40 protein-coding genes and 2 tRNA genes are annotated in these 49,479 nt (G+C 45.4%); 35 read left to right on the top strand and 7 right to left on the bottom strand.

Annotated features, from left to right (window positions below; genetic code table 11):
• Positions 1-2,187: Helicase associated domain protein (locus tag HMPREF1535_RS20725; protein WP_052716762.1), on the top strand; the 2,187-nt coding region annotated here is incomplete at its 5' end.
• A 15-nt stretch (positions 2,188-2,202) separates the two neighbouring features.
• On the opposite strand, the gene HMPREF1535_RS20720 is transcribed toward HMPREF1535_RS20725, so the two are convergent.
• Positions 2,203-4,362: a sensor histidine kinase gene (locus tag HMPREF1535_RS20720; protein ID WP_046147342.1), complete on the bottom strand. Its 2,160-nt coding sequence runs from the start codon at positions 4,360-4,362 to the stop codon at positions 2,203-2,205.
• A gap of 105 nt (positions 4,363-4,467) precedes the next feature.
• Positions 4,468-5,790: a Gfo/Idh/MocA family protein gene (locus HMPREF1535_RS20715; protein ID WP_044214364.1), complete on the bottom strand. Its 1,323-nt coding sequence runs from the start codon at positions 5,788-5,790 to the stop codon at positions 4,468-4,470.
• Between the two features lie 83 nt (positions 5,791-5,873).
• Between HMPREF1535_RS20715 and HMPREF1535_RS20710 the strand changes: the two genes are divergently transcribed.
• Positions 5,874-6,368 carry a UpxY family transcription antiterminator gene (locus HMPREF1535_RS20710; RefSeq protein WP_007655929.1) on the top strand — a complete coding sequence of 165 codons (495 nt, stop codon included), beginning with the start codon at positions 5,874-5,876 and terminating at the stop codon, positions 6,366-6,368.
• Positions 6,369-6,406: 38 nt separating this feature from the next.
• Positions 6,407-7,132 (top strand): tyrosine-protein phosphatase, encoded by a 726-nt coding sequence (locus HMPREF1535_RS20705; RefSeq protein WP_044214569.1) that lies wholly within the window; start codon positions 6,407-6,409, stop codon positions 7,130-7,132.
• Here the strand turns inward: HMPREF1535_RS20705 and HMPREF1535_RS20700 are convergent, their stop codons facing one another.
• Entirely contained in the window at positions 7,133-8,614 is a 1,482-nt protein-coding gene (locus HMPREF1535_RS20700) for a cobyric acid synthase (RefSeq protein ID WP_046147341.1), read from the bottom strand.
• A gap of 111 nt (positions 8,615-8,725) precedes the next feature.
• On the opposite strand from HMPREF1535_RS20700, the gene HMPREF1535_RS20695 reads away from it, so the two are divergent.
• From HMPREF1535_RS20695 to HMPREF1535_RS20580, 24 genes are all read left to right on the top strand, one after another.
• Entirely contained in the window at positions 8,726-9,226 is a 501-nt protein-coding gene (locus tag HMPREF1535_RS20695; protein WP_235438427.1) for a DUF1016 N-terminal domain-containing protein, read from the top strand.
• Positions 9,227-9,250: 24 nt separating this feature from the next.
• The gene (locus HMPREF1535_RS20690) at positions 9,251-10,366 is read left to right on the top strand and encodes an acyltransferase family protein (RefSeq protein WP_046147340.1); all 1,116 of its coding nucleotides are present in this window, start codon (positions 9,251-9,253) and stop codon (positions 10,364-10,366) included.
• An 11-nt stretch (positions 10,367-10,377) separates the two neighbouring features.
• Positions 10,378-11,511 (top strand): acyltransferase family protein, encoded by a 1,134-nt coding sequence (locus tag HMPREF1535_RS20685; protein ID WP_046147339.1) that lies wholly within the window; start codon positions 10,378-10,380, stop codon positions 11,509-11,511.
• A 27-nt stretch (positions 11,512-11,538) separates the two neighbouring features.
• A complete protein-coding gene (locus HMPREF1535_RS20680; RefSeq protein WP_007655951.1) occupies positions 11,539-12,741 on the top strand; it encodes an L-serine ammonia-lyase in 1,203 nt (400 codons plus the stop codon).
• A gap of 161 nt (positions 12,742-12,902) precedes the next feature.
• Positions 12,903-13,541, top strand: a complete 639-nt coding sequence (locus HMPREF1535_RS20675; protein ID WP_007655952.1) for a TetR/AcrR family transcriptional regulator — start codon at positions 12,903-12,905, stop codon at positions 13,539-13,541.
• Between the two features lie 11 nt (positions 13,542-13,552).
• Positions 13,553-14,845: a TolC family protein gene (locus HMPREF1535_RS20670; protein WP_010802806.1), complete on the top strand. Its 1,293-nt coding sequence runs from the start codon at positions 13,553-13,555 to the stop codon at positions 14,843-14,845.
• Positions 14,846-14,869: 24 nt separating this feature from the next.
• Positions 14,870-15,772, top strand: a complete 903-nt coding sequence (locus HMPREF1535_RS20665; RefSeq protein WP_044214570.1) for an HlyD family secretion protein — start codon at positions 14,870-14,872, stop codon at positions 15,770-15,772.
• A gap of 30 nt (positions 15,773-15,802) precedes the next feature.
• Positions 15,803-16,702, top strand: a complete 900-nt coding sequence (locus HMPREF1535_RS20660; RefSeq protein WP_046147657.1) for an ABC transporter ATP-binding protein — start codon at positions 15,803-15,805, stop codon at positions 16,700-16,702.
• 134 nt (positions 16,703-16,836) lie between these two features.
• Positions 16,837-17,571, top strand: a complete 735-nt coding sequence (locus tag HMPREF1535_RS20655; protein ID WP_010802809.1) for an ABC transporter ATP-binding protein — start codon at positions 16,837-16,839, stop codon at positions 17,569-17,571.
• Positions 17,572-17,573: 2 nt separating this feature from the next.
• Positions 17,574-18,689: an ABC transporter permease gene (locus tag HMPREF1535_RS20650; RefSeq protein WP_046147338.1), complete on the top strand. Its 1,116-nt coding sequence runs from the start codon at positions 17,574-17,576 to the stop codon at positions 18,687-18,689.
• Between the two features lie 11 nt (positions 18,690-18,700).
• Entirely contained in the window at positions 18,701-19,795 is a 1,095-nt protein-coding gene (locus HMPREF1535_RS20645) for an ABC transporter permease (protein WP_046147337.1), read from the top strand.
• Positions 19,796-19,968: 173 nt separating this feature from the next.
• Positions 19,969-20,778, top strand: coding sequence for an IclR family transcriptional regulator (locus tag HMPREF1535_RS20640; protein ID WP_007655969.1), 810 nt, complete (start codon positions 19,969-19,971; stop codon positions 20,776-20,778).
• 8 nt (positions 20,779-20,786) lie between these two features.
• The gene (locus HMPREF1535_RS20635; RefSeq protein ID WP_046147336.1) at positions 20,787-22,559 is read left to right on the top strand and encodes a YncE family protein; all 1,773 of its coding nucleotides are present in this window, start codon (positions 20,787-20,789) and stop codon (positions 22,557-22,559) included.
• Between the two features lie 12 nt (positions 22,560-22,571).
• On the top strand, positions 22,572-23,666 hold the full coding sequence (locus HMPREF1535_RS20630) for a chorismate transformation FkbO/Hyg5 family protein (protein ID WP_010802812.1): 1,095 nt from the start codon (positions 22,572-22,574) through the stop codon (positions 23,664-23,666).
• A 68-nt stretch (positions 23,667-23,734) separates the two neighbouring features.
• Positions 23,735-24,472 (top strand): cupin domain-containing protein, encoded by a 738-nt coding sequence (locus HMPREF1535_RS20625; RefSeq protein WP_007655974.1) that lies wholly within the window; start codon positions 23,735-23,737, stop codon positions 24,470-24,472.
• Positions 24,473-24,515: 43 nt separating this feature from the next.
• Positions 24,516-28,526 carry an SUMF1/EgtB/PvdO family nonheme iron enzyme gene (locus tag HMPREF1535_RS20620; protein ID WP_046147335.1) on the top strand — a complete coding sequence of 1,337 codons (4,011 nt, stop codon included), beginning with the start codon at positions 24,516-24,518 and terminating at the stop codon, positions 28,524-28,526.
• 112 nt (positions 28,527-28,638) lie between these two features.
• The gene (locus HMPREF1535_RS20615) at positions 28,639-31,089 is read left to right on the top strand and encodes a cytochrome c biogenesis protein CcsA (protein ID WP_046147334.1); all 2,451 of its coding nucleotides are present in this window, start codon (positions 28,639-28,641) and stop codon (positions 31,087-31,089) included.
• A 161-nt stretch (positions 31,090-31,250) separates the two neighbouring features.
• The gene (locus tag HMPREF1535_RS20610) at positions 31,251-31,571 is read left to right on the top strand and encodes a hypothetical protein (protein WP_007655979.1); all 321 of its coding nucleotides are present in this window, start codon (positions 31,251-31,253) and stop codon (positions 31,569-31,571) included.
• Between the two features lie 36 nt (positions 31,572-31,607).
• On the top strand, positions 31,608-32,624 hold the full coding sequence (locus HMPREF1535_RS20605; RefSeq protein WP_007655981.1) for a dihydroxyacetone kinase subunit DhaK: 1,017 nt from the start codon (positions 31,608-31,610) through the stop codon (positions 32,622-32,624).
• 10 nt (positions 32,625-32,634) lie between these two features.
• On the top strand, positions 32,635-33,249 hold the full coding sequence (locus HMPREF1535_RS20600; RefSeq protein WP_007655983.1) for a DAK2 domain-containing protein: 615 nt from the start codon (positions 32,635-32,637) through the stop codon (positions 33,247-33,249).
• 38 nt (positions 33,250-33,287) lie between these two features.
• A complete protein-coding gene (lsrF, locus tag HMPREF1535_RS20595; protein WP_007655985.1) occupies positions 33,288-34,160 on the top strand; it encodes a 3-hydroxy-5-phosphonooxypentane-2,4-dione thiolase in 873 nt (290 codons plus the stop codon).
• A gap of 84 nt (positions 34,161-34,244) precedes the next feature.
• On the top strand, positions 34,245-35,132 hold the full coding sequence (locus tag HMPREF1535_RS20590) for a beta-propeller domain-containing protein (protein ID WP_010802815.1): 888 nt from the start codon (positions 34,245-34,247) through the stop codon (positions 35,130-35,132).
• A gap of 148 nt (positions 35,133-35,280) precedes the next feature.
• The gene (locus tag HMPREF1535_RS20585; RefSeq protein ID WP_046147333.1) at positions 35,281-37,227 is read left to right on the top strand and encodes a sodium:solute symporter family protein; all 1,947 of its coding nucleotides are present in this window, start codon (positions 35,281-35,283) and stop codon (positions 37,225-37,227) included.
• A gap of 34 nt (positions 37,228-37,261) precedes the next feature.
• Positions 37,262-38,260, top strand: a complete 999-nt coding sequence (locus HMPREF1535_RS20580; RefSeq protein WP_046147332.1) for a glycoside hydrolase family 130 protein — start codon at positions 37,262-37,264, stop codon at positions 38,258-38,260.
• Between the two features lie 601 nt (positions 38,261-38,861).
• Here the strand turns inward: HMPREF1535_RS20580 and HMPREF1535_RS20575 are convergent.
• A tRNA-Tyr gene (locus HMPREF1535_RS20575) sits at positions 38,862-38,944 on the bottom strand.
• A gap of 44 nt (positions 38,945-38,988) precedes the next feature.
• Positions 38,989-39,062: transfer RNA gene (locus tag HMPREF1535_RS20570), tRNA-Thr, on the bottom strand.
• A 229-nt stretch (positions 39,063-39,291) separates the two neighbouring features.
• Between HMPREF1535_RS20570 and HMPREF1535_RS20565 the strand changes: the two genes are divergently transcribed.
• Complete coding sequence (locus tag HMPREF1535_RS20565) at positions 39,292-40,698, top strand: Gfo/Idh/MocA family protein (RefSeq protein WP_010802818.1); 1,407 nt, start codon at positions 39,292-39,294, stop codon at positions 40,696-40,698.
• Positions 40,699-40,787: 89 nt separating this feature from the next.
• On the opposite strand, the gene trxA is transcribed toward HMPREF1535_RS20565, so the two are convergent.
• Positions 40,788-41,150 carry a thioredoxin gene (gene trxA / locus HMPREF1535_RS20560; RefSeq protein WP_007655995.1) on the bottom strand — a complete coding sequence of 121 codons (363 nt, stop codon included), beginning with the start codon at positions 41,148-41,150 and terminating at the stop codon, positions 40,788-40,790.
• Positions 41,151-41,352: 202 nt separating this feature from the next.
• The gene (locus HMPREF1535_RS20555) at positions 41,353-42,018 is read right to left on the bottom strand and encodes a superoxide dismutase (protein WP_007655997.1); all 666 of its coding nucleotides are present in this window, start codon (positions 42,016-42,018) and stop codon (positions 41,353-41,355) included.
• A gap of 294 nt (positions 42,019-42,312) precedes the next feature.
• On the opposite strand from HMPREF1535_RS20555, the gene HMPREF1535_RS20550 reads away from it, so the two are divergent.
• From HMPREF1535_RS20550 to HMPREF1535_RS20520, 7 genes are all read left to right on the top strand, one after another.
• Positions 42,313-42,852 carry a pyruvoyl-dependent arginine decarboxylase gene (locus HMPREF1535_RS20550; RefSeq protein ID WP_007655998.1) on the top strand — a complete coding sequence of 180 codons (540 nt, stop codon included), beginning with the start codon at positions 42,313-42,315 and terminating at the stop codon, positions 42,850-42,852.
• A 171-nt stretch (positions 42,853-43,023) separates the two neighbouring features.
• Positions 43,024-43,500 carry a PaaI family thioesterase gene (locus HMPREF1535_RS20545; RefSeq protein WP_046147331.1) on the top strand — a complete coding sequence of 159 codons (477 nt, stop codon included), beginning with the start codon at positions 43,024-43,026 and terminating at the stop codon, positions 43,498-43,500.
• A gap of 38 nt (positions 43,501-43,538) precedes the next feature.
• Complete coding sequence (gene nfo / locus HMPREF1535_RS20540; protein WP_046147330.1) at positions 43,539-44,375, top strand: deoxyribonuclease IV; 837 nt, start codon at positions 43,539-43,541, stop codon at positions 44,373-44,375.
• Between the two features lie 59 nt (positions 44,376-44,434).
• Complete coding sequence (gene nhaD / locus HMPREF1535_RS20535; RefSeq protein ID WP_007656003.1) at positions 44,435-45,844, top strand: sodium:proton antiporter NhaD; 1,410 nt, start codon at positions 44,435-44,437, stop codon at positions 45,842-45,844.
• Positions 45,845-45,854: 10 nt separating this feature from the next.
• Positions 45,855-47,495, top strand: coding sequence for a dipeptidase (locus HMPREF1535_RS20530; protein ID WP_007656005.1), 1,641 nt, complete (start codon positions 45,855-45,857; stop codon positions 47,493-47,495).
• A 40-nt stretch (positions 47,496-47,535) separates the two neighbouring features.
• Positions 47,536-48,036 (top strand): porin family protein, encoded by a 501-nt coding sequence (locus HMPREF1535_RS20525; RefSeq protein ID WP_007656006.1) that lies wholly within the window; start codon positions 47,536-47,538, stop codon positions 48,034-48,036.
• A gap of 121 nt (positions 48,037-48,157) precedes the next feature.
• Complete coding sequence (locus HMPREF1535_RS20520) at positions 48,158-49,339, top strand: hypothetical protein (protein WP_046147329.1); 1,182 nt, start codon at positions 48,158-48,160, stop codon at positions 49,337-49,339.
• The last annotated feature ends 140 nt before the right edge of the window (positions 49,340-49,479 follow it).

The following is a 49,479-nucleotide window of genomic DNA, read 5'->3' as shown; positions in this document are numbered from 1 at the left end:
AGGGAGGACTCCGTTACTTTCATTGTGAAAGAGGTATGGAATAAGGAACCTGTCGGCTTGCCGGAAGTAGACAGGTTGTATACTGAAATGCAGCGAATCGGGGAAATGTCCGGCTGCAACCAGTTCCGTATTCTGGCTCATGGCGGTTATCTGCCAGAGGCACTTTCCTTTGAACTGCACGGACTGACTGTTTCGGATGATAGCTATCTGAGAAGTTTGGAGACAGGAAAACACATTGAACTGTTCTCGCATAATGAAGCAGCTTACCGGGCAATTGAAGAGGGATTCAAAACAAACAGGATCGGAGCCGTTGTACAGGCGACCGGTACAGGAAAATCCTACCTGATTGCCCGTTATATCGTCAATCATTCAGAAGATGATATTTTGGTTATTGCTCCTAATGTTACGATTATCGCCGAGATCAAAAAAGCAATCGGCAGGACAATGCCGCATGTCACCTACCGGACTTTCCAGGCATTAGTCCTGAATCGTGGAACAGTGGGTGAACTCAAAGCAAATCATATCATTATCGACGAATTCCATCATTTCGGAGCCGAGGTATGGGGAAAAGCTGTACAGGAAGTAATATATAACAATCCGGAGGCCCGTGTACTGGGAATGTCGGCAACCCCGATACGTCCTGAAGAGATGCTCGATACGGTAGAGGTCTATTTCAAGGGGAACCTGTTCCATGAACTGTCTTTGTCTATGGCCTGGTATTATAAGATACTGCCTGTCCCTGTCCTGGTGCAGAGCGTATTCGATCTGAATAACCAGCTGGATAAGGTACAGCGTATGCTGAACAGGAGCGACTGTACATCTGAAAGGCGTAAGCGTATTCAGGACAAGATAGACTTTACCCGACTGGATTTTCGCGGCTCGTTGAGTGCATCGGAACTGATCCGGCGTTATCTTCCGAAAGAGGTAAAGAAAATGCTTGTCTTCTGTAAAGACAAGGAAGATCTTCAGCATATGGTTCCCGAAGTATCGAACTGGCTCGGACAGGCTGGCTTTGAAACGGAAACATTCGAGATTCATAACGGGCTGAGTAACCGGGAGAATGAAAAGACATTGCGTCGTTTTCGTAGGGAAACGGGAAAACTGCATGTCCTTTTCTCCATAAACATGTTGATCGAAGGGTTGCATGTGGAAGGAGTGGATGCCGCCATGTTCCTGCGACGTACGGAATCGTATGTGGTAGCTTTGCAACAGCTGGGCCGCTGCCTGAAAGCCGGTTCGGACCGTCATCCGGTGGTGCTTGACTTCGTCAATAACCTTTCGGGGCGTTCTGTTTATGAGGTTATGTCAAGGGAACTAGCTTATCATCCGGCGATCCGTGCCCCAAAGAGCTTTAAAGGCTTTATGGAGTTTGAAGTAACCGGATTCCTGTCTGATATCCGTGCCCGTGTAGATGATATGCTGGCGGAACTGGATGCGTGGCCGGTGATGTATGAACGACTGATCGAATATAAGGAGCGTGAAGAACGCTGGCCACAGGCAGCCGAAGGGAAGCTGGGAAACTGGTGCAACACCCAGCGGATTGCCCGGAAGAAAGGAACGTTATCGGAAGATTATATCTCACAGCTGGACCGGATCGGTTTTGAATGGGAGGTACAGGACAGTCGTTGGATGCAGTATTATGAAGAGTTAAAGGTTTTTATGGCTGTAGAACACCGTTGTCCCAAACGCGGCGAAAACAAACTGAATATCTGGTGCAATACCCAACGACAAGCACGAAAGAAAGGACTTTTGTCTGAAGAAAGGACCCGGTTACTCGATTCGATCGGATTCAGATGGGAACAGGATCTGGATTCGCTCTGGACGGAGAACTGGCTACAGGTACTTGCTTACTATAGAAAACATGAACACTGGCCCAAAAGCCAGGAGGGTAGGTTGGGAGCGTGGTGTAATACGCAACGAAGATCCCGTAAACAGGGAGTACTATCGCCTCTTCGCATCAGACAAATGGATGCCGAAGGTTTTATCTGGACAGTCGATGAAAAATGGCAGGAGAATTATGAGATGCTGAAACGTTTTTATACAGAGAATCAACGCTGGCCAACCGCCCGTGAAAATAAGCTGGGCAGTTGGTGTTTCGTGCAACGCAGAAGTATGAAGAAAGGCGAACTTTCTCCTGAACGCAGGGAATTGCTTGACCGGATCGGTTTTCCCTGGAGTTTAAAATGATCTGTTTTTTAGTTATTACGAACTAATCCCTTTATAATCCAAAGGCAACGTAAACCAGAACGTAGAACCTTTACCCTGAACAGAATCTACTCCGATGGTACCTCCCAGATATTCGATGATCGTTTTACTGATTGTTAATCCCAGGCCGGTGCCCTGGTGGAAGTCATTGATCTTGATGAAACGTTCAAAAACACGGGGCCTGTTTTCTTCCGAAATGCCGATTCCGGTGTCTCGCACACAGACTTTCACTTCATTTTCTTTCGTCTCATAAAAGATTGTAATACTCCCTTCGCTTGTGAATTTGATCGCATTATTGACGAAATTGGCTATTACCTGCAGGATACGTTGCGGGTCTGTCCTGAGGGTTACAGTCGGTGAGTTTTTATCGAAAAGTAATTTTACTCCCGGTTTTATCTTCAGCGATCCGGACAGATAGACCTCCATGCACAATTCTTTGATGTTGGCCTCTTCAATGTTATACTTCAACATACCCGCCTCTATTTTAGAGAAGTCCAGAATGTCACCGATCAGGTTAAGCAGCAGATCGTTGTTTGTATGGATAATGTCGAGATAAGTCTGTCGCTCCTCCGGATCGTCCGTTTCGGCTACCAGGTCCGAGAATCCGACGATCGCATTCAACGGAGTACGTATCTCATGGCTCATGTTTGCCAGGAATGCCGACTTTAATTTATCTGCCTCCTTGACTTTCATTAGTTCCAGTTCTTTCTCACGTTGTTCGGTGATGTTAGAGGTGTAGCTTACTATTTTACTGGGTTTCCCGTCTACTGAATATTTATAAGCGCGGACATTTGAATTGAGCCAGTAAACCTTGCCGTCGAATACCCGGCGGTATACGGATATATATTTGCCGATTTCTCCGTCGACAAGTCGTTTGAATTGTTTATTGTAAACCCTGTGGCGGTCATCGGGATGCAATGTTTCTATAAAATCACGTACGGAACTGAATCTGTCTTCTTTCAGATAAGTCAGGAATGAACTCTCTTCGATTTGATCATTCAGGCTGAAGTCTGCACTTAGCTTATCTGTTGCCACATCATATTCCCAAATAATGGATTCGCCTGTATCGACAGCCGCTTTTAGTTTAGCCAGGCTGTATTGTATCTCTTCTGTTTTATGATAACTCTCGGTATCATCGAAGACTATATAAAAGAATCCGAGTATCACGTCCTGCCGGTCTTTCAGCACAACGCCTTTCACCCTCAAATGTTTAACTTCATCGGCTAGTTTACTTGTATAGTAACCTTTTTCAGCAGCTTTATTGAAATTATAATCCAGCAGGAAAGCTACGTCTTCCCCTTTTTTTAGTTTCTCGCTTGCCCATTCCGGAATATTGGGGTTTTCGAATGCATTGAGACCGATTGCCTGTTCGCGTGTTACTCCGAAAATTTCAAGATCAGCTTTATTAATATCCAGCAGATACCCGTTTTCGTCGTATAATTCGACACCCCACGGGAGTCTGTCGAAGATGATCTGAAATTTGGCTTCGCTTTTCAATACCTGTTTCATTGAGTGTTCTACCATACCATGCGCCAGTTCGCGCTCGATAGCAATAGAGATAATATCGGTGAGCATTCGCAGGTTTTCGACATCCAAAGCATCCCAGTCCCTGTGTTTTTTTACACAATCGAGTCCTATGAAACCATTGGCATATCCTCTGTAATAGATAGGAATAACGAGCAGGGAGAGTATTTCCTGAACTTTTAGGATGTTTTGTTCGGCAGCGGCCTCTCCCGGCATATTATTAGTATCTCTGATAATAATGTCTTTTCCTTCCCTGATCGTTTTTATCCACCAGGCATAATCTGCTTTGGGCAACCCAACTAAAAGATCTTCACGCATGGAAATCGTACCTTGGCTGGTTACTTCATGCGTGAAGTCGAAAGTCGGTTTGTCATTATCGAAATTTCCGATGTATACCCTGTCTACATTAAAAAATCTCAATATGGTCAGTAGAGACTGATCAATAATATCCTTTTGGCTTGGAGTTATTAACAATGATAAAACTTCCGAGAATGTTTTCCTTAATGCGACAGCATTGTTCAGAAAACGACTTTGGTATATTTTTTCATCATTAACAGAGGTGCCTTGTGCCTTCAGTATTTCTATTTCACGGATCAGGTCTTCTCTCGAATAATTAGCATAAACGCTGCTCATTTAGGTATATCAAGTTTATATGTTCGTGTATCTGGAACAAAAGTACATATAATAATTGATTATCAAAAGATGTTCAGCGTTTTCCTGCTAATTATATTTTTACGTTTACAATTTGGGTAATTCCCACGGGGCGCGATAGTAAGCCTTTGATAATGCTGTTGCCTCATTATCACCGATAAACATGCTGTTGGCATCGTCCCAACGCACTTCCCGTTGCAGGCGGCAGGAGATGTTTGCCAGGTGCGACATCTTGGCTACACGTGCACCGATAGCGATATCTGCTTTGGGCAATTCGCGGCTTTTGATGCAACTCAGGAAATTTCCGACATGGTTGTACAGGCCTTTGCCTTCTCCCTTTTTGAAGGGGACAGCTTCCATGCGTGCTTCTTTTCCGGCAACGACAGGGATGACTTCCCAACCGGCGCGGGTGAGTACCAGTGTGCCGTTTTCACCGAAGAAGGCCAAACCTTCTTTTTTGTCGAACGGACCGTGGTTGATACCGCAGGCATGATCCCAGATGATATTGAAATCTTTGTAGGCGTATGTAGCCATCAATGTATCGGGCGTCTCCATCGCATCATCGGGATAGGCGAACTTGCCGCCTCCGGAGAATACGCGGCTGGGCAGATCGGCTCCCATGCCTTCGAGCGCATAATCCAGCAGGTGTACGCCCCAGTCGGACATCAGTCCACCGGCATAATCCCAGAAGAAACGGAAGTTATAATGGAAGCGGTAGATATTGAACGGACGTTTCGGAGCCGGACCGAGCCACATGTCGTAATCCACTCCGGCGGGGACGGGACTGTCGGCAACAACAGGCAGAGTCGGTTTGCCGTCCTGGTAAGCCCAGACTTTCACGGTACGGATACGGCCGATATTTCCCGCTTTCAGATAATTGGCAGCCTCGTCCCAATGCGGATCGCTGCGTTGCCATTGGCCTACCTGTACGACCCGGTTATATTTGCGGGCAGCCTTTTCCATCAGGTTGCATTCTTCGATGGTGTTGGAAAGCGGTTTTTCGACATACACGTCTTTGCCAGCCTGGCAGGCGAAGATAGTCGGCAGGCAGTGCCAGTGGTCGGGGGTACCGATAATGACAGCGTCGATATCCTTGTTGTCGATGACATGGCGCCAATCCTTATACAGGTGAGGAACTTTTTTTCCGGTCTTTTTTTCTACATCGGCGGCCCGTTTGTTCAGCCATTCGTCGTCGATATCGCAGAGGGCGACACATTCCACTTCCGGATATTCCAGAAACTTACTCAGGTTGGAGAAACCCATACTGCGGCATCCGATCAGAGCGACTTTCACTTTGTTGCTTGCTGCCGTTTGTCCGTAAACTGACTGATAAGTACCTCCAAACAGCGGTGACAAACCAAGTCCTGCAGCCGAAATGGCCGATTTTTGCAAAAAACTTCTTCTATTCATGGTATTTAAATTTGTGTTCGCAAACAGTTTTGCAATAATACGAAAAATAGTCCTATATTTGTGCCCGAAACAAAAAAAAGATAATGATACCCCCTTTAAATACCAATTGGAATGTATTATATACTGCCCCGCGGGCAGAAAAACAGGTAAAAGAACGTATTGCAGCTTTAGGTGTTGAATGCTTTTTACCTTTACACCGGACTCCGCGTGTGTGGTCCGACCGTGTGAAAATAGTTGAAGTCCCGTTATTCAGTTCTTATATATTTGTGCGCTGTCCGGATACAGTGTTGCGTGACCTGCTTCAGGTATATGGCGTTATCCGTATCGTCTTTTATAACGGTAAACCGGCTATTGTCCGCCAGAAGGAGATAGACGCTATCGAGGATTTCCTGGGCCAGGCAGCCGAGCATGAGCTTTGTGCGGGTGAAGAAGTGGAAATTCTTACCGGGGCCATGAAGCATGTATCCGGCAAGGTAAAGAAGATAAAGAAGAATCATTTGCTGCTTTACCTGGAGCAACTGGGAGCAACCGTTTGTGTGAAAATGGATGATGTGGCGCGGGTGAACCGGTTGAAATGACCCTTTTCCCTTTGCAGGTATTGTTATATAAGTATATTATGAGCACATTTCTTTCAAATTTATTTACCCGGAAAAAACTTTTGTGGCCGGGGATGACTGATGTACATACTCATTTGCTGCCCGGGGTGGATGACGGGTTTTCGTCAGAGAAAGACAGTCTTGCCATGTTGGCTTTTCTGGAAGGGCAGGGAGTGGAACGTATTTTCCTGACACCGCATATAATGGCTGATTTGGCTAAGAACCGGAAAGATTACCTTCGGGACCGGTTTGAAACATTTCGGGAAGACTGTGCACATATACATATAGACCTTCATCTGGCAGCCGAATATATGCTGGATGAATGCTTCTACGAGCGGATGGAAGAAGGGTTGTTGTCGTATGACGGGAAGCATGTATTGGTCGAGGTTTCCTGCTTGCAGGCTCCCGGTGATCTGTTTGAGAAATTGTACGATATCCAATTGAATGGTTTTGTACCGGTTTTTGCCCATCCGGAACGCTATGGTTTCTGGAAGATGGAAGATTTGATGAAGCTGAAAGAGCACGGATGCAAATTTCAGCTTAATTTGTTTTCCCTGGCAGGCTTTTACGGAACGCTTCCTCGAAAAACAGCCGGTTCATTACTGAAAAACGGTTGTTATGATTATACCGGAACAGATATACATTCACTGAACTATTGCAGAGCCTATGAATCTTTTTCTCTGAAAAAAGATCAGTTTGAGGCTGTAAAACTGTTGATCCGGGCGAACGGGGAGTTGTGGGGATGATTACAGCGTACTGTAAATATATTCCATATCCACATGTTTTCTTACCAGGTCGGCCAGTTTGTCATACTGTTCTTCTTTGAATGCAGCGTAATCGAACGGGGCATTGTCGGCTTCTTTGTTGAAACCCTTAGCTAGATTATCAAGTACTTCGGGATTATCGAGAATGCCATGCATATAGCTTCCCCAGCAATGGTCGTTCAGGTAGTAGCCGTCTTTCCTTCCGTCTTCCAGCAGGGCAACCGGACTTTCGGGCGCGTTGCCGAGTAAAGAGGTTTGTCCCATATGTATCTCGTATCCTTTGCAGACCATCGGGGAGCCGTTGCGGAAAGTGAAACGGCTTTGTTTGGTGACTTTCTCCTGTTCGATAACAGTGCATTGGGGGAGCAGTCCCAATCCCGGAACGGCAGGCAGGTTTCCTTCTATTCCTTCCGGATCTTCCAAGCGGGCACCCATCATCTGGTAACCGCCGCAGATACCGATCACTTTTTTCCCTCTCTTATGGGCGCGGACGATGGTGTCGGCTATGCCGTTGGCACGAATGCTTTGCAGGTCGGCCAGCGTGTTCTTCGAGCCGGGCAGCAGGATGATGTCCGCTTTCTCAATCTCATCGATGTTGCTGGTATAATAGGGATTGAAGCGCGGGTCCATATCCAAGACGTCGAAGTCGGTAAAGTTCGACATACGTTTCAGCAGGATGATGGCGACATTGATCTTGCCGTCCTGCCAGGTATTTGTCTTCATATCCAGGGCGACGGAATCTTCTTCTTCTATCTTGATGTCACGGAACCAGGGGATAACGCCAACGACGGGGAGGCCGGTCAACTCTTTCAGTATCGTCCGTCCTTCTTCAAACAGCGATGCGTCTCCGCGGAATTTATTGATGATGACACCTTTCATCTGTGCCCGTTCTTCTGGTTTGAGCAGTGCGATAGTACCGTAAACCGAGCCGAATACACCGCCCCGGTCGATATCGGCAACCAGGTAGGTGGAGGCGTTTGCCTGTATCGCCATTCGCATGTTGGTGATATCGCGGTCGCGCAGGTTCAGTTCGGAGATGCTTCCGGCGCCTTCCAGTACGATTGGGTTATAGCGGGATTCCAGGCGGTTGAAGGCCTCGATAGCCTCTCTGAAAAGTGCTTCCTTCTGGTTTTGTACGCCGAAATAGTCTTTGGCGGACATGTTGCCGACCGGTTTACCGTTCAGTACGACTTGCGAACTCTTGTCGTTAGTCGGTTTCAGCAATACCGGGTTCATATCCGTATGCGGAGCGATGCCGCATGCTTCGGCCTGTACTACCTGGGCGCGTCCCATCTCACCACCTTCGGGAGTGGAGAAGGAGTTCAACGACATATTCTGCGCCTTGAAAGGGGCAGGTTGGTATCCGTCTTGCTTAAAGATACGGCAGAAGGCTGCGTTAATCACACTCTTTCCTGCATCGGAACAAGTGCCAACGAACATGATCGGTTTCAAATGCTGTTTCATAATGGTTGCAAAACTAGTGAAAAAGTTATGTGAAATACTTTTTATTTGAATAAAATAATCGAAATGCCGAGTATATTGTATAAATTTGCGTACGACAGGTTAATCAGATACATGGAAAATAATATTGTTATAGATTCTGACTTTAAACGATGGGTACAGGATTTGAAAGTACAAATCAGACAGGCACAGATCAAGGCGGCAGTAAAGGTAAACAGCGAATTATTACATCTTTACTGGAGTTTGGGAGGTGAAATAACTTTGCGTTATGAGTCTGCAACTTATGGAAGTGCATTCTTTCATACCCTTAGTCGTGAATTATTGTCGGAGTTTCCTAATATGAAAGGCTTTTCGGCAACCAATCTGAAATATGTACGTCGCTGGTATATGTTTTATAATCAGGACAATGTAAATCGTCCACAACTTGTGGACGATTTGGGGATATTTTTTTTTCAATACCATGGGGGCATCATGGCTCAATATGCTTTGGAAGGGAGTAGCCAGCCGATCGGCATTTCAGAATATCAGCTGTCTACATTGATACCTGACGACTTTAAAAGTCAATTACCTTCAATAGAGGAGATAGAAGCTTCATTAAGAGAAGAAAATAAATAATTATAAGATTTTAAATTGAATACCATGGAAAAACAGAAACAAAGCCAGCGGCTGTTGTCGTTGGATGCATTGCGGGGATTTGATATGTTCTTTATTATGGGGGGAGGTTCCCTTTTTGTTGCGTTGGCGACGTTGGTCCCGACGCCTTTTTTTGAGTCGATAGCTGCCCAAATGAGCCATGCTAAATGGGGGGCGGGGTTTACGTTTGAAGATATAATTTTTCCTTTGTTTTTGTTTATTGCCGGTATCTCTTTTCCTTTTTCATTGGAAAAGCAGCGGGAGCGGGGAATGTCGGAAGCGGCTATTTATAAAAAGATTATCCGCCGGGGAATTACACTGGTTGTATTAGGATTTGTTTATAACGGGTTGCTGAATCTGAATTTTGAGACGCAGCGTTATGCCAGCGTACTGGCGCGTATCGGTCTGGGATGGATGTTCGGTGCACTGATTTTTGTCAATACGCGGACGATCACACGGGTATGGATCGTTGCTGCCATCCTGATAGGTTACTGGTTGCTGTTATTTATTCCGGCACCCGACGGGAACGGGGCGGAGTTGTTTACCCGCGAAGGGAATCTGGCTTGCTACATCGACCGTCTGTTATTGCCGGGGCGTTTGCATGGAGGCAATTATGATCCGGAAGGGATTTTATCTACCTTGCCGGCCATCGGAACCGCTTTGCTGGGAATGTTCACCGGTGAGTTTGTTAAACTGCGGAGAGAGGGACTGACGGAGACGAAAAAGGTTGTTTATATGCTGGCTGTTGGCGGTTGCCTGTTGGCGATAGGTCTGTTGTGGGGATTGTTTTTCCCGATTAATAAATATTTGTGGACAAGCTCGTTTGTTTGTACGGTCGGTGGTATCTCGGCGATACTGTTTGCCGTCTTCTATTATATTGTCGATGTGAAGGAGTGCAGAGGGTGGACCCTTTTCTTTACAGTCATAGGTACGAACTCAATCACTATTTACCTGGCACAGGTGTTCATTAATTTTACCTTTACGGCAAATGCCATTTTCGGAGGTTTCATCGGGTTATTCCCGGAAACAGCCCAGCCATTGCTGGGGGCGATTGCTTATATCGCCGTGTGCTGGGGATTCTTATATTTCTTGTATCGTCAACGTATTTTCTTAAAAGTCTAAAATAATAACAAATGGAAAAAACTACTTACAAGCGGCTGGAGTCGCTTGATGCTTTACGAGGATTCGATCTTTTCTTTCTGGTTGCTTTAGGACCGTTGGCACATTCATTGGCACGGGCTGCGGATGTGGGATGGCTGAATGATTGCATGTGGGCTTTTAATCATGTACAATGGGAAGGTTTTTCTCCCTGGGATTTGATTATGCCGTTGTTCCTTTTTATGTCGGGAACTTCGATGCCGTTTGCTTTGTCACGTTTTAAAGGTGTTTCCGACAAAAAGACTCTTTTCCGGCGTCTAGGAAAACGCATCCTGTTGTTGTGGATATTCGGTATGATGTGCCAGGGAAATCTGCTGGGATTTGATCCGGATCGTATTTATTTATATTCGAATACGTTGCAGTCGATTGCCGCTGGTTATTTGATTACGGCTGTGTTGTTCCTTTATACCAGTCGGAGGACGCAGATCGGTGTGGCGGTGGCTTTGTTGCTTGTTTACTGGGCGGCGATGCAGTTCATTACGGTCGGCAGTTATGGAGGTGGTAATTACACACCCGAGGGAAACTTGGCGGAATGGATAGACCGTACGGTGCTGGGACGTTTTCGGGATGGGGCGAAAGTGGTGGACGGTGAAGTCGTTTTTGCACCCTGGTATCATTATACATGGATTTTGAGTACCCTGAACTTTGGCGTGACGGTGTTGACCGGTTTGTTTGCTGGCTATATTGCCAAGGATAAGACCAGTGATATCCATAAACTGAAATTGTATTTCGGAGCAGGAGCCGCTATGGTGGCTGCCGGATGGCTTTGGGGATTGCAGATGCCGGTTATCAAGACGATATGGACCAGTTCTATGGTGCTGGTAAGTAGCGGATATTGCTTCCTATTGATGGGATTGTTTTATTATCTGATAGATTATAAAGGATATAAGAAGAATATAACCTGGCTGAAAGTGTACGGGATGAACTCGATTGTAGCCTATATGCTGGCGAACGTCATCAATTTCAGTTGCCTGGGACAGTCTTTGTTTTATGGGATGGAGCAATATCTGGGTAATTATTATTCCTTTTTGATAAGCTTGTCAAACGTATTGGTTATTTATGTAATTTTGTGGCTGCTTTATAAACGTAATATATTTCTTAAAGTATAGAAAACACAAAATTAGAGAGAAAGAGAAATGGAATCAATCAAGCAGATATACCGGATCGGACATGGTCCGTCGAGTAGCCACACGATGGGGCCGATGCGTGCTGCCCAGATGTTCGTGGAACGTAACAGAGGTGCCGTGCGGTTTAATGTGACTTTATATGGTAGTTTGGCTGCTACCGGGAAAGGCCACATGACGGATGCTGCCATCTTGGAAGTGTTGCAGCCGGTTGCTAAAACGACTATTACCTGGGAACCCAAGATATTTCTTCCGTTCCATCCGAACGGAATGTTGTTCGAATCGTTCAATGAGAACGACGAAGAACTGGAATCGTGGACTGTGTACAGTATTGGCGGCGGTACGCTTGCCAACGAAAGTTTTAACGAACTTAAAACGGCACAGGTCTATGAGATGAGCACGATTAAAGATATACAAGCCTGGTGCGAAAAGACCGGACATTCCTATTGGGAATATGTGGAGCAATGCGAAGGACCGGAAATCTGGGATTACCTGGCGGAAGTATGGGACGTGATGCAAAAGGCGGTGCAGAGCGGTCTGGAAGCAGAAGGTATCCTGCCGGGCGGTCTGGGCATACGCCGGAAAGCATCCGACTATCTGATTCGTGCCAAAGGATATGGCAGCAGCATTAAAAGTCGTGGTATGGTTTACGCTTTTGCGTTAGCTGTATCCGAAGAGAATGCCTGCGGTGGTAAGATTGTGACGGCTCCGACCTGCGGCTCCTGCGGAGTGATGCCGGCGGTGTTGTATCATCTGAAAGATACCCGTGAATTCCGCGATTCCCGTATCCTGCGTGCATTGGCTACGGCCGGATTGTTCGGAAATGTGGTACGTACCAATGCGTCGGTTTCCGGAGCGGAGGTAGGCTGCCAGGGAGAAGTAGGGGTTGCCTGTGCGATGGCTGCCGGTGCTGCCAGTCAGTTGTTCGGCGGAACGCCTGCTCAGATTGAGTATGCTGCCGAGATGGGGTTGGAACATCACCTGGGGTTGACTTGCGACCCAGTTTGCGGTTTAGTTCAGATTCCTTGTATCGAACGTAATGCTTTTGCCGCAGCGCGTGCACTGGATGCAAATACTTTCTCGAACTTCTCGGACGGAAAACATCGTGTGAGCTTCGACCAGGTGGTAGAGGTGATGCGGCAGACGGGTAATGACCTGCCGAGTTTGTATAAAGAAACTTCCGAAGGCGGTCTGGCTAAGAAATACGGGGAATAAGATTAAAAAGAATATTCTCTTCATTGTATAAAAGATATTAAAATAAGGGTGCAGTAGTTGCATCCTTATTTTTTTACATTACTTTTGACACATCTGTCAAACAAAAGTGTCAGACATATTCGACAGACAGTAATGACAAATGTGGTAAAACAAGATATACAATGAGTACAGAAGAAGTAATCACAATGGAGAACCGAATCCTGGAAGCGGCCAAACAGGTCTTTGTCAGGAAAGGATATGAAGCGACCAAGATGGGCGACGTGGCTGCCGAAGCAGGTATCGGGCGTACGGCCCTACATTATTATTATCGTACGAAAGAAATGTTGTTCGATGCGATCTTCGACCAGTTGATAGATGCCTTGCTTCCGAACCTGGGAGCGATTATGGAAGAGAATACCTCTTTCCTGGAGAAGCTGCCGAAGATTATCGACCAATATGTAAGAACGTTGCAGAGGAATCCTTTGTTCCCTGTGTTTGTTATAAATGAACTACAACGTGATCCGGAGCATATTTATCATTCCATACTGAAGAATCCCGCACGGGTTGAACCAATCATCCGAATGCGTAAACAGATGGAGGATGAGATGGAGAGAGGTGTATTGAAGAAACTGCCGGTATATTATGCGGCGACTACCTTGATAAGCCTGCTGGTTTTCCCCATGCTGGTACGTAATCCGTTTACGGCTGTTTTTATGGGAGGCGATGCAGAGAAATATGAAGAATTTCTGCGGGAACGGATTCCCTTCGTTATTGATATAATGATCCGGTTGCTGACACCGGACGATAATACATCGAATTAATAAATACCCCTATGAAACGGATTTGTGTAATTTTATTCTTATGCTTCCCCTTATTGTCGGGTGCCGTAAAAGGGCAGGAGCAGATAACATTGACACAATGTTATGAATGGGCCCGTGCCAATTATCCCCAGATACGGCAGTTCGGGTTGATCGGGCAGACGGAACAATACAATCTCTCGAATGCCGGAAAAGGCTGGTTGCCCCAACTGACGGTGAATGCAAAGGCAACCTATCAGAGTGATGTAACTAAACTACCTTTTGATGCGGACAAACTTTCGTCGATCGTTCCGGGGCTGGAGATTCCGACATTAAGTAAAGACCAGTATCAGGTAGTGGCCGAACTGAATCAGAATATCTGGGATGGCGGAACAATTCATTCCACCCGGCAGTTGACAAAGGCACAGGCTGCTGCCGACCGCGAACAGCTGGAAAGCGACCTTTATACATTGAACGATCGGGTAAACCAACTTTATTTCGGTTGTCTGCTTCAGGAAGAACTGATCCGTCAGAACGCATTGCTCCAGAAAGAGTTGCAGATTAATATCGACCGGATAACGGCGATGATGGATAATGGTGTGGCCAACCAGTCCGACCGCGAGAGTATGGAAGTGGAACTCTTGAATGCCCGTCAGAAAGAAATCGAACTGAAAGCCTCCCGTGTCGCCTTCGGCAGAATGCTGAGTGCGCTGATAGGAAAGCCTTATGATAAAGACAGGATATTGGTTGTTCCTTCCATACCGGGCGATCCGTTATCCGGAGACATAAACCGTCCCGAATTGCGGGCGCTGGATGCAAAAAGCTATTTGCTGGAAGTACAAAACAAACAGATTACAAGTGGTCTAATGCCTCGTCTGGGTGCATTTGTACAGGGCGGATATGGCCGTCCGGGGTTGAATATGCTGGAGGATGACTTTAATCCGTTTTATATAGCGGGAGTACGCCTTTCCTGGAATATGGGCAAATTGTACACCTTGAAGAATGACCGCCGTAAAGTGACTACGGCACGTCAGCAGGTGGAGGTGCAGCGTGAGACATTCCTGTTTAATACCTCATTGGAACTGATGCAGCAAAATACGGAAATACAGAAAATCTCCGATCTGATGAAAGCGGATGACGAAATAATCCGCCTGCGTACCAGTATTAAAAATGCTGCGGAGGTGAAGCTGGCAAACGGCGTTATCTCCGTCACCGACCTTATCCGCGAAATCAATGCGGAAGATCTGGCGAAGCAAGCCGCTGCCGCCCATCGCATCCAGCATCTGAATGCCGTCTATAATTATATGTATACAACGAATAATGAATAATCACAAAGAATCATGAAGAAGAATATGAAACGATTGAATTCTTATACATTAATAGCAACCGCTTTATTAAGTCTGGCTGCATGTAACAGGGGAGACGGCGACTTCGATGCTACCGGCACGTTTGAAGCGACGGAAATCCTCGTATCTTCCGAAGCAAACGGAAAGATTATGGAATTGAATATAGAAGAAGGCGACCGTCTGGATGCCGGCGCCCTTGTAGGATATGTCGACAGCACTCAATTATATTTGAAGAAAATGCAACTCTCGGCCGGTCTGCGCTCTGTCGATATCCGTAAACCGGATATTCGCAAGCAAATAGCCGCCCTGGAGCAACAGATTGCTACCGCACGTACGGAACAACAACGTATGGAGAATCTGGTAAAGGCAAAAGCCGGCAACCAGAAACAGGTGGACGACATCGTCAACAATATCAAATACCTCCAGAAACAATTGGATGCGCAGTATTCTACGCTAAACAAGACGACAGGCGGTGCCGATGCGGAAGCCGAAGGTATCCTGTACCAGATTATGCAGCTGGACGACCAGTTACAGAAAAGCCGTATCGTAAATCCCCAGGCAGGAACCGTTCTTGTCAAATATGCTGAGCCGGGTGAAGTGACGGCCGCCGGTAAGCCTCTGTATAAAATAGCCGATACCGACTTGCTTTACTTGCGTGCCTATATCACGTCCGATCAGCTTTCGACGTTGAAACAGGGCCAGACAGTCCGTGTCTTTGCCGATTATGGAGAAAACGACCGGCGCGAATATCCGGGAACGATTACCTGGATATCCGATAAATCGGAGTTCACTCCCAAAGGAATCCAGACAAAGGACGAACGGGCCAATCTGGTCTATGCCATCAAGATTGCTGTTAAGAACGACGGTTATCTCAAGATTGGACAGTATGGGGAAACGGTGTTTGAGTAATTGAAAATTGAGAATTGAAAATTAATGGGGATGAATGGAGTTAAGATGGAGGCGGTTGGTAAGAACTACGGGCAGGTAGAGGCTTTGCAGGATATTTCTCTGGATATACGTCCCGGTGAATTGTTCGGCCTGATTGGTCCCGACGGGGCAGGGAAGACCACTTTGTTCCGTATCCTGACGACTTTATTGCTGGCGGATAAAGGGACGGCTACCGTCTGTGGTCTGGATGTCGTGCGTGATTATAAAAAGATACGTACGATGGTCGGTTACATGCCCGGCCGTTTCTCGTTGTATCAGGACCTGACGGTCGAAGAGAACCTGGATTTCTTTGCTACCGTGTTTAATACTACGGTAGAAGCCAACTATGACCTGGTTCACGACATTTATGTTCAGATAGAACCTTTTAAAAAACGGAAAGCAGGAAAATTGTCCGGAGGTATGAAACAGAAGCTGGCATTGAGCTGTGCTTTGATTCACCGCCCCGAAGTCCTTTTTCTGGATGAACCGACAACGGGTGTCGACCCGGTTTCCCGGGTGGAGTTCTGGGATATGCTGGACCGCTTGAAGAGGCAGGGCATTACGATTATGGTTTCCACTCCTTATATGGATGAGGCTTCCCGTTGCGACCGCATTGCTTTGATGCGTTCCGGCCAGTGCTTGTCCGTCGATACGCCGGTAGGCATCCGTGCCTCTTTCGGCAGGCAGCTGTGGACTGTCCGGTCGGCATCCATGTTCAGGCTGCTGACGGACCTTCGTTCTTTTCCGGGAACCTATTCCTGTTATGCCTTTGGCGATGCCCATCATCTGACATTAAAGGAAGATGGCAGGGAGATGAATGCCTTGATGCAGTTCTTGAAAGATAAAGGATATGCAGATGTCGCTATTGAACCGGTCGAGCCAAGTGTGGAAGATTGCTTTATGGCTTTGTAAAAACGATAGAGTGAAATGTAATACCATATATTGTGATAGAAAATTCTCATATATTATGATATTGGAATTGTATAATATATGAGAATGCAGTATCATAATATATGAGAATTTTATCTGATAAAAGTATATATACAATGAACGTAATAGAAACAGACAGTCTGACTAAGCGCTTCGGAACTTTTACCGCGGTAGATCATATCAGCTTTGAAGTGGGAGAAGGAGAGATCTTTGGTTTCCTGGGAGCCAATGGCGCCGGAAAGACGACGGCGATGCGTATGCTTTGCGGACTGTCGACACCCACTTCCGGCAAAGCCCGTGTGGCAGGTTTTGATGTATATAAGGAGACCGAGCAGATCAAACGCCATATCGGCTATATGAGTCAGAAGTTTTCCCTGTACGGCGACTTGAAAGTCTGGGAAAATATCCGTTTGTATGGCGGTATCTACGGTCTGTCAAAGAAAAAGCTGGCGGAGAAGACGGACGAACTGCTCGATGTACTGGATTTGGAGGGCGAGCGGAACACGTTGGTCGATGCGTTGCCTTTAGGCTGGAAGCAGAAGCTGGCTTTTTCCGTCGCTATCATCCACGAACCCCGTATTGTTTTTCTGGATGAGCCGACGGGTGGTGTTGATCCGGTTACCCGCCGTCAGTTTTGGGAGTTGATCTATAAAGCGGCGGAACGCAATATCACAGTCTTTGTCACCACCCATTACATGGACGAAGCCGAATATTGTAACCGTGTCTCTATTATGGTCGATGGAAAAATCGAAGCGCTGGACAGTCCGGCTGCTTTGAAATCGTCTTTCCATGCCGAAAATATGAATGATGTGTTCCGTGCCCTGGCGCGAAAAGCAACAAGAGGTGAATAGTTATGAAACAGTTTATATCTTTTATCCGCAAAGAATTCTTCCACATCTTCCGCGACAAACGGACCATGTTGATTTTATTGGCTATGCCGATTATCCTGATTATTCTGTTCGGCTATGCGATTACGACGGAAATAAAATGTGTGCCGATTGCCGTGTTCGACCAAAGCCGGGATGAAGTGAGCCGGAAAATCACCGAACATCTGGGGGCAAGCGAGTATTTTGATTTGTATAAAATGGTAGACAGCGAAGCGGAAGCTCAATCCCTCTTTAAACAGGGTAAGATTAAACTGGTCGTTGTTTTTCCGCCCCAATATGCTTCCACGGCGGATGCGGATGTCCAGTTGCTGGCAGATGCAACCGACCCGAACGAAGCGACCCAGCTGACCGCTTATGCAACCACCATCATCGCTTCTGCCAAAGCGGAGATACAAGGAAATCTCCTTCAGTCGGAAGAAAAAGCGCAGCTTATGCAGGCTGGCATTACGCCGGTCACTCACCTTCTCTACAACCCCACCATGAAAGGCGCCTACAACTTTGTGCCGGGGGTAATGGGATTGATCTTAATACTGATATGTGCCTTGATGACCTCCGTAGGCATCGTGAAGGAGAAGGAGATGGGTACGATGGAAGTGTTGCTGGTTTCGCCGATGAAGCCGGTCTATATCATTCTGGCAAAAGCGATCCCCTATCTTTTATTGAGTATAGTGAATGTGGCGACAATCCTTGCTCTGTCTTATTTCCTGCTGAAGGTTCCGATTGCGGGGAGCCTGGTTCTGCTGGTGGCAGTTTCCATCCTGTACGCCCTGGTTTCCCTTTGCCTCGGTCTGTTGATATCGACGATAGCCGACACGCAACAGGCTGCCATGCTGATTAGTGCTATGGTGTTGATGCTGCCGGTGATTCTGCTCAGCGGCATGGTATTTCCCATAGAGAACATGCCTGATATATTGCAATGGCTTTCCAATATCGTGCCGGCCAAATGGTATATTATCGCAGTGAAAGATGTGATGATAAAAGGGTTAAGTGCCGGAGCCATCCTGAAGGAGATAGGGATACTGTCGTTTATGGTCATATTCCTGGTGATTCTTAGTGTGAAACGTTTTAAGACTCGTTTGTGAGATAAGAAGTTATGAAAACATTACGATATTTACTTGAAAAAGAGTTTAAGCAGATCAAGCGCGACCGGTTTTTACCGCGCATCATCTTTTTGGTACCGTTGATGCAATTGCTTATCCTGCCTTTTGCCGCCAATTTCGAAATGCGTAATATCAATCTGGGAGTGATTGACCATGATCATTCCGTGGTGTCTGTGCAGCTGGTCGAAAAGATTCTTTCGTCCGGTTATTTCCGGCTGACCGATGTGTCTTCCAGTTATGATCAGGCGATCACCTCGATAGAAAGTAACGAGTCGGACCTGCTGCTTGAAATCCCGGCAAAGTTTGAACAGGAGCTTGGCCGGGAAGGAAAGGCGGATGTCCTGATTGCTGCAAACGCAGTGAACGGAACAAAAGGAGGGATGGGTAGCTCTTACCTCACACAAATTATTCAGGATTTTAACCGGGATAAAGGTTTCACCTCTGCTGCCGTGAGTAGTGGAGTGCGGGCGACAGCTCTTTTTAATCCGCATCTGAATTATAAGAATTATATGGTGCCGGGTATCCTGGTCTTTTTGTTGACGATTATCGGTGGTTTCCTTTCGGCCCTGAATATAGTCAGCGAGAAGGAGAAAGGGACCATCGAACAGATTAATGTGACGCCTGTCCCCAAAACATTGTTCTTGCTGTCGAAGCTGATTCCTTTCTGGGTAATCGGTTTTATTCTGTTGACGATCGGGGCCATTGTGGCATGGATTATTTACGGTTTGCTGCCGGTCGGCAATATGGGGATTATTTATTTGTTTGCGGCAGTTTATCTGATTGCTTTTACAGGTTTGGGATTGGCAATATCTTCTATATCGTCCAACCAGCAACAGGCGATGTTCACGGCTTTCTTCTTCTTGATTATATTTGCTTTGTTGAGCGGACTTTTTACCCCGATCAGCAGTATGCCGCAATGGGCACAGACTATAACATTATTTAATCCGGTACGTTATTTTATAGAAGTGATGCGTATGGTTTATCTGAAAGGCAGTTCGTTTTCCGATTTGAGCGGACATTTCATTGTCGTTTGTCTTTTTGCTGTATTATTTAATGTATTGGCTGTGATAAGTTATAGGAAAAAATAGTAAATCCCAAATACGTAATATAGAGTGCCGGATGGTAGAAACGGACAAACGGAGATAATGGTTTTGGCTAGTAGAATGTTTTACAGCATACTTAACGATATTTTACAAACATCTTACTGCTTTTTAACGTGACTCTTTTATATTTGATTCAAATCTGAAACAATATTTCAAATATGGAAAGCGTTATTCCAAATATGGAAAAAGGAGAAGAAAATTATAAGGTGCCGAATTTGGAGAAAGGAATTGCGGTGCTTGAATATCTTTCGCTTCGTCCACAGGGTGAGACGCTGCAAGATATTAAGAATAAGCTGGATATCTCCCAGACTACTGCTTATCGTATTTTGAACACTTTGGTTCGATTGGATTATCTTAACTATAATGAAGACACAAAACGCTACAAATTGTCCCGAAAATTGCTAACTTTGGGCTTCAGATCGTTGAATGAACATAATTTGTTGGAGACAGTATTGCCTTGTTTGCGTGATTTGCGTGATAAAGTAGGGGAGACTGCCTGTTTTGGTGTACTAGGAGATGAGAAAGGAATTTTTATAGAGCAGGCGCAGGGACATCATACGTTCCGCTTTGTTCTATCGCCGGGGAAATCATTTGAATTACATTGTTCTGCACCCGGAAAAGCGATTATGGCTTATCTGCCAAACACGGTCCGCGACCGGTATTTGTCGTATATGACATTTGCGAAGTATAATGCGCGGACGATTACTAACCGGGATGCTTACCTGGAAGAATTGGAAAAAGTCCGTAAGCTGGGTTATGCTATGGATAATGAAGAAGAATTGAATGGTGTGATCTGTGTAGGTGCTCCTATCTTTAACTACACAGGCTATCCATGTGGCGCCATCTGGATATCGGGTCCCAAAGACAGGTTAACAAAAGAAATATTCCATTCAACGGTTGCGAGCATCAAGGAGGTCGCTCAGAATATTTCGGCTGAATTAGGATATAGTAAAAACACAAAAAAATAAATAATACCATGAGGACGAGTAAATACATATTAAGAACTTCATTGATGGCATGCTTTGTCAGTTGTTGCATCTCATTTGCATCGGCTGATAATCCGCCTTTTTTTACGACTGATATAAAACTGAATGATAAAGGGGAAATGCTTCTGACTGAAAAAGGAATGAAGCGGGTGGATGTATTTTCAGCCGACGGCAAACTGCTGCGTTCTTTCCCCATGGATGAAACGCCGACCGGTATTCTGGTTGATGGCGATAAGGCCTATGTGACGACCTTTGAGAAGACGGGGAAGTTACAGATCTTATTGTTGGAATCGGGTAGGGTGGAAGCTGCTATCCCTACAGGGTCGGGTGCCTGTCATCCGATGTTCGGACCGGATAAAAAGACAATCTATGTCTGTAACCAGTTCGAAAACACCGTGTCGGAAATTGATCCGGTGAATCATAAAGTACTACGCACGGTTAAGGTACTTCGCGAACCGAAATCCGCCGTATTCAGCAAAGACGGTAAATATATGTATGTAACAAACTTCCTGCCGGCACAACGTGCGGACCTGGATTATGTGGCAGCCTGTGTTTCCGTGATTGAAATGGATGGTTTTACCAAAGTGAAAGATATTCAGCTGGCAAACGGTAGTAATGCTTTGCGTGGCATTTGTATTACGCCTGACGGCAAATATGTATATGTGTCGCATAATTTGGGACGTTTCGCCGTTCCGACTTCGCAGTTGCAGCAGGGATGGATGAATACGAGCGCTTTCAGTATCATCGATACGGAAAAGCAGGAGTTTGTCGGTGCCGTTGTTGTTGACGAACCGGAAAGAGGAGCTGCCGGTATCTGGAGCATCGATTGTAATGACGACCATATCTTTATTTCGCATTCCGGTACTCATGAGGTGAGTGTGATCGATCATCCGGCTTTGCGTGAAAAGTTTGAAGCCTATCCCAATAAGGCGGTGCTGGATTATGACCTGAATTTCCTGTATGGCATTCGCGAACGTGTTCCGTTGCAGGGTAACGGTCCCCGTGCGATGGCTCTGACCAACGAGAAACTGGTTGTTCCTACTTATTTTGCCGATGTTCTGAATGTAATGGATATTAATACCCGTGAAGTAACGTCGACAGAATTGAATCCGGGACGTACGGAAAGCAATATAAATAAAGGAGAAAAATATTTCAACGACGCCTCCCACTGTTTCCAGAACTGGCAGAGTTGTAACGGTTGCCACCCGGGGGATGCCCGTACGGATGGCATGAACTGGGATTTGATGAACGATGGCGTAGGAAACTCAAAGAACTGCAAAAGTTTGTTGTTTAGCCATGTGACTCCTCCTAATATGATTTCAGGAATCCGTGCTTCTGCGGAGGTTGCCGTGCGTGCAGGATATAACTTCATCCAGTTCTTCGATATTACTGAAGATGATGCAAAATGCGTGGATGAATATCTGACGTCATTGCGTCCGGTGCCGAGTCCTTTGCTGGTGAACGGCGAATTGTCCGATAAGGCGAAAGAAGGACGTAAAGTCTTTGAAAAACTAAAATGTGGTGAATGTCATAGCGGACCATATTATACAGACATGAAGATGCATCGTATCGGTGAAGATATCGAGTTTGAAAAAGGGTGGGATACTCCGACTTTAAGAGAAGTCTGGCGTACGGCTCCTTATTTGTTCGATGGTCGTGCAGCTACAATGGAGGAAGTCTTTGAAGTGCACAAGCATGGAATTGATAAGAAGGTATCCAAGAAAGATATTGAGGCTTTGGTTGAATATGTAAACTCACTCTAAAAGGAGGGATCGATGAATTATTGCGAGAAGATACGTTATAACATTTACACTACTGAGAAAGCGGATTTTGAGGAAATGGTGGATAAGCTGCTTGCCCAATTACCGCAGAACGAACAAATATTCAGGTTGGCCTTTTTCGGCATGCCGGATGATAATGAACAATATGTTTCGCGCCGCGTAATGTTGCGTGAAAAGGTACGTAAATACTATGGGAACCATGAACCGGTGTTGAGTTATGTATCCCAGCCGCCATTGAACGGAGGTTTGATACTGGAGGCTCATACATATACGCCGGATAAAGGAGACCATATTACATATAAACATATCGGGACATTCCCGTATGTGGTATTGGTAAATGGCAGCGGCCGTTTCCTGTTTGCCGGAGGTTTCCATGGCGATGTGATTAATTTCGGTATCGAGCAACAGTCGAAAGAAGTGTTCAAGCTGGTATCGGAGTTGTTGAGGAAGGAAGGATTCCCGATCAACAGCATCATCCGCCAGTGGAACTATATCGAGCAGATCACTAAGTTTGACGGTGAAGACCAGCATTATCAGATATTCAATAATGCCCGTAGCGATTATTATGCCATGACAACCTGGGAAAACGGTTATCCGGCAGCAACGGGTATCGGTGCGAATCTGGGAGGCATACTGGTTGATCTGGATGCTGCCGTATTCTCGAATCCGGATTGTTATGCAACACCGATCGACAATAAATTGCAGGTGGCTGCCCACGCTTATTCCGAAGGAGTACTGGAGCCGGCCCACAGCAAAAAGACGACTCCGAAGTTCGAGCGCGCTAAGAGCATGACATTTGGAGAACGTGAGGTGATCTATATCTCCGGAACTGCGGCTATCCGTGGCGAGGAGAGTTTGATAGGAGTGGGGTTGGAGCGTCAGCTTCATATTACGATGGAGAATATCGCTGAACTGATCGGTGAGGCGAAGTTGAAAATGCTCCGGGTCTATCTGAAAGAGAAATCTTTCTTTGAAGAAGCTGAAAGGCTTTTGAATGCGTATGAGTTGAATATCCCCATATCATATATGTGGGCTGATGTTTGTCGGGATGAATTATTAATTGAGATTGAGGGAATAGCAGTGTTGTAACCCCTGCCATATCATGTTGACCGTTTGGCGAAATAAAGCAAATATTACTAACATAAATTAAAACAAAAATGAAAAAAGGATTGAGTATTAAAACAATGGCTGTGGGGCTTTTATTAAGTTCTATGGTTGCATGTACTGGTAACAAAACAAGTGACGCTACTTGTTGCAACGGAGAGGGCGAATGCACTGAACAGAGCAAATGCGATAAAAATTCTAATTGTAAAACTAATAAAGAAATGACTTATTCTAAGAAGTACACAAACGCCGACTTCTACAAAGACGGCAAATTCGATCAGGCAGTAGCTATCGAAGCAATGAAAGACATGTTTAAGTTCTATGATGTTCCTTTTACAGAACTGATGGCTAAAGACATGTGGGTTACAGATTTCGGTCTGGGTGACTTTGAAAACGTTGGTATGGGTGGTATTTTCTGGATCAACGATGCAGAACACGGATACTTCGCTCACGCTATCTATCTGCTTCCGGGACAGATGATCCCTGAACACGCTCACGTAAAAACTAAATTCCCTGCAAAACACGAATCATGGATGGTTGAAAAGGGATGGGTTTATAACTTCTCTGTACTTGGTGACGAAACTCCGAACGCTCCTGCAATTCCTGCAAGTCACGGACCTATCAAGAGCAAAAACTTCGTAGTTCAGAAAGTCGGTGATGTATTGCGTCTGAAAGAACTTGAATCATTCCATTTCATGATGGCAGGACCGGAAGGTGCTATCGTTGACGAATGGGCTTGTTATCATGACAATGACGGTTTGCGTTTCACAAACCCGAAGGCGTCTCTCTAACTCCAATCGTAGTTGTTAACACCTTATATTAATATTGAGATACATGAATAAATATTTTTTATTAGTATCACTCTTTTTATCTACTTCCTTCCTTGTTTCGGCTGCGCCGAAACAAAAGAAGGTGGATACCTGGATTGATGCATCAATTAAAGCAAAAACGGAACTGCAAACCAAGCTTCAGAAAACAGGAATGCCGATTATTTCCTCTTTCAAGAAGCATAAGGAAAAAGCAGAACCTTTTGCTGTTGACTTGAAAGGCGTAGATAAGCTGGTGCTTATCACTGCCGGAGGTCCGGATGGTTCTGATTACGACCAGGCTGTTTGGGGTAATGCCCGTTTGATTAAAGCGGACGGTACTGCTGTTTGGTTGGATGAAGTTCCTTTCGAATATGGTGTTGCCGGTTGGGCAAAGCCAAAAATGAATATTAATGCTTACGACCATGAGATTTTCATTGCAGGCAAAGAATACAAACACGGTGTTTTCTGTCATGCAAACGGAACTTTGGTTTATCCTATTAAAGGTGAATATGTTCGTTTTGAAGCTGAAGTAGGTATCGACGATACTTCTTCCGGCGGTAGCGTGTATTTCCAGGCATTGAACGTTGTTCCGAAGTTTGTCGGCGATGAACTGATCGCTAAATATCCGGAACAGATCGGTATGCTGGGCGCTATGATGGACGGTTTGGACACTTGGTTGATCACCCCGGATGCCTCTATTGAAAAACAAGCAGTAGAAGCAATGGTAGGTAAGTTGAAAGACGGTTCTTATTATAAGAGTGTCGTTCAGCAGATCGCTAACGAAAAAGATGTAAATACACAAATCCGTAAATATCTGGAGTTGTTTGAAAAACTTCAGGATGTTTATGCGCTTCAGGGCGAACTGGAATGGCTGAATATCGATGCTATCAAGTTGGCATTTGCAGATATGAGCAAGCAGAAAGGTTTTGATGCTGTTAAATATCAGCCGATGCTGAATGAATTGGTACAACTTCAGCAGAAAGGTTTCAGTGGCATTTACAAAGGAGACGAACAAGCTATTGCCGATGCTCGCAAGGCATTGGATAATAAGAAGGCTATTTTGTTAGGCAACCCGTTGTTGGATGCAGACAAGATTGTTGCCGTACGTTATAAATTAGGCTCTACTGCTCGTCAGGCAATGGCTCCTTCTTTGGGAACACAAGCTAACAACTGGAGTAACCAGGAATCTGCCCGCCGTAGTGGTTTCGATGCAGAGATCGTTGAATTGTCTAACCTGCGTGGTGACATGCAGATGAAGAGTATCTTCAAACCGATCGTCCCCGATGCCTCTATCGCTGACCTGAGAATGCACTGGGATGCAAACCGCGTTATGTTCACAACCCTGATGGGCGAGAACGACAAACGTTGGAATGTATACGAAGTAAAACTGGATGGTACAGGTTGCAAAAAGCTGATCGAGAATGAAGAACCTGACTTGGAATTTTATGATGGTACTTATCTTCCGGACGGACGTATTATTGCTAACTCCAACATCGGTTACCAGGGTGTTCCTTGCGTAAGTGGTGATGACCCGGTTGGTAATATGGTTCTTTATACTCCGGAACAGAAGAATCTGCGTCGTCTGACATTTGACCAGGATGCCAATTGGAACCCGGTTGTAATGAATAACGGACGTGTGATGTATACCCGTTGGGAATATACTGACCTGACTCACTATTATTCTCGTATCGTGATGCATATGAATCCGGACGGAACAGAAAACAAGGCTTTGTATGGTAGTGGTTCAATGTTCCCGAACAGTACGTTCGACATTCAGCCGTTGCCCGGACATGGTTCTGCTTTCGTTGGTATTATCTCAGGACACCACGGTGTTGCCCGTTCAGGACGTCTGATCATCTTCGACCCGACAAAGGGACGTAAGAATGTACAGGGTATGGTTCAGGAAATTCCTCACCGTAACCGTCCTATCCAAGAGTTGATCAAAGACGAATTGGTAAATGGCGTATGGCCTCAGTTCGTTAAACCGACTCCGCTGAATGACAAATATTTCCTGGTTGCAGCCAAGTTAGACCCGCAGTCTTTGTGGGGACTTTATCTGGTCGATATCTATGATAACGTAACTTGTCTGATGCAGGCAGAAGGTGAAGGTTATATCAGCCCGATTCTGGTGAAGGAAACAAAAACACCTCCGGCAATTCCTGATCGTGTGAAGCTGAATGAAAAAGAAGCAACTATCTTTATTCAGGATATTTATGAAGGTGAAGGTCTGCGCGGTATTCCTCGCGGAACTGTAAAAGAACTTCGTCTGCATGCTTATGAATATGCTTATGTGAAGACTCGTTCAGACCACAACTGGCATGGTATCCAGAGTGGTTGGGATATCAAACGTTTGTTAGGTACTGTACCTGTTGAAGAAGACGGTTCGGCTATCTTCAAAGTCCCGGCTAATACTCCGATTTCTATCCAGCCGATCGACAAGGACGGCGTTGCTGTTCAGTGGATGCGTAGTTGGGTAACCGGCCAGCCGGGTGAAGTGGTATCTTGTATCGGTTGTCACGAAGACCAGAATCAGATTCCTATCCCGAAACGTGTGATGGCTTCTCAGAAAGCGGCTGCTCCGTTGAAGGCTCCTGAAGGTGGTGTTCGTTCATTCACATTCGACTTGGAAATTCAGCCTATCCTGGATCGTGCTTGTATCGCTTGTCATAATGGCGAAGGCAAGGCATTCGACCTGCGTGGCGGTAAGAAAGACAAACTGGGTTATGGCACATCTTATCTGAACATTCATCCGTACGTACACCGTCAGGGTGGTGAAGGTGATATGGTTGTTCTTCAGCCGTATGAATATCATCCGAACACCAGCGAATTGGTTCGTATCCTGAAGAAGGGTCACCATAACGTGAAACTGACTGACGCAGAATGGTTGAAACTGTACAACTGGATCGACTATAATGCTCCTGATAAAGGTTATTTCGATGCAAATGTTCTGGGTAAGGAAATCATCCCGTACCAGGGATTCGATCAGATCGAACGTCGTAAAGAATTGACTGACAAATATGCTAATGGCATGGGTGTGGACTGGAAGAAAGAAATCGCTGACTACGCTTCTTATCTGAAAGCTCAGGGCCCGATCACTCCGGTTATGCCTGAAAAGGCAGCTCCTGTAAAGGTGAAGAATGTGAAAGCTAAAGGCTGGCCGTTCGACAAAGCAGCTATCAAAGATATGCTTGCAAAGGAAACGAGCAACCGTAAAGAGGTTGAAATCGCTCCGGGCGTGAAGATCAATTTCGTTCGTATCCCTGCCGGTGAATTCGTAATGGGTAGCTATAATGGCGAATCTGATGCTTATCCTACTGCTAAGGTGAAGATCGACAAACCGTTCTGGATGGGTGAAATGGAAATTACCAACCAGCAGTTCAATGTGATTTATCCGGATCATGACAGCCGTTTCGTAGACCAGTTGTGGAAAGACCACGTGGTACAGGGTTATCCGGCTAACGAGCCGAATCAACCGGTAATCCGTGTAAACTACAATGATGCAATGGATTATTGTAAGCAACTGAGCGAAAAGACAGGTCTGAACATTACGCTTCCGACAGAAGCACAATGGGAATGGGCTTGCCGCGCAGGTAGCGACAGTGATTTCTGGTATGGTGATATGAATACTGACTTCGGTAAATATGAAAACCTGGCTGACAAGACTACTTTACTGTTCGCAGTAAGTGGCGTAGACCCGAAACCGATGTCTCCGAATTCTTATTGGTATAAGTATTATACTTATCTGCCGAAAGAAGAAGGAGTAGACGACGGTCAGCTGATCCAGACAGGCGAAAAGGTATATGAAGCCAACCCGTTCGGTTTGTATAACATGCACGGTAATGTTTCAGAATGGACCCGTTCAGACTATGTGCCTTATCCGTATAATCCGAAGACAAAACTGACTTCAGATCATAAAGTGGTTCGTGGTGGTTCATATATCGAACGTCCGAAATTCTCTACTGCTTATGCACGTAAGGCTTACTATCCGTACCAGCGTGTATTTAACGTAGGTTTCCGTGTAATCATCGAAGACTAATCCCTAAGATATGTCCTGGATATAGATAAAATCTATTAGGTGGCCCCGGAAAGGCCGGGGTCACTTAATTGAAAATTCTTATCTTTGGCGGCATAACTTAATAAAACAACAAATGAAAGCAACTCTCGAAAGAATACTATCTTCCTTTGTAACAACAATTATCTTGTTACTCCTCTATGGTTTTGGCCTGGCTGTCGCCACTTTTATAGAAAAGTATCATGGAACAGCAGCTGCCAAAGCAATGATTTATTATTCCCCCTTATTCTTTTTGTTGCAGTTTCTTTTAGTCGTTAATTTTATTGTCATTGCTGTTAAGTACCAATATTGCAAGCTGCACAGATGGGGCTTAATGGTTGTTCATACTTCCTTTATCATTATCCTTCTTGGCGCCCTCACATCCTTCCAGTTCGGCGAAGAAGGCATCCTTCATATCCGCGAAGGAGAATCAACCGATCAGATAGCAGTCCGCCAGGGCGATCTGACAACATTCCACACTTTACCCTTCACTGTAGAATTGGTGAAATTTACTTTAACCCGCTATCCGGGTTCGTCCAGTCCGTCTTCTTATGAAAGCGAATTGCTGGTGCATGTAGATGGTAAAACACGCCACGAACATGTATTTATGAATAATGTGTTAGATGTAAAAGGTTACCGTTTCTTCCAGGCTTCTTACGATCCGGACGAACAGGGTACCGTACTTTCCGTCAACCGCGATGTAGCCGGACGGAATATAACGTATACAGGTTACCTGTTGTTGGTAATCGGTCTTATCTTATCCTTAGTAGGGAAGAATTCCCGCTTTATGGCGTTGAGCCGCCGTTTGAAAGAATTTCGTTCTGTTGCACAATCGGCAACAATGATTATCGCTTTGCTGGCATTATCGGTGTCGGTAAATGCGAAAGAAGAAACTTCGTCCATGCTGGATGCCGTACAGAAATATGCGGTGTCTCCGGAACATGCCGCTAAGTTCGGCGCATTGCCGATCCAGTCGCATAGCGGCCGTATGATGCCTATCAATACCTTTTCTTCGGAAATCCTGCGTAAGTTGCATAAGTCGGACAAGATCGGAAATCTGAACTCCGACCAGTTCCTGCTGAGCCTGCTTTCCATGCCGGATATGTGGATGCGTGTTCCTTTTATCGCTTTATCCAATAAAGAACTGGCTAATTATTACGACCTGACAGACGGCGAATGTGCTTATCTTCAGGCGTTCGATAATAAAGGCGATTATAAATTGCAACAGAAACTGGAGGAAGCCTACAACAAGATGCCTGCCGAACGGACCCGTTTCGACAAGGACCTGCTGAAACTGGACGAGCAGATCAACATCTTCCACCAGTTGATCAATTACCAGATGTTGAACCTGTTCCCGAAAGAGGACGATCCTAACCATAAATGGTATGCCCCCGGTGATGACTTGTCCGGATTTGCCGGCAAGGACTCCATGTTTGTTTCCCGCATCATGGGTTGGTATCTGGCCGAAGTGCAGGATGCTTTGCAGGGTGGCGACTGGTCGAAAGCCAATGAGGTGATCGACATGATCAGTACTTATCAGCAGGCAAAGAACAAAACACTGGATATCTCTCCGAAAAAGATAGAGACTGAATTGAAATATAACAAGATGGACGTGTTCCGTCAGTGTAAGAAAGGCTATCTGATCCTGGGAGGATTGATGCTTGTACTCTCTTTCGCCATGCTGTTCAAACAGCAGAAGTGGATGAAGGCTGGTCTCTGGATAGTGGGAATAGGCGTGTTGGCTGTATTCCTTTTACACATGTACGGCATGGGGATGCGTTGGTATATTGCCGGATATGCACCGTGGAGTAATTCGTATGAAACAATGGTATATGTTGCCTGGGCTACAGTCTTGGCCGGTCTGCTGTTTGTAAGACGCAGTACGGTGACCTTTGCACTGGCTACTTTGTTCGGCGGTATTATCCTGTTCGTCTCCGGACTGAACTGGATGGACCCGGAAATCAATCCGCTCGTTCCGGTACTGAAATCGCCGTGGCTGATGTTCCATGTAGCCGTAATCGTTGCCGCTTATGGCTTCTTCGGTATCAGCTGCCTGATCGGACTGACGAACCTGGTGATGACGAGTATCGCCGGAAAGAAAAATACGGAATTACTGAAAGCCCGTGTGAAAGAACTGACTATCGTCAATGAAATGTCGCTCTGGGTAGGACTGGCTTTGATGACGATCGGAACATTCCTCGGTGCCGTTTGGGCGAACGAGTCATGGGGACGTTACTGGGGATGGGACCCGAAAGAAACATGGGCATTGATTACGATGGTGGTTTATGCCGTGGTTGTTCACCTTCATCTGGTGAGACGCTGGTATAGCGACTGGTTATTCAATCTGTGCTCGGTCGTTGCTTTCTCATCCGTATTGATGACATTCTTCGGAGTGAATTATTTCCTGAGCGGCATGCACTCGTACGGACAGAACGATAATGTACACGGAATCTTTACTTATTTGTATATAGCCGGTGCTGTTGTAATCGTTTTAGGCGTATTGTCCAGGATTGGCTTTAACAAAACGAAGGAGAAGGAAAATGGGTAGTTTTTGCCTGTTGTGGTCTACCTACTTGGTAGGCATGATCTACCTACTAGGTAGACACGGTTAACCTACTAGGTAGGCAAGGTCGGGTCCGTTACCAGATAAAGTGGATATAAAATAAATGAATTATTAATATAGAAGTTAAACATTAAATTTTAGTGATCATGAGAACATTTAATCATGTAGGTATCATTACCAACGAAAACCAAGAAGGTGCAATGTTCAACGAAGGTTTGAACGTATGGTTAACCGATTACAGCAAGAGCCCTAACAAGATCGAATTCCTGAAGTTTGACGATCCTGCAAAGAGTTGTCTGCCTGAATTGGTTAAATCAAATGGTCATATCGCTTATACAGTTCCTTCACTGGACGAAGCGCTGAAAGATGCAAAGGTAATCTTTGGCCCGGCTGTATGCGACGAACATCTGACTATCGCTTTCATCGAAGAAGAAGGCATCGCAATCGAATTAATGGAAATCAAATAATTTATAAACCTAAACGAAACAAGGAGGAAAAACACCATGGCAGAAATTAAGACTAAATTTATAAATGATCCCGAACAAGTAACTCCGGAATTGCTGGAAGGTTATGTATTGGCTTATCCTGATCAGGTAAAGCTGGCTGCAGAAAACGTTGTTGTTCGCGCTAATCCGAAAAGCGAAGACAAAGTAGCTATCGTTACATTAGGCGGTTCTGGTCACGAACCTGCATTGAGCGGCTTCGTAGGCGACGGTATGCTCGACTGCTCCGTTGTAGGCGACGTATTTGCAGCTCCGGGTGCACAGCGTCTGTTCCAGGCTTTGCAATTGATGAAACGCGAAGCAGGTATCCTGTTGGTTGTATTGAACCACTCAGGCGACGTGATGAGTGCAAACATGGCTTGCCAGCTGGCAGAACGCGTAGGCATTAAAGTTAAACAGCTTCTGACTCACGATGATATCAGTGCTGGTATCGGTGCTCCGACAAACGATCGTCGCGGTTTGGCTGGCTGCGTACCTTTGTATAAGATTCTGGGTGCTGCTGCCGACGAAGGCAAATCATTGGACGAACTGATCGAGATCGGCGAACGTTACAACGAAAAAGTAGCTACTTTGGCTGTTGCTATGCGTTCTTGTACTCATCCGCAAAACGATGCTACAATCACTGACCTGCCTGCCGGTATCATGGAAATCGGTATGGGACAGCACGGTGAAGGTGGTGGCGGCCAGAAACCGCTGGTATCTGCCGATGCTACTGCTGCCGAAATGGTAGACCTGCTGTGTCAGCAACTGCAACCGAAGGCTGGCGACAAGATGATGCTTATCATCAACGGCGTAGGCGCTACTACTCATATGGAATTGAATATCATCTTCCGCAAGGCTTACAAAGAATTGGAAGCACGTGGTCTGGAAGTAGTATTCGGTCGTATCCAGGAAATCCTGACAGTTCAGGAACAAGCCGGTTTCCAGATGATCGTAGGTATTTTGGATGAAGATCATATTGACTATTTAAAGAACAAGAGTGCAAACGCACCGTATTGGACAACTATCGGTAAATAAACAAATAAACATGAAACAATTGACTATTGAGGCTTTCAAAGGTATGCTGAATAACGCCTTAACGCATATCAAAGCCCGCGAAGACGAATTCTCTAAACTGGATGCGGTAATCGGTGACGGCGATCACGGACAGGCTATCGTAACTGCTTTCTCTGTTGTAGTGAAAGCAGGCGAGAAAGGAACAGAATTCAAATCTATGCTGAATGACATGGGATTTGGCGTGATGCTGGAAACAAGCGGATCGACAAGTACCCTGTTAGGAGCATTTTTCCTTGGAATGAGCGACAACGCTGCCGGCACTGAACTGGATGCTGCCGCTGTGAAGAAGATGTTTGCCGGAGGCCTTGCAAATGTGCAGAAACAGACACAGGCTAAGAAGGGTGATAAAACCATGATGGACGCCCTGATCCCCGCAATCGAGGCAATCGAAGCATCTACTTCGGACGATATCAAGGAAATCATGACAGCAGGTGCTGAAGCAGCTATCAGAGGTGCTGAAGAAACTGTCAACATGAAAGCAAACTTCGGACGTGCCCGTAACTACGGCGAACGTTCTATCGGTTACGCCGATAGCGGTGCTACTTCCTGGAGCTGTATGTTTGCCTCTTTCGCAGAAGCATTATAATAGAATAACTAACTTTTTTAAATATAGAAAATAGAAAAATGGCAGATTTAGATGATTTGAGAGAAGGCAGTAACTTCGGTTTAGGTGTTAGCTCTCAACAACAGAGTTTCCATGTGAAAGGTGCTGAAAACCTTCCCTGGGGTATGAAAGATCGTTTATCACGTATCTTCAACCCGAAAACAGGCAAAGCCGTAATGTTGGCTTTCGACCACGGCTTCATCATGGGACCGACTTCAGGTTTGGAACGTATCGACCTGAATATTGTACCGCTGATTGAATATGCCGACTGTATCATGTGTACACGCGGTATCCTTCAGTCTTCAATCCCGACAACAACAAACAAACCTATCTGTTTGCGTTCGGATGCTGGTACTTCTATCCTGACTGACCTGAACGACAACGTTCTGATCGACATAGAAGATGCTATCCGCATGAACGTTTCAGCTATGGCTGTGATGTTGGCTATCGGTGACGAAGCACACGAAGCGAAGACGATCGCCAACCTGTACAAGGCTGTAGATAAAGGAACTCGTTATGGTATTCCTGTAATGGGTGTGACTGCTGTCGGCAAACAGATGGCACGCGACGCTCGTTACTTCGGTCTGGCTTCCCGTATCTGTGCTGAAAACGGTGCAAATATCGTGAAGACTTACTATTGCGAAGGTTTCGAAAAAGTAGTTGCTGCTTGTCCGGTTCCTGTTGTGATTGCAGGCGGTAAGAAATTACCTGAACTGGAAGCATTGGAACTGTGTTACAAGGCTATCAACGACGGTGCTGCCGGTGTTGACATGGGACGTAACGTATTCCAGTCTGAAAATCCTGTCGCTATGATCCAGGCTGTTCACGCAGTGGTTCATGACGGTTTGACTCCGCAACAAGGTTTCGAAAAGTTCCAGGATTTGTCTAAGTAATTAATTATTATACTCCGAAGGGGCGGGGCTCTGCTCTGCCCCTTGTTGTATCTAAACATAACATAATACATATATTGAATTGCCATGAAGAAAATATTCACATTATTGTGCTCTGCTCTTTTCTTATTTGCTGCCACTTCCTGCCAGCAAAAGGCTCAGAAATTATTGTTGGCCGGTTCAGGCTGGAATAAAGTCGTTATCATTGACAAGAATACAAAGCAGATAGAATGGGAGCATCCTATACAAAAAGGTTGGGAATGTAATTCAGCCGTTGCTACTCCGGACGGAAATATCCTGTTCGCCTATAAAAAAGGTGCAAAACTGATTACCCGCGATCAGAAAGAGTTATGGAACATTCCGGCTCCGGATACTTGCGAGATGCAGACAGCCCGTGTATTGCCCGACGGTAATTACCTGTTGGCATGGTGCGGCCATCCGGCTAAGATCATGGAAGTGAGCCCGAAAGGCGAGATACTTTCAGAAACTGTATACGAAACAGGTATCGACCACCCGCATGCTCAGTTCCGCCAGGTGAACAAGAACAAGGCAGGCAACTATCTGATGCCTCTTTTCGCTACATCTGAAGTACGTGAAATCTCTCCGGCCGGCGAACTTGTTAAAACAACGAAGCTGGAAGGTACTCCGTACAGCACTGTATTGCTGAACAACGGCAATTACATGGTAGCTTGCGGTGACGGACATTCTCTGATGGAAGTAAATCTGGACAAAGGCGAAATAATCCGCCGGATCGGCGAAAAGGACATCGAAGGTGTTTCCTTATTTTTTGTTGCCCAGCTGTTGCCTACTTCAAACAATGGTCTGTATATCTGTAACTGGCAGGGACACGACCCCAGTGCAAAAGAATCAAACAACCCGCAGTTGATGGAGATCGACGGTAACAACAAAGTTATCTGGAGCCTGAATGACAACGATACATTCGGCATGATCTCTTCTGTCTGCCCGATCGACTAAGTGGATTATCTATAACTACTGGTTGTAACTGTTTCCCCTCCCGAGAGGGAAACAGTTACTTTCTTCACTCTCCACAGAAGGATTTATAACTTTCTCCATTTTTTATATATCTTTGCTAAACGTTAAACCTAAAAACAAACTTAATATCATGAAATTGCAACCAATCGACATCTTTATCATCGGACTCTATCTGGTGGCCATGATCGTCATCGGATTAGTGTTAAAGAAAAAGGCGTCGAAAAACATGGACTCCTACTTCCTGGGAGGAAAAACACTACCTTTTTATATGTTAGGCTTGTCTAACGCATCCGGCCAGTTCGATATCTCTGGTACTATGTGGATGGTTACACTAGCCTTTATTTATGGAATTAAAAGTGCCTGGGTGCCTTGGCTCTGGCCTGTATTTAACCAGATATTCCTGATGGTCTATCTCTCTGTCTGGCTGCGCCGGTCGAATGTGTTGACGGGGGCGGAATGGATACAGACACGGTTCGGAAAGAACAAAGGCGCCAGCCTGTCGCATACGATTGTCGTTATCTACGCCCTGATCGGTGTGCTGGGTTTCCTTAGCTACGGCTTTATCGGCGTGGGTAAATTTATGGAGATATTCTTCCCGTGGAATTTTGTTTCCCAGTATGTCCCGTTTGATATACCGGCTGAATACGTGCCGCATGCTTACGGTATATTCTTTACAGCCATCGCCACGATCTATGTGATGCTGGGCGGTATGCTGAGTATCGTATGGACCGATGTGGTTCAGTTTGCCATTATGACGGTTGCCGGTATCACGATTGCCGTTATCGCTATGATGAAGGTAAGCCCTGAAACGATTGCTTCTATCGTACCTGCCGGTTGGGACAGCCTGATGCCTGGGTGGAACCTTGATTTGCATTGGACCGACATTTTCAGCGATGTAAATACAAAGATAATGAACGACCAGTTCGGTTTGTTCGGGATTTTTATTATGATGATGCTTTTCAAAGGAGTGTTCAATAGTATGGCGGGACCTGCCCCCAACTACGATATGCAGAAGATCCTTTCCTGCCGTAACGGTAAGGAAGCAGCCTTAATGAGCGGTTCTGTTCCTGTCATCTTGCTTATCCCGCGTTATCTGATGATTATGGGATTTACGATCCTGGCGCTGGCTTTCTTCAAAGACCTGGATTTGACGACAAAGACCGGAGCGATCGACTTCGAACTGATCCTGCCGAATGCTATTAACCAGTTTGTGCCCGTTGGAGTATGCGGATTGCTGCTTGCCGGATTGCTTGCTGCCTTTATGTCTACTTTTGCCTCTACGGCCAACGCGGCGCCTGCTTATATTGTAAATGATATCTATAAAAAATATATCAACCCGAATGCCAGCAACAAGACGATGATCCGTGCCAGCTATATCGTAACGGTAGCGGTGGTTGTTGTCAGTGTGGTGATCGGTTTCTTCGTGGAGAGCGTAAACTCCGTCCTGCAATGGATCACGTCTGCTTTGTATGGCGGATATATTGCAGCCAACCTGCTGAAATGGCACTGGTGGCGTTTTAACGGGAACGGTTATTTCTGGGGAATGATTACCGGTATCCTGGCCGCTATGGTATGTCCGTTCATTTTCGACGGCTATACGATGGTAGACGGACATTTTGTGGAAAGGGTAGGCGAGTATGCCAACAATGCTCCGATGCTGCCGTTGTTCTACTTCCCAGTTTTGCTGGTTGTTTCCTTGATCGGTTGTATCGTCGGTACTTATGCGGCTCCTCCGGTAGAAGACGAAACGCTGGAACGTTTCTACATCACCGTACGTCCCTGGGGGTACTGGAAACCAGTTTATAATAAGGTTGTTGCCAAATATCCGCAGGTGAAGGCGAATAAAAACTTCAAACGCGATATGTTCAATGTGGCTGTCGGCATTATCTGGCAGATGTGTCTGACCATTATCCCGATGTATATCGTGATCCGTGAAGGCATGCCGTTGATAACCAGCATCCTGATCCTGGCTATCACTACGTTGGTGCTGAAAAAGAACTGGTACGACAAGATGAGTAAGGATGAAGTCGAGTATAATGCTTTGATGGAAGAACTGAAATTGAATGAAAAGAAGTAATTTTGTATTGTCAAATAAAACAAATCAATAAGAAATGGATAAACTGAAAATTATTGGCGAACCGCTGCCCGATATGCCTTGGGAAGACCGCCCGGCTGATTGTAAAGATGTGATCTGGAGATATTCGAATAATCCGGTGATCCCCCGTGATATTATCCCTACATCAAACAGTGTGTTCAACAGTGCTGTCGTTCCGTTCAAGGGAGGTTATGCCGGCGTGTTCCGTTGCGACGATACCAACCGCCGTATGCGTCTGCATGTCGGTTTCAGTGCGGATGCCATCCACTGGAATATTTCTGAGACAAAGCTGGAGTTCGAATGCGACGACGAAGAGATAGGCAAATTCGTTTATGCGTATGACCCTCGTGTATGCTTCATCGAAGACCGCTATTATATCACCTGGTGTAACGGCTATCATGGCCCGACGATCGGTGTGGCTTATACATTCGATTTCGAAACATTCCATCAGTTGGAAAATGCTTATCTGCCTTTCAACCGTAACGGTGTGATGTTCCCGCGTAAGATCAACGGTAATTTCGCCATGTTGAACCGTCCGAGTGACAATGGTCATACGCCGTTCGGCGACATTTTCTACAGCGAATCGCCTGATATGTGCTTTTGGGGAAAACATCGTCATGTGATGGCTCCGGCTCCGTTTGAAGTGAGCGCCTGGCAATGTCTGAAGATCGGGGCAGGTCCTATTCCTATCGAGACATCGGAAGGCTGGTTGCTGATCTATCATGGCGTGTTGCAGTCATGCAATGGCTATGTATATAGCTTCGGTGCCGCCCTGTTGGATCTGGATCAGCCCTGGAAGGTAAAATATCGCACGGGGCCGTACTTGCTTTCTCCGCAAAAGGATTATGAATGTGTAGGTGACGTGCCTAACGTGACATTCCCGTGTGCCGCCCTGCATGATCCCGAATCTGACCGTATCGCTATCTATTACGGCTGTGCGGATACCGTGACAGGTCTTGCTTTCGGTTATATCAGCGAAATCATCGAGTTTACAAAGAAAAATTCTATTGTATAAATTCGTATATTTCCATTAATAGGAGAATACGTTTTCTAAAAAGGGGGGTGCGTCAAAAGGAAAGAGTCTCAAGAGTCTCATCAGTCTCACCCCCCTTTTTCATTTTCTGCATTTTTGTTCAGATAAAGATTTTTGTACTTATATATCTGAAATATAGCTTATTATATTTATATTCTCTTTTTTCTCTCTTCAATTTATTCCTTTTTTTTATTAAAGTTTCGGACGCACTTCTTCTTTTGGAGTATGGTTATTCTGTTATATTGGGTAAGCATAATATGAAAAACGGGTAAGCACCAGAAGAAAAACGGATAGGCACCGGAGGAAGAACGGATAGGCACCGGTGAGTTAACGGATAACTACTCACTAAAAATGTCCGAAATAAAGAGAAAAAACGGTTTTTTATGCTTGAATTTGAATCTTAAAACAGGCTGTATATTGATGTATATCAATATATTATATGTATTTTTGGGAAAAAGCGTATTTTCAGAAATGGGGGTGAGACTGATGAAACTCTTGACACTCCTGTCCTTCATGGGATAGTCAGAAACACGAAATGACATAAAACAAAAAACCTCAGAAATTAAATTCCTGAGGTTCTCTGTGGGCAGTGATGGATTCGAACCACCGAAGTCGAAAGACAGCTGAGTTACAGTCAGCCCCATTTGGCCACTCTGGTAACTGCCCAGTGCAAAACTTACGTTTTATAGGAAAATCTCTCTTTTCCTTTGAGCCTCTTGTCGGATTCGAACCAACGACCCCGAGATTACAAATCACGTGCTCTGGCCAACTGAGCTAAAGAGGCATTCAGTATTTCTGTTTTGCGAGTGCAAAGGTAGTGATTATTTCTAATCTCGCAATAGGGGAGGGCGTTTTTTTGTATACTTTTTTTCATCTTTCTTTTCAAATACAATCTATCTCCCTGATTAATAATAAAAAAAGATTAGACATTTTTTTAAGAAAAATAGTAGAAGTGAAAATAAATTCTTATTTTGCCGACTCATATAATATCACTTAATCTAAAATCTATTATCATGAGCATTAACAGAAGACAATTTTTAAGAAGATCATTGGCGGGAAGTGCAGCTATTGTTGTAGGCAAAGAGATGAATGCTGCCAATACGCCGGTCAGCGGGAGTTCTTTTTCACAGACAGAAGACCTGTCTCCCCCGGCCAAAGGAAAATCTGTTTTAGGACTGCGTTGTAAACCATTGAGTACCGTCCGTATCGGTGTTGTTGGTCTGGGAAGAGGGGCAGGCGCCGTAGAGCGTATGGCACAGATCGAGGGAACGGAGATTGTGGCTATCTGTGATCTGAATCCCGAACGGATTGAGAATAGCCAGAAAACACTTAAAAACAGTAACCGGAAAGAAGCAGTCGCATATACCGGAGAAGAAGACTGGAAGAAAATGTGCGAACGCGATGATATCGACCTGATTTATAATGCCACCCCTTGGGAGTTGCACGTGCCTATCGCCCTTTATGCCATGGATCATGGAAAACATGTTGCCATCGAAGTGCCGGCTGCGCTAACGGTAAAGGATTGTTGGGCGTTGGTCGACAAGGCCGAAGAAACGCAGCTTCATTGCATGATGCTTGAAAATTGTTGTTACGATTTCTTTGAATTGGCCACATTGAATATGGCCCGCCAGGGATTGCTGGGAGAAATTATTCATACCGAAGGCGCTTATATCCACGACCTGAGAGGCTCGAAGTTTAAAGGCTATTATAAACATTGGCGCCTGGAATACAGTAAATACCATACCGGAAACCCGTATCCAACACATGGACTCGGCCCGGTTGCCCAGATTCTGGGAATCAACCAGGGAGACCGGATGGATTACCTGTCATCTGTTTCGACCAACCAGTTCGGCCTGGCTCTTTGGGCGAAGGAAAATCTGAAAGATGACGAACGTATCACCCAATCGGAACGGTATGCCCTGGGGGATATGAATACGACCATTATCCATACTGTGAACGGCAAGTCTATCATGATTCAGCATGATACGACATCGCCCCGTCCTTATTCCCGTATCCATCTGGTGCAGGGAACGAAAGGGATGGCTGTTAAATATCCGGAGCAGAAGGTGGCTGTACAGCCAGATACGCATTCTTTCCTGAAAGAAGGGCCTCAAAAGGAAGTGATGGCGGATTATGAACACCCGCTGAGCAAATACATCGGCGAACGGGCAAAGAAAGTCGGTGGTCACGGTGGTATGGACTTTATCATGGACTGGCGTCTTATCTATTGCCTGCGTAACGGTTATCCGCTGGATCAGAGTGTGTACGATGCGGCTGCCTGGTCGTGTATCGTCGAGTTGAGCGAACGTTCTGTCCTGAACAAGAGTTGCTCTGTGGCTGTTCCTGACTTTACCCGCGGTGCCTGGCGTGATTATAAGCCCTGGCCTGTGATTGATATGAAAGATATTTTACACGGATAAATTGTAGACAAAATAAAACTCCTGAAAGCCGGCTGCTCTTTCGATAGCCTGCACTTTCAGGAGTTCCGTAAGTAATATGATAGCATTGTTTATTTCTTCAAAAGAACTTCTTCGATAGCCTTTTTGAAATCAGCCTTGCTCATGGCACCTCTTGCCATCTGCGGTTGTTCGCCCATCGGACAGAACAGGAGGGAAGGAATGCTTCGGATGCCGAAAGAAGCTGCCAGTTCTTCTTCTTTTTCCGTATCGACCTTATAGATGTCTATTTTTCCTTCATATTCGCCTGCCAGCTCTTCCAGGATAGGGGCAATCATTTTACAAGGACCGCACCAGGTAGCGAAGAAATCGACGATACAAGGTTTGTCACCCTCGTATATCCATTTATCGGGACTTGCTTCATAATTGGCCACTTTACTCAGAAATTCTTGTTTTGTCAACTCTTTTACTTTCATGATTCTAACTCCTTATTGTTTAGTTATTATTTCTCTTTCTATTTTACATAACAAAGTTACGACCTTATATGCTTGTAACTGTTTGCTGTATTTCCTTAATAATTGACATTTTTCCCTTGGGGTGATCGGTAAACAAAAAGCCGTTCGGAGAACATTCCCCCCGGACGGCCTTATCTGGTTTAAATCACACTACTTATTAATATCAATATCTTTCGCCAACGGCATCCCAATCAACGATATTCCATAAGGCATTCAGATGATCGGGACGGCGGTTCTGGTAATCCAGGTAATAAGCATGTTCCCATACATCGAATCCCAGGAGAGGAACCAGTCCGTGTGCAACGGGGTTGCTGCCGTTTGGCTCTTTGGTAATTGAAAGTTTGCCGTCTTTATCTTTTGCCAGCCATACCCATCCGGAACCGAATAGACCGGCGCCTGCTGCGTTGAACTCTTTCTTGAAGTTATCGAACGAACCCCAGGTTGCTTTGATGGCTTCCGCCAGCTTTCCTTTAGGTTCGCCGCCGCCTTTGGGGGAGAACTGGGTGAAATACAAGTTATGGTTGAGTATCTGTCCGGCATTATTAAAGATAGCGCCGTCGGATTCTGCTACGATCTGTTCCAGGGGAGCGTTTTCAAACTTTGTACCCGGAATCAGGTTATTCAGGTTGTTTACGTAAGCCTGTAAATGTTTTCCGTGATGGAACTCAATTGTTGCTTTACTGATAACCGGTTCCAATGCATTTGCCGCATAAGGCAATTTAATTAATTCGAATTTCATAATTTCTTCTTTTTTATCTGTTATTTGACTACTACTATTATTACTATTATTAGTTACCAACAATAATAAACTGAGGCATAATGTAAGCATGACTAATAAGTTTTATGTTGTTTCTACTATTCTAACACGGCGGGTTTCTTATTTGTTCACCCGGAAAGCCGGTATTTCCCATCACTTTTGTCAATCGGGCGATAAGTGAAATTTATGGACGTTGGCGGAAGTCTCCGTGACGGCTGATAATTATACCTTATGCGATATGCCTTAAAATAAAATGAATAATAATATGTAAAAAGCTGTTTTTTTATCATTTGTAAAGAAAATAATCCCAAAGAAGTTTCTATTTTTGTGCCCTCATATTATTAATTAAGTAAAACATATTTGTAGATGGTAAAGAAAGTTGGGAATTTAATTCCAAACACCTTTTTTATTACAAAGGGTAGTGGTGATTCAGACCTGGAAAAGCATGCAGGTTCTTATCACATGGCTCTTTATGATGCCGGTATTTCAGACTTTAACATTATGACTTATTCGTCTGTTATTCCAGCAACTGCACATCTTGCAACCATGGACGAGATCGATCTTCCTCCATTTGGTACGGAATTGAAAACCATTATGGCGGTATCGCATGGTTATCAGGATGAGTTTGTATCTGCCGGTGTGGTTTACGCCTGGATGTACAAGGACGAAAACTTCGATGAGAAGGTTGGAGGCCTGGTATGCGAGGTCAGCGGCCGTTATCGTATCGAGGAGTTGGAATCACGTCTGATCCGTGTAATCAACGACTTGCACCAGAAGACTTACGGTAAGTATTATCTGGGTGAACTGAACTTCATTACCGAAGGTATTACCATCGAAAAGAGATACGGAACAGCTCTGGCTGCCCTGTGCTTCGTAGATTTCCTGATGCCTGAGATTGAAGATTAAAAGAAAATAAAATATCTGATTATCAGTATGGAAACAGAGGTAAGGCCACGGCTCTTATCTCTGTTTTTTTGTGGCTTCGGGAAAAACGGCATAAGTTTGTTATATTTGTAACCGGCTTATAGTATAAAATTCTCTTTATTTAAGAAACAATCCGTTTAAAGCTGTTGTTGTATGAAAAAGATTATTAATCCCTGGAAAGGGTTGGATGGCTATATGTGCTTCGGGTGTGCACCCGAAAATCCGCAGGGCCTGCACATGGAGTTTTACGAAGATGGTGAAGATATAGTTGCTTTCTGGGAGCCGGAAAGCCATTACCAGGGATGGTTGGAGACATTGCATGGGGGAATACAGACTACCATGATGGATGAACTGGCAGGTTGGGTGGTATTAAGGAAATTACAGACGTCGGGCGTGACTTCACGGCTGGATGCCCGTTTCCTGAAAAGTATCTCGACCCGGGAACCGCGCTTGATGATACGGGGGCGTATCAAGGAGCAGAAACGGAATGCCATATTCATAGAGACGGAGATATACAATTCGCAGAACGAACTTTGTTCGCGGGCGGACATCGTATATTTTGTCGTCACAAAAGAACAGGCGACGGAGAAGTTTCATTTTGCCGGCTGTAAGACCGAAGATGAAAAATAATGAACAGTAACAAAAAGAATAAAGTAAACGATTAACAAATGAAATACATCGGAGCACATGTAAGTGCGTCGGGTGGGGTTGAGAATGCCCCTCTGAACGCGAATGCTATCGGGGCCAAAGCATTCGCCCTCTTTACCCGAAACCAACGTCAGTGGAAATCATCCCCGTTGACGAAGAAAAGTATCTCCTTATTCAAAGAACGTTGTGAGGAGTTCGGTTACGAGGCGAAACATATCCTGCCTCATGGCAGTTACCTGATTAACCTCGGACATCCGGACCCGGACGGATTGCAGAAGTCGCGCGATGCTTTCCTGGACGAAATGCAGCGTTGCGAACAACTGGGGTTGGACCGGCTGAATTTCCATCCGGGAAGTCATCTGAACGAATTGCCGGTCGACGATTGCCTGGCTCGTATTGCCGAGTCGATTAACCGGACGTTGGATCAGACCGCAGGTGTCTGTGCCGTTATAGAGAATACGGCCGGACAGGGTACAAATCTGGGATATACATTCGAACAAATAGCAGCCATCATCGATCGGGTAGAAGATAAAACGCGCGTCGGTGTCTGTATCGACACGGCTCATACGCTGGCTGCCGGTTATGATATTAAAACGGAACAAGGCTTTACCGAAACCTTCCGCCACTTCGATGAAGTGATCGGTTTTTCCTATTTGCGCGGAATGCATATCAACGATTCGAAGAAAGACCTGGCGACCCGTGTAGACAGGCATGACAGTATCGGAAAAGGGGTGATGGGGATGACAACCTTTAAAATGCTGATGGCCGATCCTCGTTTTGACGACATCCCTCTGATCCTTGAAACCCCTGACGAGTCGATCTGGGCGGAAGAGATCGGTTATTTGTATACATTGTGATAAAGTATGATTCAAATAGGTCCCTTCTAAATGAAGGTTGACCCAAAAACAGGACAACTATGTTTATATTAATGCCAATTATTTTTATCGGGGGTATCATTGCTATTGCGCTTGAAGATAAGATTAAGATCAACAAAGCGGCAACAGCTCTTTTTATGGCTATTTCCTTATGGATGATATTGATGTTCGACGCTTACAATATTTTCGTTGAACGTTCCAATCCTCTGTTCGAAGAGTTTCTGATGCAGAACCCCGAAATGACAAATCTGCCGGCAAAAGATCAGTTTATTAATTTTATAACCAACCGTTCTATCGTTTACCATCTGGGAAATGTGGCAGAGACCTTGTTCTTTGTGATGTGTTCCATGCTGATTGTCGATATTGTAGATAAACACGGTGGTTTCAGGTCGGTGACGGGATATATCCGCACCTCCAACAAACGGAAACTGTTGTGGTATATCAGTTTTGCCACTTTCTTCTTCTCTGCTTTGCTGGATAACCTGGCGGCAGCGATCGTGATTATGGCGGTGCTTCGTAAGTTGGTTCCCGACAGGACCGACCGGTTGAAATATGCCTGTATGGTGATTATTGCAGCCAATGCCGGCGGTTCGTGGTCGCCCATCGGTGATGTGACGACAATCCTGCTCTGGGTAGGAAAGAATGTGACGGCGATGCACCAGATTTCGCATGTATTTATTCCTGCATTGGTTAATATGCTGGTTCCGCTCTCCATTGCCCATTTCTGGTTGTTCAAGAAAGATGCCCAGTTGCGTGTCATGAGTGAGGAAGAGGCTGCCGATGAGTTTATTCCGGAAATACCGAATCATTCACGCCGGGTGATCTTTGTGATCGGCGTGCTTTCGTTGGCTTTGGTTCCGGTCTTTCAGATGCTGACCAATTTGCCTCCGTTCCTGGGGGTATTGCTGGGACTGGTTATTTTATGGATATATACCGATGTCATGTACAGCCGTTTGCATGTGCATGAATCGGAAAAACTGCGTATTACCCAGTTGTTGCCGAACATCGACCTGGCGACGATCTTTTTCTTCCTGGGAATCCTGATGGCGGTAGGCGCCCTGGAAACATCGGGACAGTTGGGGATCATGTCCGCCTATCTCGACAAGCATGTGCATGAACCTTATTTAATCAGCTTTGTGATCGGAGCTTTATCTTCCTGTGTGGATAACGTGGCGCTGGTGGCAGCGACGATGGGTATGTATCCGATCGTGCAGCAGACGGCCGACCTGGCTCCTTATGCACAATTTTTTGTTTCCGACGGAGGATTCTGGACATTCCTTGCCTACTGTGCCGTAACAGGCGGTAGCATCCTGATTATCGGTTCGGCAACAGGTGTCACGGTGATGGGATTGGAGAAAATAGATTTCATGTACTATACAAAGCGATTTTCAATATTGGCATTGATTGGCTATATTTGCGGTGCGGCAGTATATATGCTATTATTCGCTTAAACTTATTTATATGAAAAGAAAATGGATTATCGCAGCAGCCTGTGCCGTTTTGCTTTCCGGAATGGAGGCAATGGCTTGTACGGGTTTGCTGGTAGGAAAGAAGGCATCGGTCGACGGATCGGTGATGATCAGCTATGCAGCTGATTCGCATACCCTGTATGGCGAGTTATACCGTTGGCCGGCAGCGACCTGGCCGAAAGGCGCCATGCTGGAAGTCAGGGAATGGGATACAAATAAGCCGCTGGGACAGATTCCGCAGGTGGAACAGACGTATTCGGTTGTCGGCAACATGAACGAACATCAGGTGGCTATTACGGAAAGTACGTGGGGCGGACGTCCGGAGCTGGTGGATACAACAGGTATTATTGACTACGGCAGCCTGATCTACATCGCCCTCCAGCGTTCAAAGTCGGCCCGCGAAGCAATCAAAGTAATGACCGACCTGGTGAAGGACTACGGTTATTACAGCAGCGGCGAAACTTTCTCTATCGCCGACAAGAACGAAGCATGGGTGATGGAACTGATCGGTAAAGGCCCGGGTAACAAAGGCGCAGTTTGGGTGGCCATCCGTGTTCCGGATGATTGCATCTCTGCACATGCCAACCAGTCGCGCATCCAGCAGATTCCTTTCGATGACAAGGAAAACTGTATGTATTCGCCCGATGTTGTTTCTTTGGCCCGCGAAAAAGGGTATTTCAGCGGAAAAGATAAAGACTTCAGTTTCCAGAAGGCCTATTGTCCTTACGACTTCAGTGCATTGAGAGGTTGTGAAGCACGCGTATGGTCTTTCTTCCGCAAATACGATAAGACAATGGATAAGTACACCGACTTTATCAAGGGCGATCCTTCCAAGGAGCCGATGCCGTTGTATGTGAAGCCGGACCGTCTGTTGTCTGTTCAGGACGTTCAGAACGGTATGCGCGACCATTTTGAAGGAACCGATCTGGATATGACGAAAGATGCCGGAGCCGGTTCTTATAAAGTGCCGTATCGCTGGCGTCCGATGACATTTAAGGTGGATGGACAAGAATATACCAACGAACGTGCCATTGCTACGCAGCAAACCGGTTTTGTAATCGTTCCGCAGATGCGTAACTGGTTGCCGGATGCGATCGGTGGAATCCTTTGGTTTGGTGTGGATGATGCCGATATGGCTGTGTTCACTCCGCTGTATTGCTCTATCACGGAATCGCCCGAGTGCTACCGGGTAGGAAACGGGGACATTATGAATTTCTCGTGGACTTCCGCATTCTGGATTCACAACTGGGTGGCCAACCAGGCTTACGGCAAATACAGCTTTATGATCAAAGACATTCGTCCGGTTCAGCAGGAGTTGGAGAACAGTTATAAAGAGGTAATTCCGGCTATCGACAAGGCTGCCTCCGAATTGTATGCCAAGAATCCGGCGGAAGCAGTCCGGTTCCTGACCTGGTTCAGTACGACGACTGCCGATCAGGCAACTGCCCGTTGGAAGAAGCTCGGCGAGTATCTTTTAGTAAAATACATGGACGGAAATGTTAAGAAAGAAGAAAACGGCCAGTTCAAGCAAAATGGCTACGGGCTGTCCGAATATCCTGATTTCCCTGGCTACGACGAAGACTATTATCGCAGTATTGTTAAGAGCGCAGGAGACAGACTTAAAGTAAAATAATTATATTTGCGCATAATGTTGAACTAAAATTAATGAGAGTATGAAGAAATTAATTGTTATGTGCATGCTGGCAATTATCAGCATGAGTGCATTTGCACAGACTCAGCAAGGACAATCGTCTTTCGGTTTTAATCTTGGTTATGGGTTTAATGAGAATGGAAATGCGTTGTTGGGGTTGGATTATCGTTATAATCTGACGGATGAGGTTCGTTTGGCTCCGTCTTTGTCTTATTTTGTGAAAGATGATGGTTTGAGTGCCTGGGCTATCGACGTGAATGCCCACTATGTATTCAAATTGAGCGATATGTTCGGTTTCTATCCGTTGGCAGGTCTTGATCTTTCGTTCTGGAAAGTAAGTCTGGGAAATAGCGCAAGTCTGAATAAGACTCGTTTAGGAGCCAATATCGGTTTAGGAGGTGAAGTATATGCAACCGATCAGTTGAGTGTCGGTTTGGAATTCAAATATAATATACTCAAATCCTGGGGAGACCTGAGATTATCTCAGCCACTTCTGGCCCTTCGCATCGGATATAATTTCTGACAGATTATTTTTACAATAAAAAACAGAAAAGGGGATGAGCAGAAATGTTTATCCCCATTTTTTTGCTTATATTTGCGAGTGTTGTTTTTCAAACGGAGTTTGTCACCTAAATTTAATCTGAATGAAAATATTCCAGCAAGAAATATCGGAGAGTCACCGCAATGTCGTCAAAGGACAGCAGATGGCTAAAATATTACCTTCCTATGCATGGTTTGTACTGGGCGAAAATGGTGCGGATGAGTCGTTAATCTTCTACCAAAACGGAACTTTTGTAATCACTCAGAATGACGAAGAGAAGAAAGGTTTATGGCAATACAACTCCACTCTCCAAACGCTCTACATGAGACGGGACGACAACATAAGCGCTTTGCATCCTTTTTTCCGGAATAACGAAGTGCTGGTTCTGAAATTACATCAGGAAGATGCTTATCTGTTTTTGATAAAATCCGAATGCGTGAATAAATTCGATTACCATGTGCTGGAAGATTTTAATACCTATGCCGAACGATGGGAAAGTGCCCAGATAGCCAAAGGTAAAAAGGAGAAATTCTGGGAAGAATTGAAAGAACAACGTACGCCGATAGACCGGAAACCGGTTAAAGCGAAAAAAGAAAAGGAATTTTTCCTTGAAGAACGACCTGCCCGTACACCCGAAGAATGGTTAAAAAGAGAGGAAATGTTAAAGCAAAACTTTGAGTATAAGAAGCAGCAATATAAAAAAAAGTTTGAAGCTCAAATGGCTCGGAAGCTGCGTGAGCGGGAAAGAGAAATAGAAATTGACTTCATGCATAGGATGGCTGCGCAGGAGGCCAAATTTCAGGAACTGCTGGTGAGGCAGAGACGCGAAGCTCAAACTGAATTGTCTCGGTTGAAAAAGAAAGAAAATAGCCAGAAATCACAAGAAGGACTGGAATCGTCAACAAAAGAAGGGATAATCAACGAAATAATGGAAAAATGGTTTCATTGTCAGAAAGACAAATCTCGCATATCCCGGGAAATGGAAAAAATACTCGCTAAAGATAAGGGGTATAAAAAAGTCCACAGGGCCGTCAGGTATGCGTTTGGCTTTTTTATCGCTTCTCCATTTTTTATATTATTATTAACGGTTTTCTTATGTATTGGGGTACCTGAAGGTTATATAACGGATATTGTTATAACAGGCGGTATGGGAACTGTTTTGGTTGGGGGGATGGCCTATTTTGCGTATCAGGAGTTCTATTTATCTGAAGAAGAATATAAAAGACGTTTTAAGGAAGAACTGCAAAGAGAGTGTGATGAGTCTTTTTTAAAAAGTTTGAGGTGAAAAATGCTTTCGTATGCTGCGCCGCCGTTTTGCACTCCTGCAAAATGCTTTCCCGGTTTGGGAAACGGCTTTACACCCCTGCAAAATGCTTTCCCGGTTTGGGAAACGGCTTTACACCCTGCAAAGTGCTTTCCCGGTTT

This window comes from Parabacteroides goldsteinii DSM 19448 = WAL 12034 (genome assembly GCF_000969835.1).
Lineage (GTDB): Bacteria > Bacteroidota > Bacteroidia > Bacteroidales > Tannerellaceae > Parabacteroides > Parabacteroides goldsteinii.
This window is presented reverse-complemented; position numbering and strand designations above follow the sequence as displayed.

Coding starts and splice junctions, on each gene's coding strand:
- HMPREF1535_RS20720 (WP_046147342.1), bottom strand. CDS start 4,362: ATGAGCAGCGTTTATGCTAATTATTCGAGAGAAGACCTGATCCGTGAA.
- HMPREF1535_RS20715 (WP_044214364.1), bottom strand. CDS start 5,790: ATGAATAGAAGAAGTTTTTTGCAAAAATCGGCCATTTCGGCTGCAGGA.
- HMPREF1535_RS20710 (WP_007655929.1), top strand. CDS start 5,874: ATGATACCCCCTTTAAATACCAATTGGAATGTATTATATACTGCCCCG.
- HMPREF1535_RS20705 (WP_044214569.1), top strand. CDS start 6,407: ATGAGCACATTTCTTTCAAATTTATTTACCCGGAAAAAACTTTTGTGG.
- HMPREF1535_RS20700 (WP_046147341.1), bottom strand. CDS start 8,614: ATGAAACAGCATTTGAAACCGATCATGTTCGTTGGCACTTGTTCCGAT.
- HMPREF1535_RS20695 (WP_235438427.1), top strand. CDS start 8,726: ATGGAAAATAATATTGTTATAGATTCTGACTTTAAACGATGGGTACAG.
- HMPREF1535_RS20690 (WP_046147340.1), top strand. CDS start 9,251: ATGGAAAAACAGAAACAAAGCCAGCGGCTGTTGTCGTTGGATGCATTG.
- HMPREF1535_RS20685 (WP_046147339.1), top strand. CDS start 10,378: ATGGAAAAAACTACTTACAAGCGGCTGGAGTCGCTTGATGCTTTACGA.
- HMPREF1535_RS20680 (WP_007655951.1), top strand. CDS start 11,539: ATGGAATCAATCAAGCAGATATACCGGATCGGACATGGTCCGTCGAGT.
- HMPREF1535_RS20675 (WP_007655952.1), top strand. CDS start 12,903: ATGAGTACAGAAGAAGTAATCACAATGGAGAACCGAATCCTGGAAGCG.
- HMPREF1535_RS20670 (WP_010802806.1), top strand. CDS start 13,553: ATGAAACGGATTTGTGTAATTTTATTCTTATGCTTCCCCTTATTGTCG.
- HMPREF1535_RS20665 (WP_044214570.1), top strand. CDS start 14,870: ATGAAACGATTGAATTCTTATACATTAATAGCAACCGCTTTATTAAGT.
- HMPREF1535_RS20660 (WP_046147657.1), top strand. CDS start 15,803: ATGAATGGAGTTAAGATGGAGGCGGTTGGTAAGAACTACGGGCAGGTA.
- HMPREF1535_RS20655 (WP_010802809.1), top strand. CDS start 16,837: ATGAACGTAATAGAAACAGACAGTCTGACTAAGCGCTTCGGAACTTTT.
- HMPREF1535_RS20650 (WP_046147338.1), top strand. CDS start 17,574: ATGAAACAGTTTATATCTTTTATCCGCAAAGAATTCTTCCACATCTTC.
- HMPREF1535_RS20645 (WP_046147337.1), top strand. CDS start 18,701: ATGAAAACATTACGATATTTACTTGAAAAAGAGTTTAAGCAGATCAAG.
- HMPREF1535_RS20640 (WP_007655969.1), top strand. CDS start 19,969: ATGGAAAGCGTTATTCCAAATATGGAAAAAGGAGAAGAAAATTATAAG.
- HMPREF1535_RS20635 (WP_046147336.1), top strand. CDS start 20,787: ATGAGGACGAGTAAATACATATTAAGAACTTCATTGATGGCATGCTTT.
- HMPREF1535_RS20630 (WP_010802812.1), top strand. CDS start 22,572: ATGAATTATTGCGAGAAGATACGTTATAACATTTACACTACTGAGAAA.
- HMPREF1535_RS20625 (WP_007655974.1), top strand. CDS start 23,735: ATGAAAAAAGGATTGAGTATTAAAACAATGGCTGTGGGGCTTTTATTA.
- HMPREF1535_RS20620 (WP_046147335.1), top strand. CDS start 24,516: ATGAATAAATATTTTTTATTAGTATCACTCTTTTTATCTACTTCCTTC.
- HMPREF1535_RS20615 (WP_046147334.1), top strand. CDS start 28,639: ATGAAAGCAACTCTCGAAAGAATACTATCTTCCTTTGTAACAACAATT.
- HMPREF1535_RS20610 (WP_007655979.1), top strand. CDS start 31,251: ATGAGAACATTTAATCATGTAGGTATCATTACCAACGAAAACCAAGAA.
- HMPREF1535_RS20605 (WP_007655981.1), top strand. CDS start 31,608: ATGGCAGAAATTAAGACTAAATTTATAAATGATCCCGAACAAGTAACT.
- HMPREF1535_RS20600 (WP_007655983.1), top strand. CDS start 32,635: ATGAAACAATTGACTATTGAGGCTTTCAAAGGTATGCTGAATAACGCC.
- lsrF (WP_007655985.1), top strand. CDS start 33,288: ATGGCAGATTTAGATGATTTGAGAGAAGGCAGTAACTTCGGTTTAGGT.
- HMPREF1535_RS20590 (WP_010802815.1), top strand. CDS start 34,245: ATGAAGAAAATATTCACATTATTGTGCTCTGCTCTTTTCTTATTTGCT.
- HMPREF1535_RS20585 (WP_046147333.1), top strand. CDS start 35,281: ATGAAATTGCAACCAATCGACATCTTTATCATCGGACTCTATCTGGTG.
- HMPREF1535_RS20580 (WP_046147332.1), top strand. CDS start 37,262: ATGGATAAACTGAAAATTATTGGCGAACCGCTGCCCGATATGCCTTGG.
- HMPREF1535_RS20565 (WP_010802818.1), top strand. CDS start 39,292: ATGAGCATTAACAGAAGACAATTTTTAAGAAGATCATTGGCGGGAAGT.
- trxA (WP_007655995.1), bottom strand. CDS start 41,150: ATGAAAGTAAAAGAGTTGACAAAACAAGAATTTCTGAGTAAAGTGGCC.
- HMPREF1535_RS20555 (WP_007655997.1), bottom strand. CDS start 42,018: ATGCTTACATTATGCCTCAGTTTATTATTGTTGGTAACTAATAATAGT.
- HMPREF1535_RS20550 (WP_007655998.1), top strand. CDS start 42,313: ATGGTAAAGAAAGTTGGGAATTTAATTCCAAACACCTTTTTTATTACA.
- HMPREF1535_RS20545 (WP_046147331.1), top strand. CDS start 43,024: ATGAAAAAGATTATTAATCCCTGGAAAGGGTTGGATGGCTATATGTGC.
- nfo (WP_046147330.1), top strand. CDS start 43,539: ATGAAATACATCGGAGCACATGTAAGTGCGTCGGGTGGGGTTGAGAAT.
- nhaD (WP_007656003.1), top strand. CDS start 44,435: ATGTTTATATTAATGCCAATTATTTTTATCGGGGGTATCATTGCTATT.
- HMPREF1535_RS20530 (WP_007656005.1), top strand. CDS start 45,855: ATGAAAAGAAAATGGATTATCGCAGCAGCCTGTGCCGTTTTGCTTTCC.
- HMPREF1535_RS20525 (WP_007656006.1), top strand. CDS start 47,536: ATGAAGAAATTAATTGTTATGTGCATGCTGGCAATTATCAGCATGAGT.
- HMPREF1535_RS20520 (WP_046147329.1), top strand. CDS start 48,158: ATGAAAATATTCCAGCAAGAAATATCGGAGAGTCACCGCAATGTCGTC.